At 45.6% G+C, this 57671-nt stretch carries 49 protein-coding genes and 2 tRNA genes (2 of these 51 cut by a window edge); 44 read left to right on the plus strand and 7 right to left on the minus strand.

Annotated elements, in window-relative coordinates; all coding sequences use genetic code 11:
• The 22 genes from tssB to JHD44_RS03785 all read left to right on the plus strand — a co-directional run.
• Positions 1-266, plus strand: the 3' portion of a protein-coding gene (gene tssB, locus JHD44_RS03680) for a type VI secretion system contractile sheath small subunit (protein WP_199461216.1). 247 nt of this gene lie to the left of the window's left edge; the window shows 266 of its 513 coding nt (coding positions 248-513); its start codon lies beyond the left edge, outside the window; its stop codon occupies positions 264-266.
• Between the two features lie 11 nt (positions 267-277).
• Positions 278-1774, plus strand: coding sequence for a type VI secretion system contractile sheath large subunit (tssC, locus tag JHD44_RS03685; RefSeq protein ID WP_199461218.1), 1497 nt, complete (start codon positions 278-280; stop codon positions 1772-1774).
• A 71-nt stretch (positions 1775-1845) separates the two neighbouring features.
• On the plus strand, positions 1846-3282 hold the full coding sequence (gene tssC, locus JHD44_RS03690; protein WP_199461220.1) for a type VI secretion system contractile sheath large subunit: 1437 nt from the start codon (positions 1846-1848) through the stop codon (positions 3280-3282).
• Positions 3283-3284: 2 nt separating this feature from the next.
• The gene (locus JHD44_RS03695) at positions 3285-4124 is read left to right on the plus strand and encodes a type VI secretion system accessory protein TagJ (RefSeq protein WP_199461222.1); all 840 of its coding nucleotides are present in this window, start codon (positions 3285-3287) and stop codon (positions 4122-4124) included.
• A gap of 78 nt (positions 4125-4202) precedes the next feature.
• Positions 4203-4673: a type VI secretion system baseplate subunit TssE gene (gene tssE, locus JHD44_RS03700; RefSeq protein WP_199461224.1), complete on the plus strand. Its 471-nt coding sequence runs from the start codon at positions 4203-4205 to the stop codon at positions 4671-4673.
• The gene (tssF, locus tag JHD44_RS03705) at positions 4673-6496 is read left to right on the plus strand and encodes a type VI secretion system baseplate subunit TssF (RefSeq protein WP_199461226.1); all 1824 of its coding nucleotides are present in this window, start codon (positions 4673-4675) and stop codon (positions 6494-6496) included. Before tssE ends, tssF begins: the two co-directional genes overlap by 1 nt.
• Positions 6460-7572: a type VI secretion system baseplate subunit TssG gene (gene tssG / locus JHD44_RS03710; RefSeq protein ID WP_199461228.1), complete on the plus strand. Its 1113-nt coding sequence runs from the start codon at positions 6460-6462 to the stop codon at positions 7570-7572. Before tssF ends, tssG begins: the two co-directional genes overlap by 37 nt.
• Positions 7573-7584: 12 nt before the next feature.
• Complete coding sequence (locus JHD44_RS03715; RefSeq protein ID WP_199461230.1) at positions 7585-9252, plus strand: serine/threonine protein kinase; 1668 nt, start codon at positions 7585-7587, stop codon at positions 9250-9252.
• Positions 9249-11891 carry a type VI secretion system ATPase TssH gene (gene tssH, locus JHD44_RS03720; RefSeq protein ID WP_199461232.1) on the plus strand — a complete coding sequence of 881 codons (2643 nt, stop codon included), beginning with the start codon at positions 9249-9251 and terminating at the stop codon, positions 11889-11891. The genes JHD44_RS03715 and tssH overlap by 4 nt, the downstream gene beginning before the upstream one ends.
• Positions 11892-11895: 4 nt before the next feature.
• On the plus strand, positions 11896-12534 hold the full coding sequence (locus JHD44_RS03725; RefSeq protein ID WP_199461234.1) for a hypothetical protein: 639 nt from the start codon (positions 11896-11898) through the stop codon (positions 12532-12534).
• A gap of 288 nt (positions 12535-12822) precedes the next feature.
• A complete protein-coding gene (locus tag JHD44_RS03730) occupies positions 12823-13299 on the plus strand; it encodes an Hcp family type VI secretion system effector (protein WP_199461235.1) in 477 nt (158 codons plus the stop codon).
• Between the two features lie 139 nt (positions 13300-13438).
• Entirely contained in the window at positions 13439-15682 is a 2244-nt protein-coding gene (locus JHD44_RS03735; protein WP_199461236.1) for a type VI secretion system Vgr family protein, read from the plus strand.
• A 5-nt stretch (positions 15683-15687) separates the two neighbouring features.
• Positions 15688-16197 (plus strand): DUF6484 domain-containing protein, encoded by a 510-nt coding sequence (locus JHD44_RS03740; RefSeq protein ID WP_199461237.1) that lies wholly within the window; start codon positions 15688-15690, stop codon positions 16195-16197.
• The gene (locus tag JHD44_RS03745) at positions 16197-17291 is read left to right on the plus strand and encodes a DUF2169 family type VI secretion system accessory protein (protein ID WP_199461238.1); all 1095 of its coding nucleotides are present in this window, start codon (positions 16197-16199) and stop codon (positions 17289-17291) included. The genes JHD44_RS03740 and JHD44_RS03745 overlap by 1 nt, the downstream gene beginning before the upstream one ends.
• Positions 17288-18337 carry a hypothetical protein gene (locus JHD44_RS03750; protein ID WP_199461239.1) on the plus strand — a complete coding sequence of 350 codons (1050 nt, stop codon included), beginning with the start codon at positions 17288-17290 and terminating at the stop codon, positions 18335-18337. Before JHD44_RS03745 ends, JHD44_RS03750 begins: the two co-directional genes overlap by 4 nt.
• Positions 18330-19976 carry a PAAR-like domain-containing protein gene (locus JHD44_RS03755; RefSeq protein WP_199461240.1) on the plus strand — a complete coding sequence of 549 codons (1647 nt, stop codon included), beginning with the start codon at positions 18330-18332 and terminating at the stop codon, positions 19974-19976. The genes JHD44_RS03750 and JHD44_RS03755 overlap by 8 nt, the downstream gene beginning before the upstream one ends.
• A gap of 1 nt (position 19977) precedes the next feature.
• Positions 19978-21063 (plus strand): hypothetical protein, encoded by a 1086-nt coding sequence (locus JHD44_RS03760; protein WP_199461241.1) that lies wholly within the window; start codon positions 19978-19980, stop codon positions 21061-21063.
• Positions 21064-22275: a hypothetical protein gene (locus JHD44_RS03765; protein WP_199461242.1), complete on the plus strand. Its 1212-nt coding sequence runs from the start codon at positions 21064-21066 to the stop codon at positions 22273-22275.
• Between the two features lie 69 nt (positions 22276-22344).
• Positions 22345-23037 carry a hypothetical protein gene (locus JHD44_RS03770; RefSeq protein ID WP_199461244.1) on the plus strand — a complete coding sequence of 231 codons (693 nt, stop codon included), beginning with the start codon at positions 22345-22347 and terminating at the stop codon, positions 23035-23037.
• A 23-nt stretch (positions 23038-23060) separates the two neighbouring features.
• Complete coding sequence (locus JHD44_RS03775; protein ID WP_199461246.1) at positions 23061-23942, plus strand: energy transducer TonB; 882 nt, start codon at positions 23061-23063, stop codon at positions 23940-23942.
• Between the two features lie 215 nt (positions 23943-24157).
• Positions 24158-24592 carry a DUF5675 family protein gene (locus JHD44_RS03780; RefSeq protein ID WP_199461248.1) on the plus strand — a complete coding sequence of 145 codons (435 nt, stop codon included), beginning with the start codon at positions 24158-24160 and terminating at the stop codon, positions 24590-24592.
• Positions 24589-25077 (plus strand): hypothetical protein, encoded by a 489-nt coding sequence (locus tag JHD44_RS03785; protein WP_199461250.1) that lies wholly within the window; start codon positions 24589-24591, stop codon positions 25075-25077. Before JHD44_RS03780 ends, JHD44_RS03785 begins: the two co-directional genes overlap by 4 nt.
• Positions 25078-25084: 7 nt before the next feature.
• Here the strand turns inward: JHD44_RS03785 and JHD44_RS03790 are convergent, their stop codons facing one another.
• From JHD44_RS03790 to JHD44_RS03800, 3 genes are all read right to left on the minus strand, one after another.
• Positions 25085-27091 carry a GTP-binding protein gene (locus tag JHD44_RS03790; protein ID WP_199461252.1) on the minus strand — a complete coding sequence of 669 codons (2007 nt, stop codon included), beginning with the start codon at positions 27089-27091 and terminating at the stop codon, positions 25085-25087.
• 485 nt (positions 27092-27576) lie between these two features.
• Complete coding sequence (locus JHD44_RS03795; protein WP_199461254.1) at positions 27577-28053, minus strand: hypothetical protein; 477 nt, start codon at positions 28051-28053, stop codon at positions 27577-27579.
• A gap of 22 nt (positions 28054-28075) precedes the next feature.
• The gene (locus JHD44_RS03800) at positions 28076-28990 is read right to left on the minus strand and encodes a phytanoyl-CoA dioxygenase family protein (protein ID WP_199461256.1); all 915 of its coding nucleotides are present in this window, start codon (positions 28988-28990) and stop codon (positions 28076-28078) included.
• Between the two features lie 405 nt (positions 28991-29395).
• On the opposite strand from JHD44_RS03800, the gene prfC reads away from it, so the two are divergent.
• The 6 genes from prfC to JHD44_RS03830 all read left to right on the plus strand — a co-directional run bounded on the left by prfC (position 29396) and on the right by JHD44_RS03830 (position 35587).
• Positions 29396-30985, plus strand: a complete 1590-nt coding sequence (prfC, locus tag JHD44_RS03805) for a peptide chain release factor 3 (protein ID WP_199461258.1) — start codon at positions 29396-29398, stop codon at positions 30983-30985.
• A gap of 90 nt (positions 30986-31075) precedes the next feature.
• Positions 31076-31417, plus strand: a complete 342-nt coding sequence (gene erpA / locus JHD44_RS03810; RefSeq protein ID WP_199461260.1) for an iron-sulfur cluster insertion protein ErpA — start codon at positions 31076-31078, stop codon at positions 31415-31417.
• Between the two features lie 143 nt (positions 31418-31560).
• Positions 31561-32658, plus strand: coding sequence for a polyamine ABC transporter substrate-binding protein (locus tag JHD44_RS03815; protein WP_199461262.1), 1098 nt, complete (start codon positions 31561-31563; stop codon positions 32656-32658).
• An 84-nt stretch (positions 32659-32742) separates the two neighbouring features.
• Positions 32743-33864 (plus strand): polyamine ABC transporter ATP-binding protein, encoded by a 1122-nt coding sequence (gene potA, locus JHD44_RS03820; protein ID WP_199461264.1) that lies wholly within the window; start codon positions 32743-32745, stop codon positions 33862-33864.
• Positions 33861-34775 carry an ABC transporter permease subunit gene (locus JHD44_RS03825; RefSeq protein WP_199461266.1) on the plus strand — a complete coding sequence of 305 codons (915 nt, stop codon included), beginning with the start codon at positions 33861-33863 and terminating at the stop codon, positions 34773-34775. The genes potA and JHD44_RS03825 overlap by 4 nt, the downstream gene beginning before the upstream one ends.
• Positions 34772-35587: an ABC transporter permease subunit gene (locus JHD44_RS03830; RefSeq protein ID WP_418903727.1), complete on the plus strand. Its 816-nt coding sequence runs from the start codon at positions 34772-34774 to the stop codon at positions 35585-35587. The genes JHD44_RS03825 and JHD44_RS03830 overlap by 4 nt, the downstream gene beginning before the upstream one ends.
• A 2-nt stretch (positions 35588-35589) precedes the next feature.
• Here JHD44_RS03830 and JHD44_RS03835 read toward each other — a convergent pair whose 3' ends face one another.
• On the minus strand, positions 35590-36402 hold the full coding sequence (locus tag JHD44_RS03835; RefSeq protein WP_199461268.1) for a hypothetical protein: 813 nt from the start codon (positions 36400-36402) through the stop codon (positions 35590-35592).
• Between the two features lie 107 nt (positions 36403-36509).
• Positions 36510-36812 carry a ribosome assembly RNA-binding protein YhbY gene (gene yhbY, locus JHD44_RS03840; protein ID WP_199461270.1) on the minus strand — a complete coding sequence of 101 codons (303 nt, stop codon included), beginning with the start codon at positions 36810-36812 and terminating at the stop codon, positions 36510-36512.
• 622 nt (positions 36813-37434) lie between these two features.
• Between yhbY and ftsH the strand changes: the two genes are divergently transcribed.
• The 15 genes from ftsH to JHD44_RS03915 all read left to right on the plus strand — a co-directional run bounded on the left by ftsH (position 37435) and on the right by JHD44_RS03915 (position 52470).
• Positions 37435-39423, plus strand: a complete 1989-nt coding sequence (ftsH, locus tag JHD44_RS03845) for an ATP-dependent zinc metalloprotease FtsH (RefSeq protein ID WP_199461272.1) — start codon at positions 37435-37437, stop codon at positions 39421-39423.
• Between the two features lie 38 nt (positions 39424-39461).
• Positions 39462-40301, plus strand: coding sequence for a dihydropteroate synthase (gene folP / locus JHD44_RS03850; protein ID WP_199461274.1), 840 nt, complete (start codon positions 39462-39464; stop codon positions 40299-40301).
• Positions 40294-41652 (plus strand): phosphoglucosamine mutase, encoded by a 1359-nt coding sequence (gene glmM, locus JHD44_RS03855; RefSeq protein ID WP_199461277.1) that lies wholly within the window; start codon positions 40294-40296, stop codon positions 41650-41652. The genes folP and glmM overlap by 8 nt, the downstream gene beginning before the upstream one ends.
• Positions 41653-41729: 77 nt before the next feature.
• Entirely contained in the window at positions 41730-42473 is a 744-nt protein-coding gene (gene tpiA / locus JHD44_RS03860; protein ID WP_199461279.1) for a triose-phosphate isomerase, read from the plus strand.
• A 5-nt stretch (positions 42474-42478) separates the two neighbouring features.
• Positions 42479-42841, plus strand: coding sequence for a preprotein translocase subunit SecG (secG, locus tag JHD44_RS03865; protein WP_199461281.1), 363 nt, complete (start codon positions 42479-42481; stop codon positions 42839-42841).
• A 19-nt stretch (positions 42842-42860) separates the two neighbouring features.
• Positions 42861-42946: transfer RNA gene (locus tag JHD44_RS03870), tRNA-Leu, on the plus strand.
• A gap of 45 nt (positions 42947-42991) precedes the next feature.
• Positions 42992-43068, plus strand: a tRNA-Met gene (locus JHD44_RS03875).
• A gap of 155 nt (positions 43069-43223) precedes the next feature.
• Positions 43224-43685 (plus strand): ribosome maturation factor RimP, encoded by a 462-nt coding sequence (gene rimP / locus JHD44_RS03880; RefSeq protein WP_199461283.1) that lies wholly within the window; start codon positions 43224-43226, stop codon positions 43683-43685.
• Between the two features lie 30 nt (positions 43686-43715).
• Positions 43716-45206 (plus strand): transcription termination factor NusA, encoded by a 1491-nt coding sequence (gene nusA, locus JHD44_RS03885; protein ID WP_199461285.1) that lies wholly within the window; start codon positions 43716-43718, stop codon positions 45204-45206.
• Positions 45207-45231: 25 nt separating this feature from the next.
• Positions 45232-47808 (plus strand): translation initiation factor IF-2, encoded by a 2577-nt coding sequence (infB, locus tag JHD44_RS03890; protein WP_199461287.1) that lies wholly within the window; start codon positions 45232-45234, stop codon positions 47806-47808.
• 14 nt (positions 47809-47822) lie between these two features.
• The gene (rbfA, locus tag JHD44_RS03895; RefSeq protein ID WP_133563452.1) at positions 47823-48215 is read left to right on the plus strand and encodes a 30S ribosome-binding factor RbfA; all 393 of its coding nucleotides are present in this window, start codon (positions 47823-47825) and stop codon (positions 48213-48215) included.
• Positions 48216-48224: 9 nt separating this feature from the next.
• Positions 48225-49154, plus strand: a complete 930-nt coding sequence (gene truB, locus JHD44_RS03900) for a tRNA pseudouridine(55) synthase TruB (RefSeq protein ID WP_199461289.1) — start codon at positions 48225-48227, stop codon at positions 49152-49154.
• Between the two features lie 87 nt (positions 49155-49241).
• The gene (rpsO, locus tag JHD44_RS03905; RefSeq protein ID WP_067206182.1) at positions 49242-49511 is read left to right on the plus strand and encodes a 30S ribosomal protein S15; all 270 of its coding nucleotides are present in this window, start codon (positions 49242-49244) and stop codon (positions 49509-49511) included.
• 180 nt (positions 49512-49691) lie between these two features.
• On the plus strand, positions 49692-51803 hold the full coding sequence (gene pnp, locus JHD44_RS03910) for a polyribonucleotide nucleotidyltransferase (protein WP_199461291.1): 2112 nt from the start codon (positions 49692-49694) through the stop codon (positions 51801-51803).
• Between the two features lie 439 nt (positions 51804-52242).
• Positions 52243-52470 carry a VF530 family DNA-binding protein gene (locus tag JHD44_RS03915; protein WP_199461292.1) on the plus strand — a complete coding sequence of 76 codons (228 nt, stop codon included), beginning with the start codon at positions 52243-52245 and terminating at the stop codon, positions 52468-52470.
• Between the two features lie 103 nt (positions 52471-52573).
• Here JHD44_RS03915 and JHD44_RS03920 read toward each other — a convergent pair whose 3' ends face one another.
• Positions 52574-53791 (minus strand): BCCT family transporter, encoded by a 1218-nt coding sequence (locus tag JHD44_RS03920; protein WP_199461293.1) that lies wholly within the window; start codon positions 53789-53791, stop codon positions 52574-52576.
• A 510-nt stretch (positions 53792-54301) separates the two neighbouring features.
• Between JHD44_RS03920 and JHD44_RS03925 the strand changes: the two genes are divergently transcribed.
• Positions 54302-54862 carry a DUF1439 domain-containing protein gene (locus JHD44_RS03925; protein WP_199461294.1) on the plus strand — a complete coding sequence of 187 codons (561 nt, stop codon included), beginning with the start codon at positions 54302-54304 and terminating at the stop codon, positions 54860-54862.
• A gap of 115 nt (positions 54863-54977) precedes the next feature.
• On the opposite strand, the gene JHD44_RS03930 is transcribed toward JHD44_RS03925, so the two are convergent.
• Positions 54978-57671, minus strand: the 3' portion of a protein-coding gene (locus tag JHD44_RS03930) for a bifunctional aconitate hydratase 2/2-methylisocitrate dehydratase (RefSeq protein WP_199461295.1). Its footprint extends 105 nt past the window's final position; only the last 2694 of its 2799 coding nucleotides appear in the window; its start codon lies beyond the right edge, outside the window; the stop codon is at positions 54978-54980.

Consider the following 57671-nt stretch of genomic DNA (forward strand, 5'->3'; position numbering starts at 1 on the left):
TCAAAGTGGATAACAAACTGACTGAGCAGCAAGGCTCTATTCCTGTCGACTTAAAGTTTCGTTCAATGGAAGACTTTGAACCAGGTCAAGTTGTGCAACAAATTGACCCGCTGAAAAACTTGTTGGATACCCGTAACAAGCTTCGAGATCTATTAACTAAGGCAGATCGTTCAGAAGAACTGGAGTCTCTGCTTGAGCAAGTTCTTCAGAGTACAGATAACGTTCAGCAGCTATCTAGTGAGCTGCAAGATAATGACGGCAACTAGGGGCAACAGGGATGACTGATACGACTGCAACGCTTGATCCACAAACGCAAACACAAACGTTAGAGCAACCGAGTCTACTAGACCAAGTAATTGGTGCGACGAAGCAAACTGAGAGCAGTGTTGCGAAAGATTTGCTAAAGACACTGGTTGATGGGGCGATGGAAGGAACCGTTGTTTGGGACCGAAATATCGCAAAAACTATCAATCAAGCTATTAACTTACTTGATCAGAAACTGTCTGAACAGCTCAATGAAGTCATGCATTCAGAAGAGTTTTTGAAACTCGAAGGCTCATGGCGCGGTTTGAAATACTTGGTTCATAACTCTGAAACCAATACTTCGCTTAAACTGAAAATGCTGAACTTGAGCAAAAAAGACTTATACAAAGACCTTGATCGAGCGGTTGAGTTTGACCAAAGTGAAATGTTTAAAAAAGTCTATGAAGAAGAGTTCGGCACACCAGGTGGTGAACCGTTTGGTGCCATCATTGGGGACTATGCGTTCGATAGTTCACCAAACGACATCGAAATGTTGTCAAAAATGTCGAATATCTCTGCCGCCGCATTCTGTCCTTTCATTGCGTCGGCAGGCCCGGAGTTATTCGGTCTAGAAAGTTGGACAGAATTGTCACGTCCTCGTGACCTTGAAAAAATCTTTGACTCCAAAGAATACATTAAATGGCGTAGCTTCCGTGATACAGAAGATTCACGTTTTGTGTCACTGACATTGCCGCGTGTTCTAGCGCGTCTACCTTATGGTGATAAAACCAAACCGATTGACGAATTTGGTTACGAAGAAGCGCCAATTGATCAAACGGGTATTGCTCGTGTGGCAGAGCATGATGATTACTGCTGGATGAATGCTGCCTACGTTATGGGCACACGTATGACCCATGCCTTCTCAACAACGGGTTGGTGTACAGCAATTCGAGGTGCAGAAGGTGGTGGTCGTGTAGAAGATCTGCCGACGCACATTTTCACCAGTGATGATGGTGACCTTGACCTGAAATGCCCAACGGAAATTGGTCTGACGGATCGTCGCGAAGCGGAGTTATCAAAGCTTGGCTTCCTTCCGCTTTGTCATTACAAGAATACTGACTACGCCGTGTTCTTTGGCGGTCAGACTGCTCAGAAACCTAAGATCTACGATCGCCCAGAAGCGACTGCTAACGCGGCTATTTCCGCGCGCCTACCGTACATGATGGCAACGTCTCGTTTTACTCATTACTTAAAGGTCATGGGGCGCGACAAAATTGGCTCTTTCATGGAAAAAGAGGACGTGGAATCTTGGTTAAACCGTTGGTTGCTGAACTATGTTAACAACAACCCAGACTCTGGTCAGGACATGAAAGCTCGCTACCCACTGCGTGAAGCGAAAGTGCAGGTAACCGAAATACCTGGTCGCCCAGGTTCTTACAATGTGGTGGCTTGGATGCGTCCATGGCTGCAACTTGAAGAGCTTACGGCGTCGATGCGCATGGTTGCGCGCATACCACAAATGGGCAACTAATCAGGCAAAGTACAAGCACTCGCAGAGCAAGAGTGCTTGTACCTGATACATAGGGATATGGTGTTGGTGTCATGAGTCACGCGTTTCAAACAATTCAAAGCTACCGAAATAGCGAAGCAGAAAACGTTGCTTGGGTTAATGAGCTTATTGAGGTTCTGGACTTAGATCTTCTGGAAGAAGTGCCTTCTAAGCTCCAAGTTATCGCCAGTTTGAACTTACAGATCGCTAAGATTGACGCCTTATTACAACGTCAATTGGATGAAGTGTTGCATCACCCTGACTTTCAAGCATTAGAGTCTGCTTGGTTAGGGTGTCGATATTTGCTGCAACAAGTTGGACTGAATCATCAAGTCAAGCTAAAGCTCTTAAGCGTGTCATGGTCCGAACTCAATCGCGACATCATGCGTGCTATCGAAATTGACCAAAGTGAGATTTTTAACAAAGTCTACAACGGAGAATTTGGCATTGCAGGTGGCGAGCCCTTTGGGGCGATGCTGTGTAATTACGATGTGGCGTTGACGCCAAAATACCATGGTGTCGACGATATTCGATTGATTGATGGTTTGTCACAAGTGGCCGCCGCGGCGTTTTGCCCATTTTTATTTAATGCGCATCCTTCCTTGTTGGAGCTGGACGACTTTACGTCATTACGTTCGTCCTTAAATTTACAGCGCACTTATCAGCAGCTGGATTTTATAAACTGGAAAGCGGTTCGTCGCAAAGAAGATGCGCGATTCATTGGTATTACACTGCCGCGCATCTATTTACGCCGACCTTACCGACATCGTCCAACTCGTACCGATCAATTTGTTTTTCAAGAGCGCTTATCAAAGCGTTCTGACCGTCTTAAAAGCGGGGCGATTTTTGCCTTAGGCGCGGTGATGGCGCGTTGTTTTGCTAATACTGGCTGGCTTGCTGAGATCACTGGTGAGCGCTATTTCGGTGGTGGTGTGATTGCCGGATTGGATGAGCATACCTCAGCAGTTGATCAAGAACAGATCATAGCAGCGGAGGTGATGATTCCGGATACGTTGGAAAGAACACTGACGGAGTACGGATTTATCTCAGCATGCTATACCGCCAATGGGGGCTCGGGGCTGTTTTACAGTGTGCCGTCGATTCAAAGCCCAGTGCAGTACAACAATGATCAGGCCAATATCAATGCCCGTTATTCAGCCATGTTGCAGTACGTATTGTGTACCTCACGGTTTGCTCATTACCTAAAAGTCATTGTGCGAGACCAAGTGGGCTCTTTTTACAGTGCTGAAGAATGTCGACGCTTTCTACAAAGCTGGATCATGAATTACGTCATGGCAACAGATGAAGCCAGTGACGTGCTATTAGCGCGTTATCCACTTCGTGATGCGCGAGTCAGTGTGACCGAGAAAGCTGGCTCAAGTGGGGCTTACATGTGTGTGGTGCATCTAAAGCCACATTTTCAATTAGAAACAATCGAAACCTCCATTCAGTTTAGTGCCGAAGTGGTTTCAAACCGAGTAACAGGATAAGTATGGATATTAAAGGAATCAGTGCGCTGTACGACCAAGGCGATTTGGCGGCAGCATTAACGCATGCTAAAGCATTTGTCAGAGATAACCCTGAAAGCAACGAAGGACGTAGCCTGTTACTACAATTTTATTTGTTTGCTGGTGAAACCGATAAAGCCATCAGCCAATTGACCATTATGGAACGTCAATATGAGAACGACTTACCGTCGTTTATGACCCTAAAGGTCATGATGGAAATGCTGAAAGCCGACAATCAACGCAAAGAGTTTATGCGCACACTAAACGCAATCCCAGCGATTGATGAAGCAGACCGCGTGGCATTGATGCCAAGTTTTGAATTGATGCAAGGTTTGAAGTCGAACAGGCTGACCAAAGTAGAAGCACAGTCTTTATTGGAGCAGCGTCCTCAGCCGGTATTTGAGTGTCAGTCAGGCGAGCAGTCTTTTGTTGGTGAGCTCATTGAACCTGACGATCTGACGGCCTTTGCTCTGGAGGTATTTGTAGCAAATCAAGGCTACGGTTGGCTGCCTTGGCAGCGTATCCAAAGTATCGAATTTTTCCCCTACGAAAAACCAGTAGACCTCTTGTATCGCAAAGCGGTCATTCAACTGATACCTAAATCCGAGGATGACACACCCACGCCAATGCACGTCTTTATCCCGACGGTTTATGCGGGTACCGCAAACAGCGATACCCAAGCAGCACTCGCTCGTGCAACCGATTGGGACGCGGATGAGACAACGGAAATCGTCACAGGGATCGGTCAGAAATGCTGGTTAGTAGGGGATGAACTGATTCCGATTTTGCAAATCGAGAAACTGTTTCGAATACAGCCTAATTAATTCGAATTTAAAGCCTTCGCAAACAGAACCTTTGCCAAGGCTTTTTACACTAGTTAACTTTTAAATACGGATAATTTAATGCTTAACGACTCTCTACAGTCTCCATTTTTACAGCTGACGCAAGACGATGCGCCGGAGCGAAAGGTTGACGGCCATCGTCCGCCTTCCGAATTCTATCGCCTTTATCGTGATGCGGTGATGCGAGACTTAGAGGATTTGTTAAATAACCGATGTCGTTCATTAAACCCTTTCGAACACATTGATGATGATGTGCTGCTGACTTACGGTGTGACGGATTTTGCCCACATCAATATTTCTGCTCTTAGCGGGCGAGAAGCACTGCGTCAAAAAATCCAAGACACGATTCGCATCAACGAGCCAAGACTGCGAGACATTCGAGTGAGCTTAAGCGAAGAAAAGATTGACACAAACAGCTTAGGTTTTTGTATCGAGGCCAAGCTCGTTTTTTATGGTGAGTCAGAAGCTGTGGTGATTACCGCTTTATTTGAGCCAGCGCTAAAAATGTTTAACTTTAGGTCGGGACGATAATGAAGCAAGCTCTGATTGATGTTTACCAAAAGGAATTAAATTACCTGAAGCGCCGCGGTGAAGCGTTTGCTAAGGAATACCCTAAAATTGGTGCGCGTTTGCACATTGCCGATGATCACTCACGTGATCCTCATGTCGAGCGTATTATACAAGGGGTTGCGTTTCTGAATGCGCGCATTCGAAAAAAGCTAGACGATGAGTTTCCTGAGCTTTGCCAAACATTACTGGACGTCATTTATCCGCATTATTTAAGACCACTACCAAGCTACAATATCATTCGTTTTGCGCCGGATAAGGATTTATCCACTATCGCCAATATTCCACGGGGTAGGGTCGTCGAGTCGGATGGGGACGAAGTATATTCATGCCGTTTCACGACGATATACGACACTCAGGTAGTCCCTTTTGAGGTTCGCCGTGCGCGTTTACAAACTTGCCCTGTTGAAGCACCAAACCCTGGAAGTTATCAGGATATTAAATCGGTGCTGACGCTGCGTTTAGAGGCTATCAACTCCGACATTGAACTGGAAAAGTTACCATTAAAGCGTGTCCGTTTTTATTTAAAGGGCAATCGTCATTACAGCTTTGCCCTGTATGAATTGTTATTGAATCACTGCTTAAAGGTCGCAGTGGCAAAAGACCCTCATGACCCGAATGCCACTTTGTTTCAAGCTGAGGACATTATTCACCCCGTTGGCTTTGAAGAAAACGAAGGAATGCTGCCTTATCCTGAGCAATCCTTTATAGGCTATCGGTTGCTTACTGAGTACTTCGCATACCCTGAAAAATTTCTATTTTTTGATGTTGATCTAGGCGCTCTTGAAGGAAAACTGGAAGGCCAACATCTAGAGCTGTTTTTCTATTTTGATAAAGCGTTACCTGACATTGAGGCCACCATTGATCACAACAATTTTGTGTTGAATGCGACGCCTTTAGTGAACCTATATGAACAGTATTCGGAGCCTACTCGGTTAGAGGAATCGTCCTACGAGTACCCCGTGATTGCAGACGCCCGTCACCCTGATTGTGTTGAAGTTTACAATATTGAGTCTGTATCCATTTCAACGGATGAGACGAACCTTGAATCGGTTAGTCCATTCTTTGGCGTAAGCACCACACCGCGATCAGAGTTAACCGATGTTCGTTGGCACTCCCGTCGTGAAGAAATGGAATATGGCAATGTACGCAGCCAATATCAGCTCTCATTAATCCATGTAGACAGTTTACTAGCGGAACAGAATGATGCCGTCATGTTGACTCGATTGCGTTGTTTTAATGGAAATCTGCCCTATAAGCTCACCCAGCGTCAAAGTCATCCACCCTTAGTACTCAGTACTGGCTCTTCAGCAGTGGATACTATCGAATGTATGACTCCCTTTACCGACGCGGTGCGTCCTCGTATGGACGATGATGTCTATTGGCAATTGCTGTCTCATTTGAATTTAAACTATGTTTCCTTGGCAGCCGGAGAGTTGGGCTCCAATGCGTTCCAGAAAATCCTTTCACTGTACAATTTTACAGAGTCTGGTGAAAACGATGGCGTGATCAATGCCGTGCAAATACGTCAGATTACCCCGAGTACTTTACGAATAGTTGATGGTCATGGCATGCCGTTTTTCTGCCGTGGTAGTCACGTTACTTTACGACTTGATGAAGCTAAATTTGCGGGCAGCTCACCTTACTTATTTGCTTCTGTATTAGAGCGCTTTTTAGGGCTATATACCCAGATCAATTCGTTCGTGAAGTTAACTGTCGAGCTGCATGGCAAAGAGCAAGCTATGAAATCATGGCCAGCGCGCAGTGGGGAGCAAACGTTGCTATGACGCCGTCACAAGACTTACTCGTTACATCGCCTGATATCGACTTTTTCCAGCAACTACGAGTGTTAGAGAGTCAGGCACGCAAACGCAATGGGGATGCTTCTGCCCCCATTGGTTATGACTTTCCTTTGTATCGAGAATTTGTAGATTTCTGTGTCGTGCAGTCGCTGGTATCGCCTTATGCCGCGAAGCTGAAACTAGAGACATTACCCGAACAATATGGCTTTCAAAAACAACGACTGCAAGTAGCATGTTTCGGCTTAACCGGCCCTTCCGGTGTATTACCTCAGCATTACACCGAAATGTTAGCGCAACGTGTGCGTGACAAAGACTCTGCGCTGAGTGTGTTACTGGATGGCTTTAATGCTCGAGCGATCAGTTTTTTATACCGCGCTTGGCAAAAAAACCGCCTAGCGGTGTTAGAGGAGCAAGCACAGCAACAGTCGGCTAGTGAGTCCTCATTACCAACACGAAAAATGTTGATGAGCTACACCGGTTTGCGTCATGGCTCTCCTCAGCAAACGGCATCAACAGATTCCTCAGAAGAAGATGACCTAGTCGTGCCCAGCAGTGAAGACATTGCCTATTACTTTTCGGGATATTTCAGTCAGCGTCCACGCAATGCCAATGCTCTAACAAAAATGATGAGCCATGTCCTGAAGTGCCAAGTGACCTTGATGCCTTTCTTTGGGCGTTGGTTTGATCTGGATAATACTCAGCAAAATGTTCTAGGCAGTGCCAATTGCACGCTTGGGCAAAGCTTCGTGATTGGACGTTCAGTCTACGAAGGCGGTTTTAGTATGCGCTTAAAAACCGAACCACTAAGTTTTAGAAAATTTCAGCAAATCCGCCCAGGCGGAAAGCTGTTTGACTGCTTGCAAGATTTATTGATCGCTTATCTGGGACCGGATTACTGGGTCGATTTGCAAGTTGTTTTAAAAGGTCATGAGCGTCCAGCGTTAACGCTTGGACAGCGTAACGCCAATGCTCCTGAACTCGCCTTGGGTGAAGGGCTTTGGTTATCGAGCGAGCCCGCTGCTTACGATGTAGCGGACACGATTTACTCTCTTAATCGTTAATTGGGTAGGACGATGCAGCAACTTGGACGTTATGAGTTAAAAGAAAAAATTGGCGAAGGTGCGATGTCAGAGGTGTATAAAGCCTATGACCCTGCGTTACAGCGCACCTTGGCAATAAAAGTCCTGAAGCCAGAACTGGCACAAGACAAAGAGCGACTCAGCTATTTTCTCAATGAAGTCACCATCTCGGGTAAACTAAGCCATCCTAACATCGTACAGATATTTGATGTCGGTGAAGTGGACGATGCGCCATTTATCGTTATGGAATTGGTCGATGCGCAAAGCCTTGATGAATGGATGCGCCATCAGTCAGACCTACCTCTTGAAACCATGATTGATATCGTTGAGCAATTGGCCGCAGCGCTAGAGTATGCCCATGCTAAGGGTATTGTTCACCGAGACTTAAAGCCCAGCAACGTACTGATTGAAAGCTCAGGACGAGTGCGCTTGATGGACTTTGGTGTCGCCTACCTACATGAACCCACGCAAGAATCAGATCACGGTCATGATGAGGAAACCATTGTAGGAACCCCTTACTACATGTCGCCTGAGCAGTTAGCGGGTAAAACACCGGATCAACGCAGTGATCTGTATTCCCTTGGCGTGGTGATGTACCAACTGGTCTTTGGTAACCTGCCGTTCGAAGCGTCTACGATCAGAGACTTAGTGGCGCTCATTCAAGCATCGGATGTCAATCTAAGTACCTCCCGTTGCCCCCATGCAGTCAAGAAAGTCATTCGCCGCTTGTTGCATAAAAAAGCGTCGTTTCGTTACAGCAACGCAACCGAGTTGCGTCAGCAGCTTTCAGCCCTGGAGTTGGAGTTATCCCATTCTTCAAATCGTTGGAGCGAACGAATCACAGCGACGTGGCTGTATACTGCGGTGGTAGCCGGTGTCTTCAGTATTGTGCTGCTTGGCTTCCTAATGTTCACATTGAACGATCTCTCCAAGAATTTGAGTGGTGTATTAAGCGACTACGGCAGCATGTTGGTTCAGCAAACGAAAGACCAAGTAGACGAGGCTTTGCTGCTGGGAGATGACCTTGCTTTGAACGCCATGACAGAGCAAGTCGCGAAGAACGACCAGATAGAATATCTGTACATTACTGATCACAGTGGCGTTGTGAAAGCAACCACCGCGAGCACTGGCGTGGGCGCAACGTATCAAACGCCGCCAGCATTAGAACCTCTAGGGCTCCATCAGGGCAGCCGAGTAGGGCAAATCACGCCAGCAGGTGAAGGCGACCGTATTTACCACTTTAACTCCCCGATCACATTCAATGGTAAGCAGATTGGTTCTGTCATTATCGGTTTGTCAGCACATTCCATTGATGACGTCTGGTGGCGCACCACAACTGTGCTGGGCTTATTTATTGTGTTTGCTTGCCTATCTATTCCAGCGCTGGTGTACGTGATTTGCCGATTTTTCACCAATGAATTTAAGCAACTGGGTAAGGCGCTTCAGGGGCTTTACGTCGGCAATTATTTCACTCGTTTGCCAGTTAGCAAAATTGATGAAGTGGGTTATGCCAAACGTCAGTTCAATGAGCTAGCCGAGCAAATGGAAGCCTTTATCAAAGAATCCGATCCCGATATAGAGCGTACACAACTCAGTGACTCTACGATCGAAACCAATGAAAACCAAACGGTAGTAATCCGCAAAACAGAGGATGTTACATGAACACACGAGCGTTAATTGGCAAGCTTTCGACCACCAGTCGTGCGGCATTTGAAGGGGCTGCATCGTTGGCAGTGAGCCATAAACATCATGCTATCGAGCTTGAGCACATCGTATTAGCGTTAACTCAAAAGCCTGAAACGGGGGCGCGACAGGCCCTGAGCCGCTACGGCGTGAATGTGGATCAACTTCAAGGCGATATTTTGACGGTGTTTGAACGCTTTGACAAAGGTCACACGGGGGCTCCGTCATTTTCTCCCAATGTGGTTGAGCTGATTCGTAAAGCATGGTTACTGTCTAGCCTTGAATACGGTGACCAAGAAGTCACAGGCAATGCTTTATTAGTGGCGCTTTTCAAAGAGCCAGCCATGGCGCTGCAATTAACGTCGCAACTAGCGTCTCTGTCTCAATTTGATCAAGAAGATTTTGTTCGAAATGGCCCAAACCTGATCAAACTAGAGAATAAACAAGCCGCATCGGCCAGTGCGTCCTCGACAGCCAATGATAACGAAACAGTCGCCAATGCCAGTCAGGGCGACAGCGCGCTAGCGTCCTATACTTTGGACCTAACAGGGCGTGCTCGTTCTGGCCAGTTAGACCCAGTTGTAGGGCGTGAAGGGGAGATCCGTCAGCTGATTGATATTCTTTGTCGTAGACGCCAAAACAACCCGATTCTGACGGGGGAAGCAGGGGTAGGTAAAACCGCGATCGTAGAAGGCTTAGCTCAGCGAATCGTTGATGGAGAAGTGCCGGACTCCCTCGCAGACGTTGATATTCGTATCTTAGATTTGACCTTATTACAGGCTGGGGCGGGCGTCCGTGGCGAATTTGAAAACCGCCTTAAAGGCGTAGTGGACGAAGTAAAACAATCCCCTAAACCGATCATCCTATTTATTGATGAAGCACATACACTGATTGGTGCTGGTAATTCGGGTGGTCAAGGAGACGCGGCCAATATTCTAAAACCGGCGCTTGCCCGTGGTGAACTGCGCACTATTGCAGCGACAACTTGGGCGGAATACAAGAAATACTTTGAAAAAGACGCTGCTCTGACTCGTCGTTTCCAAGTTGTGAAAGTCGAAGAACCTTCCCCTGAAAATGCGATGCGAATGCTGCGCACATTAGCGCCGCACTTTGAACAGCATCATCAAGTCATGATTTTGGACGAAGCCATTCGCGATGCGGTAGTGATGTCTAAGCGCTACATCTCAGGACGCCAAATGCCCGACGTGTGTGTCTCTGTGCTTGATACGGCTTGTTCGCGAGTGAATTTAGAGCTGCGCAACCCTCCGGCGGCATTGGATAACCTAAAAGCATTGCTGGATCAAAACTTACGCGAATTGGCGGCCCTTGAACGTGAAGACAGTTTCCACGGAGGTTTTGCGGATGAAGTGAATGCACTTCGTTTGACCATTGATCAGCTTGAATCTGAAACCGTGCGTGTGGAACAAGCTTGGCAAACAGAAAAGGCGTTAGTGGAGCAAATCTTGGCATTGCGCGATGAAATGCGTGAACTTGAGCCTGCCCAGACCCTTGAATCTGCCTCATTGAAAGACAGTCTAAACAGTGCGTTAGAAGAGTTAGCTGTACTGCAAGGGGAAGCGCCTTTGGTACGTCCACATGTGGACAGCCAAGTCATTGCCGAAGTGATCTCCTCTTGGACAGGGATCCCTGCTGGGCGCATGATTTCCAGTGAAATCCAAAAAGTACTCACTGTTCAAACAGAGCTACAAAAACGCATTATTGGCCAAGATCATGCCCTGGATGCAGTGAGTCAGAGTGTTCGAATTTCCAGTGCCAAATTGAAGGACCCTAAGCAGCCGATTGGCGTCTTTATGTTCTGCGGTAGTAGTGGTGTGGGCAAAACAGAAACCGCCTTGGCTCTGGCTGACTTGCTTTATGGTGGCGAGCAAAACCTCACTGTCATCAACATGTCGGAGTTTAAAGAGGAGCACAAAGTCTCTTTGTTAATGGGGTCACCTCCAGGCTACGTGGGTTACGGCGAAGGTGGTGTGCTGACGGAAGCCGTGCGTCGCAAGCCGTTTAGTGTGATTTTGTTGGATGAGATGGAAAAAGCCCACCCTGGTGTGCAAGACATTTTCTATCAAATCTTTGATAAAGGCAGCATGAAAGACAGCGAAGGCCGTGATATCGATTTCCGTAATACTTTAATCATCATGACCTCTAATGCTGGCACGGAAACGATTTCTCAATATTACGCAGACCCAGATACCGCGCCAGCACCAGAGAAGTTAGAAGGCTTGATCAAAGAAGAAATGTTGCAGCATTTTAAGCCGGCATTCCTTGGTCGAACTCGACTCGTGCCTTTCTTGCCGCTGACCGATGATGTTATGAGCAATATTATTCGCTTGCAGCTGAATCGTGTTGGTCAACGTCTGGCAGAGCAATATCAAGCTGAGTTTAGTTTCAGCGATGCAGTGATTGATACCATCGTAGGGCGTTGCAAAGAAGTCGATACAGGGGCGCGTAACGCGATTCATATTATCAACCGTACGTTATTGCCTGAAGTGTCCATGCGAGTGCTGGAGTCTATGGGGCAAGAAGAGCCTATTTCATCTGTGCATATTGATATGGGCGAAGACAGTCAGTTTAGCTATCAGATTCAGCAAGGGGAGGGATAACGTAATGGATTTGATGTTTACATTGAAAACCAAAGCGGTGTGTCTTTTGTCGGGCGCAATATTGTGTTTTTCAGGCTCCGTCATGGCTGAAAATAATAATTTTCGTATCGCATTACCGGACAATTATGCCGCAAAATCTTACGCACCAAATGAAGATATGAGCGGTGGTAATGTGTTTTTTTCTGAGAGTGGAGATAACACCACAGGTGAACGTATTCTCCATTTACAGACATTTTTGCCACAATATTTATCGAGCAAGTTAATCTCGCTTTCTAAAAAAGACCCAAAAGCCTTTTCAGAGCAAATGATTGCCTCAGAATTAGAAAAAGAATGTGTAAATTATGAGGTAAATTTAGGACGAGTACGTTCTCACAATAATGGCGTGATCATTAACTGGTGGAGTGCTTGTGAGTCCAAGGAACCCAGTAAACACAATAGCTATGAGCGAGGACGTGTATATTCCGCTAATTTCGGAACATATATATATTCACATTACGAGTCAGAAAAGGGTAAAGATTTTAAGTTTTCCGTAAAGGATGTTAAATGGTTTGACCGATATCTGAATAATAGTGACTTTTGTGAAAGTGGAAAAAATTGTGGTTTAGAAGGTAAACTCGTCGACAAAATTTTTGTCCTTAATTGAATGGCCGAAAACGATTTAAGGTTATTTAATACTAATTTAGGAAAAATAAGTAGGACGTTATATTTAGGAAACTATATATAACCATATCAGTAAGACAGGGATGTCGCCACGATGACACTTAATTTCATCTGTGGCATGCATTCCTTTTGAGTTATTCAACCGAATAACGACTAACGATTTGTTTCAAAGATAAATAATGAGTCATTTGTATCAATTATTAATGTCGAATTGATTTATTAGAGAAATAAAAACTAAGTTAAATTTAATTTATAAAGGAAGTGTAAATTCATGGCAATCTATCTAAAAATCGACGGTATTGACGGTGACGTAACAGCTGCTGGTCATGAAAATTGGGTTGAATGTGACTCAATGGATTGGAACATCAATCGTAGCCTGTCGACGAAACCTGGCCAAGGTAAAGATCGTGAGTCAACAACACCTGTTATTGGCGAGATCACACTGACAACAAAAATGGACAAAACGTCACCTTTGTTCTTCGTTGAAGCTTGTGTTGGTCAAGGTAAAACAGCGCAAATTCACCTTGTTCAAACGACACCAGACGGCATTGAAACATACATGGAGTACACGTTGACTAACACCCTAATCAGTGGTTACAACGTGGTATCTAATGGTGACCGTCCAGTAGAAGCTATTGCTCTTAACTTCACCAAAGTTGAGATGAAATACACGTCTTGGAACGAGCAACACCAGCCAGAAGGCAGCGTACCATCTGGTTACGATTTGGCGACAGGTTCACGTCTGTAACCATTTCAAGTATGTCGCAGCCGCCTTTGGCTGCGACATATTGTTGCCTACTTAAATAGGCAACGAATCTCATTCTATTGAACAGATTAAAACTAGTTAGACCCCATAATCACGCTGATTAGATACAACAAGGAAGTATATGGCTCTTTTCTCACAACAAAGCCGACTCTTGGCCATTGATTCGCCACTTGGTCCAGACACACTGTTGCTAACCCGTTTGGTCGGGGAAGAGAAGGTTTCGACGCTGTTTGGCTTTGAGATCGAAGCATACTCCTTAGTCAAAGACATCTCACCTGCGCAAATCGTGGGTAAGAACGTTACCTTAAAGATTGCTCTTGCAGACGATAACTCTCTGTTTCAAATGGGCAGCTACCGCTATATCAACGGTTATGTTCAAAGCTTTCGTCAAGACGGTAACAAACTACAAGACCTACAAAGCTACACGGCAGTGGTCGTGCCTTGGTTCTGGTTTTTAACGCAAACCAGTGACTGCAAAGTTTTCCAGTTCAAAACGGTAAAAGAGATCGCTTCGGCGATTTTCGCTGAAAACGGTTTCAGTGACTTTTCCTTCCGATTAGTGGGTCAACATCCAGCCCGCGAATACTGCGTTCAATACAAAGAAAGTGATTTTGATTTCTTATCACGATTGTTTGAAGAAGAGGGTATTTACTACTACTTCGAACACTCAGCAGGTAAACACACCTTAGTCATCAGTGATCACGTTGGTGGCTACGGCCAATGCGAAGAAGCTGCGGTGGAGTTTCGCAGTGGTACCCATACAGCCCACTCGATCCATGGTTGGAATCACCGCTATGAGTTCCGCACTGGCGCGTACGCAAAACGCGATTACGATTTTAAAAAGCCCCGTAATAAATTACAGACGGGCGAAAGTGCCAGCATGAAAGTCCCCGGCGTAGGGAAATACGAGCACTTTGTCTATCCTGGTCGCTATGAAGAAAAAGGCGTCGGGGATGGTTGGACACGCTTACGTGTGGAATCTGATGAAGCCCATCACGACATCGTACACGGCGAAAGTGGCTGTCGTAGTTTTACTTCTGGGCATAAATTTACCCTCGCGCGTCACGATGACTCACCGAGTGAAATCGCCGAATACATGCTGCTGACAATTCGCCATGAAGCGCAGGACTATTCCTACACCGTTGATGACGAAACGGAAATGCAATACGAAAACCGCTTCCAGTGTATCCCCTCTGGAACGGTTTACCGTCCTCCCATGACCACTGGCTGGCCACAAATGCAAGGCCCACAAAACGCCATGGTCGTTGGGCCACCGGGGGAAGAGATCTACACCGACGAATACGGCCGTGTGAAAATCCAATTCCCATGGGATCGCTACGGCAGCTACGACGAAAACAGCTCCTGCTGGGTACGTGTCAGCCATAACTGGGCTGGCAAAAACTGGGGCGCCATGTTCTTGCCACGTATTGGTCAAGAAGTCATCGTCGACTTTATGGATGGCGACCCAGACCGTCCACTGATTACAGGGCGTGTGTACAACGCCGACCAAATGCCGCCTTGGGAACTGCCTGCCAATAAAACCCAAAGCGGTATTTTGACACGCTCCACCAAAGAGGGCACCGCGGCCAATGCCAACTGGCTGCGTTTTGAAGACAAAATCGGCGAAGAGCAAGTCTTCCTTCATGCCGAGAAAAACCAAGACATCGAAGTTGAAAACGATGAAACCCACTGGGTGGGTCACGACCGCACCAAAACCATCGACAACGACGAAACCGTCTTTGTCCACCATGATCGCACGGAAACCGTCGACAACAACGAAACCATCACCATTGGTGTGGACCGTACCGAACAAGTGGGCAACAACGAAACCATCGCCATCGGCGTCAACCGCACCGAAACCGTAGGGGTGAATGAAAGTGTCAGTATTGGGGCCAACCAAACACTGAGTATTGGAGCGAATCGAACCGAAACCGTTGGTAGTAACGAAATGGTGACAGTCGCCCAAAACCGAATGCATACCACCGCCATGGCGGAAATTAAGACAGTGGGTCTGGTTCGTGTTCATTCCGTTGGTATTAATGAAACCAACAGCGTTGGTGTAGCGCAGCAAAATACCGTGGGGATGAAGCAAACCAACACTATAGGTATGACGCAAACGACCAGTGTTGGCCAAGAAAAAACCACCAGCGTTGGTAAAAAAATGAGCATCGATGTGGGTGAAGAAATCATCATCCGCACCGGAAAATCCTCCATCCATATGTTATCGGACGGCACCATCACTATTTCAGGGGTCAATATCAAAGTCGAGGCGGAAGAGAACATCAATACCGTTTCAACCAAAGATACCAACATGAAAGCCAGTGGTCTGATTACCCAGAAAGCGAAGAAGATTTTGGAGAACTAATTAGCATGAGTGACGTGAATAGCCAAACAGCTGACTCATCAGCTATTGCTGACGTGAAAACCGAAACAGCTTCCACACAAGACAACTGGGTAGAGTCTGTCGTGAACTCTGGTTCGCAAGGGCATGTGCAAATTAATGTTCCTGTTCTTGGAACCTTGCTTGGTTACGATGAAGAGGGAGCTCCTTATGTTTCTCATGAATACAGTGATCTCCCCCATATCAAAGCGTTATCAACTGTGAAGTTGAAAGAATCGGATATCGAGCAGCCTGTCACACTGATTTTTAATCAAGGCGACGCTCGTAAGCCTATCATCATTGGCGTGATTCAAGATCCAGCATTTGAAACGGATGAAGAACCACTTGTTTTTGAAAACGAGCATGGTATCGAACTTAAGTGTGGCCAAGGGAAAATTGTACTAGATCCTACTGGGGGAGTATTTGTCCAAGGTAGCACTATTAATACTCAAGCCTACGGTACAAACCAGCTAAAAGGCGGTGTGGTGAAAATAAACTGATGGAACTGAATAACTTTACCAACCTAAATGCCCGGTATGTCGGTAGTACTCTAAAAGATGGCCGAGAGGTGATTGTGTTAGTCGCCAAGGGAACATGGAGCATTCCTAAAAACGGTTCAATGCCTCTGCCTATTTATGAAAATCCTGCAGAGATTTATGTTGCTGACAGTACGTTTGGTGACCCTAGTACTACACCCACTCTTTATGAAAACGACCTAGCACCGGTTAAGCCTAAGTGTGATGTCGTAATGCATGCCTTTGCATACAGTCCTGATGAACAGGGCGTACTAGATAGAGAGGTAACCCTTAAAGTAGGGGATCAAATACATAAAACGATTCGAGTGTTAGGGCCAAGATATTGGAAGGCAACGCTTCTTGGGGTAGAGCCTGATAAAGCACAAGCTTTTCGTAAACAAGAGATCCGCTATGACCTTGCCTACGGGGGCGTCGATAGCACCGATTTCGATACAAAAGGAAAGGTTTACGAGTGTGAAAGTAATCCTATCGGTATTGGCTACGCGCCTAAAACGCCGTTGCCTAAATTGGTCGGTACCCCTGCGCCTCAACTAGAAGCGGCCGACCAGCCCATAAAAAGTCCTGATAAGAAACATTATCGTCCAATGGCATTTGGTCCAATCGCGCGACGATCACAGCCTCGTTTAAGCTTTGGCGGCACTTATGACCAAAACTGGCTCGATAATGTCAGTCCATTTTTGCCTGCTGACTTTGATGAGCAATATTACCAATTCGCACCGCAAGATCAGCAGATGAACTATTTACAAGGTGGAGAAGAGGTCACATTAGTGGGCGTGACATCGGATCAACTACGCCAGTTTCAGCTACCAACGACACAGCTTTATATGGCTGTAATTAAGTCCGGTGGACAAGAGGAAATATTAGATTGTCACGCGGATACCTTATTTCTAGAGCCTGAGCTCGAACGTTTCAGTATTACTTGGCGCGCATACGTCCCCATCGAATATTACCCAGGGGAGATCGACAAACTTATTGTAGGACATCCAACCCCAGGTTGGCGTCGAGCGCGAGCCAAAGGTAAGGAATATCGACCATTGAAAAGGCCTAAAGCAGTATGAGTACCGCCAACACTTTACCTGTGAGCGCGAGTGCGCCTCTTTACATTGAAGACATCGGTTTTTATTCATCATTAGGGTGTGGTTGGGAGATTAACGGGGCTGCGATGATGCTGGGCTACAATGGTCGCTACGATGAAGTGGCTCGTTGTGCGCTAGATCGAAAGGTGCGTGGCTATCGTCGTTTGGTCAGTTTACTCAAAGACTCGATTCAAGAAATAGATACTAAGGATATTGGGCATGTCTTGCTGTGTACCAGTGAACCCACGCGTGTTGGCTTGATTGCAGATATTCACCTAAAGCAATTAAGTGAAGCGTTACTTGATGATGAAGAAATTCGTCAACGAATCGGCGGTAAACCACTTTCTATTTTAAACAGCGGCCGTGCTTCTTTGGTGTATGCTTTTGAAAAAGCCAATGCCGTTTTAAACCAAGATGTCGATAAAGTATTGGTGTTATTTGTTGATACTTACTTAATGAGTGGGACGTTATCGGCCCTAGCCAATCCTCCTTATAGAGAGCGTATTCCGCACAAACTAAGAGTCCTAATACCTGAGCGCAACAGCGATGGCTTTATTCCCGGGGAAGCTGTTGGTGGGATGATCATTAGTCGACAGGCTCATAACGCCGATTTAAAAGTGCTCGGCACTAGCATTCAATATGAAAGTGCTTTAATCGATACCTCTGACGTATTGAAGGGGCAAGCGCTAACCGCGGCTTACCGACAAGTCTCTGAGAGGGCTGCAACACCAGTACACGAATGCCGTTACCGAATGGCAAGCATCTCAGGTGAGCAATATTTCTTTAAAGAGGCGGGCTTGGCGCAGACCCGTGCATTAACACAAAAAACCGAATCGCAACCCTTGTGGCTGCCAGCCAGCTATATCGGTGAGACTGGGGCAAGTGTTGGGTTAGGGATGATTACGATGGCGCGTTATGCCAATCAGCGTGGTATGGCCCCAGGTGCTCATGTGATCGCCCACTGCAGCAACGATGACAGCGCTCGCGGTGCTTTTATAATGGAATACACAGGAGAGCGTCATGGCTAACCAAGTTTTTGCTAATGGATTAGAAATTGCCTGTAAGGCGGCTGCCGGCTTATCCCCAGCGGCCTTTCCTGATCCATGTTTCAGTCCTTATTTGATCCCGTATCCAAATACGACCTTTGCGAAAGACCTAGCCAACGCTAGCACCACTGTTTTTATCACGAATAAGCCTATCGCCTTGAAAGATAAATCTTTCTTTGCGACCAGTACAGGCAATGAACCTGCGACCAATAACTACGCTAAAGGTTTAAAAACCCAAGTGATAACGGGTAAAGCCTACTTTCGATCATGGTCTATGGATGTGTTTGTAGAGGGTTATAACGTCTGTCGTCACACCGATGACATGACCCATAACCACGGCTCTGATCCGGGGAATACAGGTAACTGGAAATATCTCGATAGCGCCTCTGCCGCTAAAGCTTGTGAAAAAGATAAGAAGAAAGTAGAGGAAGAGTGCGGCGTTAGCAAAAAGGAAAATGAGACGTTCAAGGATAAACAGAAAAAACGTAACAAGAGAAATAAAGGGAAGGATGGGTTTAAGGCCGCTAAGCCTAGAAATAAAACATGGAAAGATAAGCATTGCCTACAGTTAATGCTCAAACCAACTAGCATTGATGAGATTCAGGATAAGCTTAAAGCCTACGAAAACGAAGCCTCTGAAGTGTTAGATGATATTTATTCGGTTATAAAAGGTCAGGCTGGCGATGCTGCTGTTGACTATGGTATTCGAGCGGGAGCTAAGCATGCGGCGGCTTTAGGGTGTTCTGTATTTTCGCCACTCGGAGCTCTTATATGTGAAGCCGGGGTTGCCATCTATAACATTGCGGATGCTGGTTACACGGCATATACCACAGTAGATGAAATGGCCCATTTGGTAAGTGAAGCATCGGCTATTGCCGATCAAGTCTCTAAAGGCAATAAATACCTTAAGGCATTGGAAGAATATTCCCAAATAACTGACCCAGAAGCAAAAGATGCTGCAAAAACAGCGTTTTGGGATGAGTTTCGTGCCGATATGAAAGATGCCGTTGCAGAAAACGAATGCCTAAGGGCGCGTAAGTGTATGCTGGTTCCTTACCAAGGTTCGCAAAAAGCTGGGAAGCATGGGAAAGAAAAAGTCACCCAAGGTGGCCAGGTGGCCCAGACAAGTAGTAATAATGCTGCCGTAAAAGCAGATGATGTTTTTGGTAAAATGGGCAATGCCTCGACTGGCGGTTGCTGTCCCGGCCAAACGGGGCACCATTTAATCCCATCAGCTTGGATGAAAGCCAGTGATTGTGGTTACTCGAGTAGTGATCGAAACGCAGCACCAACAGTATGTGTAGAGGGGACCAATAACACGGGCGGCACTCATGGCACCATGCATACTGAAACTGACCGTATGACGAAACGTTTTCTTGGTAAAAAGGTTTCCATAGAAACAGCAGTAAAGCTTGCCGGTCGAAGCCATAAAAATGCACAGAATAAAGACTTTGGATCACGCTGGTTCGGTGATCATTGTAATGAGAAATGTATCCAAGAACAGTTAAATGAATTTTATAAAAAGTTTGAATGCGAGCCGACGGTGACGGATAAGTCGGGTGGTGAAGGGTTGAGTGTAGATACTGCTGCGGCATCTAATAATGGAGGAATGGAAGACTAATATGTCAAATTCTGAATCTAAATATGAAGTATTTTCTAATTATGTAATTCACGATTGTCTTATCGCTGGGCCAGAGTATTTTGTGATATCTGCAGAAAAAATCTTAAGCGAAGAAGAATACGATTATTATGAAAATCGTGGCTCGACAAGACTTGGCATTCATAACCTTTCAAAGCAACCAATTGGAGAGCCTACTATTTGGGCTACTAGAACTTGGGAAGGCCATTCGTTTTTCAACACCCGCTTAGTTAATACTGAATATAAAGAATACCTTATGATGGACGATGCAGGCCAAGTATTCTACGGCGGGCTAGGCGACAAAAAATTTGTTGAAGATCGTATTCCTCCTGATCAGCGTTGCCATCAGCTAACCAAAGTTGGTGATCAAATCTATGGCATTGGCTTTGATCGAACCATTTTAAAGCGAATTGACCATGGAAAATGGGAGCATTTAACGCCACGCAGTATTCGCAAATCTAGCCTCGATAATATTGGCTTTGATGATATGCACGGCTTTAGCGAAGAGGATCTATACGCTGTCGGTGGTCAAAATGATGTTTGGCATTACGATGGAAACGACTGGCGTTTTATTGATATCTGCGATGACCCAATTTTACCGATGGCTGTGTGTTGTGCCGAAGACGGCTTTGTTTATATTGCCTGTGCCCATGGTGTCCTTGTTCGAGGCCGCAACGAAGAGTGGGAAGTTTATCGACCAGAGGATACGAAGGTAAAGTTTACCGAGGCTGTGAGTTATCAGGGAAGAATCTATCTTGGCAGTGAGAAAGGGGTATTTGTAATAGAGCATAATGCGGAGACGCTGGCCTACAAGCCCTATGACTTTGAAGGTCAAATCAGTCCGGTGAGAGCTCGCCGAATGGATGTAGGGCATGGATTACTCCTCGTTGCCAGTTTTCATCGAGTGGCGCTCTTCGATGGAAAACAGTGGAAGAACTTGTACGGTGGTGGTCCTAGTCCAGAAGAGGAAGCAGCGCTATTAGAGCAGATGGTACGTGATGCAGAAGAAAGTGTAGATGCTCTACATGATATAGCCGACAAGCTAAAATCCGCGAAGGGGCAGGGCTAGATGGCACTTTCCCCTTGGTTGTTTGCCCATGTGAAGCATGATGCGCCCTATGCGTGGTTTCGTCGGCACCATGGGCAGTTTTCCTCTCAGCTGACACCTCAGCACATAGAAGAGTATGAGCACAAGTTAGCGGAGTACTTGCAACTGGCCCGCTTAGATATTGGCAGTGAGAGTGACTATTTATCGGTGCTGGAGCGTGATACATGGGGAGCGGTATTTATGCTCCTTGTGATCGCCATAGAGCAAAACAATACAGCTTCAGTGACATCGGTTTTAGAGGATATTTCAAATCGAGACACTCAGTATGATGAGTTGGTGGATGCATTAACCTGGCTGCCAATTGAGCGCAGCGTTAGCGTAATTAAACACGTGTTAAAACACCCTAACCCAGCGATTCGAGCCTCTGGTATTGAGAGTTTGACGATTCTCAAACAACCCCCAGACGAACAAAGCTTATTGCATTGGTTAACGACGGGAAGTGATGCAGAGCGCATTGCAGCACTTAAGTTAATAGGTGATCTCAAAGCGTCAACTCATGCCATCGCAGAGCAGCTTGCTCAGTTGCTAAAGAGTGAAACGTCGAATGAAGCGGAGACTTTTTATGCCATCCGAGCCGCGCTACGGCTGGGCAATAAAGACTTTGTCCGGCTATTAAAGCCATATCTAGAACAGCCTAACGAGCATTTTAATGAAGCGGTGATCGCTGTCTTTAGTGTGCTCTCGAAAGCCGAAATCGAACAGCAGCTTGAGCAATGGCAACAGATAGGATTACCCCTAGAACAACGTCTATTTGCTTTGATGGTAGCGGGTTTACCGAACCGTATGACAGAAGTCTTAGACGCGATAAACGATCCCGCGTACAACCAACAAGCGGGCATGGTGTTTAGCGTGATAACTGGGCTGCATTTAGAAGACTGCGGTCTTTCTCTTGATGTAAACAGTCGTTTTGCACCGGATGCCGCTAACAGCGACTACGCTGATCTACCTATGCCTGATCCGATCCTCGTCCCCAACTGGTGGCGACAGCACCAAAGCCAATTTGATCCAGCTTGCCGCTATCTCGGAGGGCAATCCTACTCCCCCGAAAGCCTGAATGATCTGCACCAAAACGCAAGACAATACACCCGCTACTTAGCGGGGCAAATCGCTGCGTATCAACAACCTAACTTCGTGGCGGGTAACCTCAGAGCAAGACGTATCAGAGTGTATTAATACTTTATATTTTTCTTGTCGCTTCAGTACGTCACTTCAAAAATTTTAAATCTTTATATGGAAATAAGCATGAACGATAAAATTGAGAAATTCATAGAACTAATGAATCTTTATAAAAGGGAAAAGTATTGTGTCTTTGCGGGAGCAGAGCTGCTTGAAAGTGTTTGTGAAGATGATCAGATAATAACAGATGAAATTATTTGCCCTGAAGGAGGTGATTTCATCGTATGGGATAGTCGCTGCCTAAAGGGAACATATGGGATTGGAAGCTATGGAAAAATAGCCTCAGTTAAAGTTAAAAAGCCAACATCGCATGGTATCTCTTACCGAAAGAAACCTATAGAAAGAATCATAGGAACTGACCTCTTGATTCGACGCTACTTCTGGATAGAAGATCTTTTCTCTAACGCACTGCATCGAGATACGCCTTCGCCTTTCAATGCCTTTAAAAATATAGAAGAGATTGATCTCGCTTATGAAAATGAGAAAACGTATCTAAGTAATGATCCATGGTTGGCAATGTATTGGCTGCTTCATTTTGGCTTTTGTTCTGACTCAAGACTTCATGAGATTATTGATCTAATTGAGAGTGAAAGCTTCAATAAAAAGATTGATGAGAATTTGACTGAATATCTTGCACAAGCAACTTATTTCTTTAGGAATACCGATCAAAATTTTAGTTTTACTATAGAAGATAACTATGGGGGAGAGTCTAAGGATTTATTTTTAAGAAGGCGATCCTATTTGTCTTCTTTACGCTAGGGTTGAGGTATTAAGGAAAATACATGTTTAAATTAAATAAAGCTAAAAGTTTATTTAAATGGGGGGTCACCTCATTCGTCGTACTTTCGATCACTGCATGCGCTGGATTTAATCGTAGTATGGAGGTCCAAAACGACTATGCTTCAGAAATAGATTTGACGGATGCTTCTAAGCTTTATCTAGCGAAAGATTATAGCCCTAGTGTTATTCGAGGCATCATAGAAAATGAATATTCTGCTTTTGTTCCTGCAGGTGTATATGTGCCTATATACCAATCGAAAGGTCGCACTTTTTATCAAGCCCCAGAAGGATTTGAGTATCGTGGCAGGGGGGAGGTTGACTCTTTAGTGGGTGGCTTGGTTCAAGTTGAACCCGGACAAAACAGCACCCTTTATGTCTGGCTTTTCCCAAAGCAGCCAGAATACTTTGAGATACAAGAAAATGGCGAATGGATAAAAGACATTAAACCAGGACTTTCGAATCTGCTTGGTAGAGGATGGGTAGAAGAGGATCTTGTCGTCATGCCAAGTGAAGAAGAGCAAGTAATTTTCTCTGGTGCTTGCATAGATTTCTCTAACTTAGAAACATCTAAGAAAGAGCTATTTACATCTAATATAGGTGAAAATGTCATGACTTTAGCGTCAAAGCACCATCAATATCCCAGTGTAGCTAGGAAACAAGGGATAGAAGGGGAAGTTGTCGTAAATATGGTGCTCGATCAGGAAGGAGTAATCAAAAATTTTGTGATTAAGGAAAGCTCAGGCTACAAAGTGCTCGATGATATCACGCTGGAAACGTTTAATAAGATGAAGGCTGATAGTGAAGATAACCCTTTGACTCCAACGGGCATCTGCTTCAATGATGATTTAATGTTTATAGTGCCAGTAGCCTATATCTTACGGTAAAAAACGCTTTTGCTTAGTCTTTGAGTAAGTTTTCTATTAAGCCAGTTCCGAACTGGCATTTTTCGTTTAAATAGAAATCATCCCAATGTCAGTTTTTTGTCACTTTTTAGAGTTGGCTTGTCAGGATTTTGCAATATATCGAAATCCGTGAATCTGTGCTGTTTTTTAGATGGTAGGATAGGGCGTTATTATTGAATAAATACAAGGATTTATGTATGAATAATGCTACGGTTTTGCTGCGATTAGACCGTCAGGAAACGTCCGCCAATGCGACACGAGGTGTGTTGACGATTAGCGGGAAATCCGGCTCATGGTATGTGTTAGAGCCTGGTGGCCCAGACTCTACGGAAGAAGGTTCTGATCAACGTATTCCTGCTGGGAGTTATCATGTAAAGCCTTATTCTTCTCCAAAGTATCCAGATGTATTTGAGCTTCAGTCTGTTCCTGGGAGAACGTATATTTTGATTCACCCAGGCAATTATCATCGTAATACAGAAGGTTGTTTGATGCCGGGTAAGGCCAAGATGATGGATGGCGCTGATTTGGCGGTGGGCAGAAGTCGTGACGCATTTAACGAAATCAAGCGCCATTTGGCGGGAGCCACGCGTATTACCATCGACATTACCAATTCTATTGGGGATAAGTCATGATCCGCTTGCTATTGGCGTTGTCGGTTATTCTAAGTGCGTTTACTGCAAGTGCGGGTTCGTTAACCGAAGCGAATATGGGTTGGTTAACGCAGCATCCTAAGCAGATTCAAGAAGCCTTATCTGATGCAGAAAACCGCGACTTTGTTCCCAGTTTAAATACCGTTCTTGCACTTTGGCAACATCGTGATGGTGCGATTACAGGGGAGGTATCACCTTATCTTGTTCAAGGCATAATCACGGCGCCTGAATTGGTGTTGGGAGCATTAGAGGCGCATCCAGAATCCTACTCTCGTTGGTTAAAACAGCTTTCTGGGCAGGTCTTTACGGCGATCGATCCAGCCCAAGTCGAGCCACTTAATCAAATGAAACTTGCGCTGGAGTCCGCCTTAGCAAGTTATATTATCCAGCCAGATGCCAGCCATACAGAGTCCGCAAAACGCTTGCTTGAGCAGGTGCAAGCGACCACGGTTTATATGGTGGATTAATCTGCTATTACTGTAATGCCCCGCGAGCCCAGAGTATGTATTTGTCCCTATCGAGCGGGCTGATGCCTCGGTAGGGAATGCTCTGGCCTTGCTCGGGTGTACATGTCTCATACCCTGACAAGCGTGTAGTGAGTTTGGCATGACCGCCACTTAAAGACGCTAGTTGAATGGAGTATTCTAGAGACGTCGCAGCCGGGACTTTGCCTCGAATAATGACACGATTTCCTTGAAATTCTGGACTTAAAAACGTGCCGCGCATTTTGGTAATGTCGCTGGTGATAGCGCCTAACAGCTCACTGTCTGCTTGAATCTGAAAGTCCAAGATAGGTTCCAGTAGGTCTGTATCGGATTCCTTTAAACCATTCATAATGGCCATTGGCGTGGCAATAATAAAGTCACCGGGTCGACTGTGTTGTACATGGTCGGAGCCATCAATTAAGGTGATTTTAGCATCGGTCACTTGCCAACCTTTAATGCCTTGTTTCAATGCTTTATCAAGGTTTAAGCGAATCTCATTTTGGTATTTCGCTGCGATTTGGTTAACACTGACTTTCGATTCGTATTGAATACCGGAGCCACGTTCGCCAGGCTCTATTAGAAAGCGAACAATCGCCCAACAAGGTTTAGGCATCCAATAGCATTCATAACCTTCTACACTTTTAGCAGGGGTTTCTTTGTAGATAATGCTAGGCTGCTCAAATGTGGCCGCTAAGCCAAAGCGTTGCAATAAGATGCTTTGTAATACTTCAACTTGAATCCAACCGTTGATATTGACGTGCAACTCCCGTTGTTCCGTCAACCATTCTAAGTTGAGTAATGGGTCTTCATCAGCCAGTTCTGTCAGTGCGCTGGCAAGAGCGCTGAAGTCTTTTTCTTGTTCAGGAATGACTTGCACGGTGAGCAAGGGGGCGGATAGCTTGTAGGCATTCGGTACAGCATTTCCATGACCTAAAATATCACCTATCTGTGCATGCTGCAGGCCACTTACCACGCCTATGTCACCAGCGTTGATGCCGTCTATATCATGATATTTACCACGAAAAACACGCTTAATTTGACTGGCTTTGTCCTCAATGACGAGGTCGTCCTGGCTACGCGTGGCATTGTGGACTTTGTCTCGTGCGTTTAGGCACCCTTCAAACACTCGGACATAAGCCATTTTTCCAATTCTTGGATCGTGCTCGATCTTAAACACCACCGCAGATAACGGTTTGTCCATAGCGTGTTTGGCACTAGGTAAATAGCGAACAATGGCTTCTAGTAGAAATTCAATGCCGAGCCCTGCTTTGGCGACACCTGTTAGCACAGGATAGAGTTGGCTTTGAGCGATGGCTTGAGTGAGGGTTTGATCGATGTGGCTAAATTCAACAGGCTCGTTTTCGATCACCTTTTCTAACAAAGAATCATCGAGTTCTGTGATGCGCTCAAACAAAGGGTGAATCCAATCTTCTTGTTCATCTATTATCAATGAAGAAGAGAAAGTGTTGGCTGACCACTGCTTCTCAATTTTCGCATCAGGCTGACCAAGTCCCGTTGGATGTTGTAACAACACCGCCTTAGGGCTAAGTTCTTGATGTATTTCATTGAGCACTCGTTCCACATCGGCGCCCGCTCGATCTAATTTGTTTATAAAAATTAAGGTTGGGATCTTAAGGCTGGTTAAGGCATCAAAAATACTGCTGGTATTGGCTTGCACACCTTCGACGGCGCTAATTACTAAGATTGCACAGTCCAAAGCGCGTAAGGAACGCTCCACCTCGGCACTGAAATCCACGTGCCCAGGCGTATCAATGAGGTTGATTTGATGGTCTTGCCAGTCAAAAGTCTCTGTTGCTAGTCGAACGGAAATACCACGCTCTCGTTCGACCGATAATGAATCGGTAGCCGTTGTGCCATCATCCACACTGCCTGCTTTACGAGTCGCGCCAGCGGCAAACAACATTTGTTCAGTTAAAGTGGTTTTACCTGCATCCACATGCGCGACGATACCAATGTTTTTACATGCTTTTGCCACAGGAAACCTCACCCATAAAAGCGGCATAGTCTACTGCGGATCTGACTAGAGTTCGAATGACAAAAGGTTGTGATGACATTAAAAATTGGAATGAATGGCAATTGAGATGGCAGTAGAGCCGACTGCGCGGGTGACTTATTTGTCTCAGAGATGCAGTCTTGATCACTCGCAAAGCGGCTTCCTAAAAGAGTCAATTTTCATTGGCTTAACTCAGTGAGGAAAATAATTGACATGGAGAGACTAAGAATGCGATGTCTCAACGGCTAATGTTTTGATTGTGTGGCCGCTCATTTCCCTTGGTCTTTAAACTATTTCCGCTAAAAGTCTCTGAGTTAAGAAAGCGATATAATTATGATTTCATTATATGATTTTTAGGCTGAAGTTACTGTTCACAGGTGAAGGTGCGCTTGACCGGATTCATAAGAAGGCGCCATTCAAACCATCTATGGTGCGGGCTATAAATTTGAATAACGCCGTGGGCTGGATTATTCGGATCTCAGCCACGCTTTCATAATAGGGTAACCGTTCGGTTGCCCGATTGGCTCACACATATCCCAATAACTTAGTAACGGAAAACCAAAGCCGCCACCAGTCTCAAACGCAGTGATCAGGTTGTCAGCCCCGCCACGATAGCCTTGTGGGTGAAACACAAACTCAGGGGCAAAGCTCAAATGCTTGCATGCTGCGTAAGACCAAGCAATGGCGGCTGTCTCCTCGGCACCGGTGTGGCCTAAGTTTTTCATATCACCGCTAAGCTTAGGTCGGTCATGGGCTGCCGTGACGGCGATATGTCCCGCCTCATGTAGCAAATCTCCAGGATACTTGAGTTTGTCTAAATCAATATTTAAGCCTCCAGCTTCTATTTCAATACCTGGCAGAAAGCTTTTCTCACTCAGTTTCGTCAGTTGATAGGATAGCCCAATTCCATCAAAGAAATTCAGAATCTTCTGTACGTCAGACATAAGCGTTTCCATTATTAACGTCTCAGCGTAAAAAAGCAGGCACAGGGTATTCTGGGTGCTCAACTGGGAAAGTAGCCCAAACCGCCGGAATAGGTGGCTCTCGAAACGCTTTCAAATCGTCCAAGAGTTGTTTCTGATCCACTTGTCCCACAGGATAGGTCTCAAACCAATGAGGGGGAATCAAGGCTTTATCCGCCCGTTCGATCACCAGCGCCATCCATTGCTCGCGTAACCTAATCCACTGCTCAGATTGTCGTCCACTGTCTCGAACCCCATTACTGGGGCGCAGCTCCACATAAATCGTACGACGACAGCCCGGCGTATGCTTAGGGGCCGAACCATGCAAAATCATCATATCCTGCACCATAATATCCCCTGCTTTAGCTGGCTGCTCTACCACACCGGGAACCTCCCAACCGTACAGTTGGGACAACGACTGAATATCTTCTAGCTTATGCTGCGTCTCAGGCACATAACGCAAACATCCATCCCCCGTTCCAGCGTTATCTAAATAAATACCAATATTCAGATAAGGATAATTACGTGGGTGGGGCGCGCCTTGATGCCAATTAATCACAGGGTGAGGGTGCTGATGTTTATAGAGAATATCGCATTGCAGCGGAATCGCACCATCGCCGCATAACTCCTTAGCAATCTCAATCATGGTCGGAGAAGCCAGCAAATCCAAAACCGCATCCATCTCAGCAAAAAAAATGTCATCACAACGCATCACGCGAGGCCCTACCGGATCCTTCACAACACACGCATGAGGCGGCTGCTCCCCACGGGCATGACAATCAAGCGCCGCTGACTCTAACTGCTCCGCAATGTTTCGAAAACGCCGTAACAACTCCGATGACAACGCCTCCGGATACAACGTAAACCCTTGTCCTTGGTATTCACTTTTGCGTAAAGCAGATTGCTCCATACTGTCCATCTCTACTCCTCGAAACGTCCTTTGTAAAAAATCACCTTAGTAAACCAGTACAAACATCAATAACGCGTTTTCCCCAATGTCACAAGCCCAATTCATCGAAAGACACCAAACTACGAAGAGGACGACGGAGAAGAAGATGATGAGTCTCAACGGCCTGTGCGGCCTGATCTCCGGTCTATTGTAGGAACCCGCTGCGCGGGTGATCCCATTGCCTCAGAAATGCGGATCTTATCACCCGCAAAGCGGCTTCCTACAGAAAGCTAATTCTGCTTCTGAGATTGTCTAAATCGCTAAGATAAGCGAAAATAGCGCCCATTCCTTATGACTGATATAAATTTGGATGAGAAGCTCCTTGTTTGGGGCTTTTCTTATATCCAAGTTTATGACCATTTAAAAGAGTGTCCAATGGCTGACCAGCAATTTCTTGATCAAGTAGGCAAACGCCGTACGTTTGCGATTATTTCCCACCCTGACGCCGGTAAAACTACCATTACTGAGAAAGTATTGTTGTTCGGGCGTGCGATTCAATCAGCGGGTACGGTGAAAGGTCGCGGCTCCAATCAGCATGCGAAGTCAGACTGGATGGATATGGAGAAAGAGCGTGGTATCTCGATCACCACTTCTGTAATGCAATTCCCATATAACGATTGCTTGGTTAACCTGCTGGACACCCCTGGACACGAAGATTTCTCGGAAGATACTTACCGTACGTTAACGGCGGTGGACTCTTGTTTGATGGTGATCGACGCTGCGAAAGGTGTCGAGGATCGCACTCGTAAATTGATGGAGGTTACCCGTCTACGTGATACGCCAATCGTGACCTTTATGAACAAGTTGGACCGCGATATCCGTGATCCAATGGAGCTTTTAGATGAAGTGGAAAATGAACTGAACATCATGTGTGCGCCGATCACTTGGCCGATCGGTTGCGGTAAGTTGTTCAAAGGGGTTTACCACATACATCGTGATGAAACGATCTTATATTCGACGGGTAAAGGGCACACGATTCAAGATGTTAGAACTATTAAAGGTCTTGAAAACCCTGAACTTGATGAAGCGGTGGGTGAAGAGCTTGCCGATCAGTTGCGTGAAGAGCTTGAGCTTGTATTGGGCGCATCCAATGAGTTTGATCAAGAGTTGTTCTTAGAAGGCGAATTAACGCCTGTTTACTTTGGTACCGCTTTGGGTAACTTTGGTGTTGACCATATGTTGGATGGTCTCACTCAGTGGGCACCAGCACCACTACCACGCCAAACCAACGAGCGTGAAGTGGCGGCAACGGAAGAGAAGTTCTCTGGTTTCGTATTTAAGATTCAAGCCAACATGGATCCGAAGCACCGTGACCGTATCGCCTTTATGCGTGTGGTGTCTGGTACGTACAGCCAAGGTATGAAGATGAATCACGTGCGTATTGGCAAGCAGATCAGCATTTCGGATGCGGTAACCTTTATGGCGGGTGACCGTTCCCGTGCAGAAGAAGCGTTTGCCGGTGACATCATTGGTTTGCACAACCACGGTACTATTCAGATTGGTGATACGTTTACACAAGGTGAGAGCTTGAAGTTTGCGGGTATTCCGAACTTCGCGCCTGAGTTGTTCCGTCGTATTCGTCTAAAAGATCCATTAAAGCAGAAACAGCTGTTAAAAGGTCTAGTACAGTTGTCAGAAGAAGGTGCGGTACAGGTTTTCCGTCCACTGCATAATAACGATTTGATTGTTGGCGCTGTCGGTGTGCTTCAGTTTGATGTCGTCGTGGCGCGTTTGAAAGCGGAATACAACGTTGAAGCGATTTACGAAAGTGTGAACGTTGCTACAGCACGTTGGGTTGAAGCGGAAGAAGGCAAGAAGTTTGAAGAGTTCAAACGCAAGAACGAAGCAAACTTGGCTCTAGATGGTGGCGACAACTTAGCTTACATTGCGCCAACGATGGTGAACCTGAATCTAGCGAAAGAGCGTTATCCTGAAGTTGCGTTCCGCGCAACGCGCGAACACTGATCAATACTTGACTGATTTACTCGGTTAAGAGGATAATTCGAATCATGTTGCAATCGTCTCTGACGATTTAATGATTGGTGGAGTGAGTAAATGGTGGAATCAGCGGATCCGATTTCTATGACGCAAGCGGCAGCAGCCAAGTTGCAGTCATTGATTGAGGAAGAAGAAAACGAACGCTTAATGTTGCGTGTCTATGTGACGGGCGGCGGCTGTTCGGGCTTCCAGTATGGGTTCACATTTGATGAAGAGTACCAAGAAGATGACACTGAAGTCATTCGTGATGGTGTTAAATTGGTAGTGGATCCATTGAGCTTCCAGTACTTGGTTGGCTCGGAAGTGGATTATCAAGAAAATTTAGAAGGTGCGCGCTTTACTGTGACTAACCCTAATGCCACATCTACTTGTGGTTGTGGTGCAAGTTTCAGCATTTAAGTGTGATCTAAATACGACAGCATATTTCTGTTCAAGACCCTCGCTTCGCAGCGGGGGTTTTTTTATGGCATCATCTTTATCTCATTAGTGTGGATGCGTATGATAGCCCGCTTTTTAAAATGATTCAGACTAGGGGACATTCTATGAAATTGAAGTCTTGTGTGTCGGCTTTGGCCGTGGCAGCCACAACAGTGGTGTCGCTTTCTGCTCAGGCGGAAGAGGTAGTACATTTTTATAACTGGTCAGACTACATCGACGAAGAAACTTTACCTAGTTTTGAAAAAGAAACGGGGACTTCAGTCGTATACGATGTTTTCGACAGTAATGAGGTGCTGGAGGCCAAATTGCTTTCAGGGCAGTCTGGCTTTGATTTAGTGGTACCAACGAACGATTTCCTTGGTAAGCAAATCAAAGCGGGTGCTTTTATGCCCCTAGATCGTGCGGCTTTACCGAACTGGTCTAATCTGGATCCGCATATGATGAAGTTGCTAGAAGATGTGGACCCTGGCAACCAATACGCGGTGCCTTACATGTGGGGTACCACGGGTATAGGTATTAACGTTGAAAAAGTTGAGCAGGCGCTTGGCGATGACGTACCGCTTAACAGCTGGTCTTTGGTATTTGAAAAAGAATACCTAGAAAAGCTGCAATCTTGCGGCGTGGTTGCCTTAGATGCGCCGACAGAGGTGCTAAGCTCAGCATTGAATTACCTAGGGCTTGATCCAAACAGTACAGATAAAGGTGACTTGGAAAAAGCGACAGAGCTGATGTTATCGGTTCGTCCATATTACCGTTATTTCCACAGCTCAAAGTACATCAATGACTTGGCAAACGGTGATATCTGTGTCGTTATTGGCTGGTCTGGTGATGTTGCGCAAGCCGCGGCTCGAGCTGAAGAAGCGGATAATGGCGTCGCTATCCAGTACGTTATTCCGAAAGAAGGTGCTTTGATGTGGTTCGATATGCTTGCGATTCCACGTGATGCTAAGAATCCAGAAGGGGCTATGGCCTTGATGAATTTCTTAATGCGCCCAGATATTACTGCAAACATTACTAACTACGTTTGGTATGCGAACGCGAACCCTGAATCTATGACGATGGTTGACCCAGAAATTGCGGGTGATGAAAGCATTTTCCCACCTCAAGAAGTCATGCAAAAACTCTGGCTGCCAAAGGTTTTGGATCAGCGTACGACACGTACTGTGACACGTGCTTGGAACCGTATTAAAACCGGTCAATAATGAGAAAGGCCAGTGCTCTTCTACTGCGCTGGCTGCTCTTTCAATGCAAACATTTGCTAGGCATACATGCCTTGAGGGTACTTAATGATTGAGCCGAGTCTTTCGCGCGACAGTGCTGATGGCCATTTTCTTCAGATAAAAAGTATTGTTAAAACCTATGATGACGTCGTCGCTGTGAACGATGTCTCATTGGATATTGCTAAAGGCGATATATTTGCCTTGCTCGGAGCCTCAGGCTCAGGCAAATCCACTCTATTGCGAATGCTCGCAGGCTTTGAAACCCCGAATTCAGGGCAAATCATCCTGGATGGCGAGGACATCGTGTCGCTGGCGCCTTACCGCCGACCTATTAATATGATGTTCCAATCCTATGCTTTATTTCCGCATATGACGGTGGAGCAGAATATTGCTTACGGCTTAAAACAAGATCGTATGCCGAAAAATTTGATCGCTGACAAAGTGGTGCAGATGCTGCGTTTAGTGCATATGGAAAAATATGCCAAACGAAAGCCTGAGCAATTGTCGGGCGGCCAGCGTCAACGAGTCGCCTTGGCGCGCAGCTTGGCGAAGTCACCGAAGCTTTTATTGCTCGATGAGCCAATGGGTGCGTTGGACAAAAAGCTGCGTAACCGCATGCAATTAGAGGTGGTCGACATTCTTGAAAGTGTTGGCGTGACTTGTGTCATGGTAACCCATGACCAAGAAGAAGCGATGACCATGGCCAATCGCATTGCCATCATGGAAGAAGGCCGTATCGTGCAAGCGGGTACCCCTCGTGATATTTACGAAGCACCGAACAGTCTGCAAGCGGCTGAATTTATCGGCAGTATGAACCTGTTTCATGGCACGATCACAGTGGATGCTCAGGACCATGCAGTCATTCAAACGACAGAAGTGGCAACGCCGATGTACGTTTCTTACGGTGTCACGACGGCGATTGAAGACAAGCAAGTGGTGTTTGCGGTGCGCCCTGAGAAAACGTTAATTTCCCGTGATCAGCCTGATAGTCAATACAATTGGTGTCATGGTGTGGTGCATGATATCGCTTATCTAGGCGGACACTCGGTTTATCATATTCGTCTTGATAATGGCAAAATCGTATATTCATTTATGATTAACTCTGACCGTTTTGCTGATTTGCCTACTTGGGAAGAGTCTGTTTATGTGCATTGGTCGGATGATAGTGGTTTGGTATTGCGCCCATGAAGAAACTACTCGCTCGTTTGTCTCTGCACGCTGAAGCTGGCAAAAAATGGGTGATTGCGCTGCCAACAATATGGTTGGGGCTGTTTTTTGCAATGCCGTTTTTGATTGTTTTGAAAATAGCTTTTGCTGAAGCTGATATCGCGATTCCGCCATATACCGCTTTGTTGTCTATGGCGGATCAAGCCTTTGACCTGCATGTCTACTTTGGTAATTTTGTTTTTCTAACCGAAGATAGTCTCTACCTAGTAGCGTATTTGAACAGCTTAAAAATGGCGGCATTGTCGACGCTATTATGTTTGTTGATCGGTTATCCGATGGCGTATTACATTGCTAGGGCCAAAAGTAATACTCAATCTATTTTGTTGCTGTTGATATTGTTGCCTTCTTGGACCTCCTTTCTGATTCGAATTTATGCTTGGATTGGTATTCTGAAGAGTAATGGTGTTTTGAATAATGTGCTGCTGTGGTTGGGGGTTATTGATCAGCCATTGGCTATTCTGAACACGAATATTGCGGTCTACATTGGTATTGTTTACGCCTACTTGCCATTTATGGTGTTACCTCTGTATGCCAATTTGGTCAAACACGATTACAGTCTGATTGAAGCTTCTTTGGACTTAGGTGCACGCCGTTTAAAGTCTTTTTGGAATATTACCTTCCCACTTTCTCGCAATGGCATCGTGGCAGGTAGCATGTTGGTATTTATTCCAGTAGTGGGTGAATATGTGATTCCTGAATTGCTAGGCGGTACGAATTCAATCGTGATTGGTAAGGTGATGTGGCAGGAGTTTTTCAATAACCGTGACTGGCCTTTAGCGTCTTCATTGGCTTTGATTATGCTTCTGATCCTAATGATTCCGATTCATTTGTTTAGAAAACATCAAGAAAAAGAGTGGGAGGACAGCAAATGAAAATGTCGTTTCGCTTTTCTGGGGTGATGTTTTGGTTTGGCATGGCCTTTTTATACTTACCCATGCTAAGTCTAATTATCTACTCTTTTAATGAATCTCGATTGGTGACTGTGTGGGCGGGTTGGTCTACGAAATGGTATGGCGAGCTGTTTCACGATAAAGATCTAATGATGGCTGTCTGGCGCAGCCTTGAGGTGGCCTTTTGGAGTGCGAATACTGCTGTGCTGTTAGGTATTATGGCGTCAGTGGCGTTAACGCGTTTTGGACGTTTTCGTGGTCGTTCACTACTGCATAGCTTGGTGGCAGCTCCTTTGGTAATGCCTGATGTGATCATTGGTCTGTCTCTTTTACTGCTATTTGTCTCCATGGCGGATGTAATTGGTTGGCCTCAACAACGTGGTCTGCTTACCATATGGATTGCTCATGCGACGTTTTGTACCGCGTATGCGACGGTGGTGATCAGTTCGCGTTTGAAAGAGTTGGACCGTTCATACCTTGAAGCAGCAATGGATTTGGGAGCGACACCGCTAAAAGCGTTTATTCAAGTGACTTTGCCAATCATTATGCCCGCTTTAGTGTCAGCATGGCTGTTGTCTTTTACGCTATCGCTGGACGATGTAGTCATTGCGAGCTTTGTCTCTGGTCCAGGCTCAACAACATTACCTATTGAGGTATTTAGCTCGGTTAGGTTAGGGGTGTCCCCTAAAATCAATGCGCTGGCGACGATTATTATTTTAATCGTTTCCCTGTTTACCTTATCGGTGTGGTGGCTTTCACGACGCAAGTTGAAACGTGACAGTAAAACTATTTAAAGTCAGGCATTGATGTCTAATGAGCCTGAGGAGCCATTGCTTACCTCGGGCTCATATTCTGTCTGACGATATGTTTCATAGTTGCCAATATATATGTACCCCAGCTTCTGATCACTCATTAACAATGGCAGTGCGTCTTCTTGCCGTTCAAACCAAATTTGCAGACCATTGAATTGTGGTGCAAGCGAGTGTGGTAATGCCTCGCTTTTATCGTAAAGCGATTCCAATGGTGTTTCCTCTCCATCTTGATCAATTTCAAATGTCCAATTTTGTGGCAAAGGCTCTAACTCGTTCACCGAATAAGGCGTGCTCAAGTTTTGTCTTGGTTCAAGTTGTCGCAGTGCTTGTTGAAGAGAAGCAGATAAATGATGCGGTATAAACGTTATCAGGCAGAGTTTATCCGTGCCGTCACTTCCTAAGAGGTGTAGTTCAATGCGCTTAAATTGGTTTTCATGTTGTAAATCTTTAATGCTGTCAGCATAGCTGGGACTGTTTGTGCTTTGGCTGAGCGGTGGTGTTTGTAATGTAAGCTGCCATGAGTGATTGGCGGGCGCGAATTGACTGAGTGCCGTAACCTGAATCTCAGGGCTGTCTAATTGTCGCAAAATAGCTTCAAGCATATTAGCGATAATGCTGTCAGTAGGGGTTAGCTCCGTTGCATACTCATAGGATAAGCTGATTTGTTGTACATGTGCGGCAGCATCACTCAATGTAAGGCTATCTTGAGATGGTCGTGTTCGCCTACGGCGGAAGTGAGTAGGGTCTTCTCGCTCTGGTAGTTGTGTGAGTTTACTAACTGTATCAATAAAGATCATAACGTCGTCTCTTTTCTTATTAAGAATAAATATCGACGTTCAAGTTCAATAGTTTAGTTAGAAGATTTTAAAGGCTAACCTTGGCTAGCCTTTAAAATGAGGAATTTCTAGCGAAGTAAGTTAGATAGTTTTGGGTTTGGCTCAAGCGCTGCGCGATAGAAAAGAGCCACTTTACCAATAGTTTGAACAATCTGAGCTTTTAAAACTTTGCTCGTTTCTTCGACTAGCTCATAGCGCGCTTCACGATCTGTCACACTGTAACGAACTTTGATTAGTTCGTGATCTTCAAGAGCTCGATCGATTTCAGTCAAAACCGATTCAGTTAAGCCATTACCTGCAACCGTTACCACTGGGTTAAGTGAGTGCCCGATGTTGCGGTATTGCTTTTTTTGTACGTTTGTCAAACTCATAATTAAAATTTCTCATCTTGGTTGATCCTCTCTATTGGAGGCTTCAGGAGTTAGGCGATATTATAACGGAATATCATTGCAATTAGGTACGATGAAAGCGTGCAAGAATGTATGCAATGACTAAATTATACGTGGAACATTTCAGTTAGAGCTCTGTCCAACGATCTTGAGATCGGATTCTACAGTGATCGGATCTACCCGTTAAGACGTAGCATTTGATATATTAGTAGAAAAGTGGATCAAACTAGGACGTAAAGTAAGATTTCTATAACGAAAAACTACTTACAGGTAATGGAAACATAGGGCTAGATCTTGTAATTTCAGAAGAGGCCCCAATAGTAATGGTAACAAATGTCTAAATTCGACATTTTACAAACCATTGAGTTAGCTTAGGTGGAGGCCTCTTAGAGGTGTTACGCCCTGAGAGATTTCCTGCTAAGGTTCACACAGAATGAATCAAAACTGAAATCTAAAGCGATACGGAGTCAATTGACTTTGGTGTCACCCGTAAACCTTACGCTTTGATGTATTGGCGTTGAAGCAACTACTAGGACGACGAATTAAAGGTTATACGGCAGTGTTGTTGCAATACTTGGCTTTATAACCGTTAAGAGGTGTGCTCTTGAACGATATGCTTAAAAATATTTTATTGTGGTTGGTGATCGCTGCGGTATTACTGACAGTGTTTAACAACTTTAATACCTCTGCGGATACTAACCGAATCTCTTATTCTGAATTTGTACAAGAGGTTCACGACGGACGTATCGCAAAAGTTGTGGTCGATGGTTACACCATCAGTGGTTCCCGAACCAGTGGCGATACGTTTGAAACTGTACGCCCAGCGGCAGCGGATCCTAAGATTATGGATGACTTGCTAAGCAACAATGTTGTCGTTGAAGGTCGTATGCCAGAGCAACAAAGTATCTGGACTCAGCTACTGGTTGCCAGTTTTCCAATTTTGCTGATACTAGCGATCTTTATTTTCTTTATGCGTCAGATGCAAGGCGGAGGCGGTGGCAAGGGCGGTCCAATGTCCTTTGGTAAATCGAAAGCTCGCTTGTTACCTGAAGATCAAATTAAAACAACATTCGCTGATGTGGCAGGTTGTGATGAAGCCAAGGAAGACGTAGAGGAGCTAGTAGACTTCCTACGCGAGCCAGGTAAGTTTCAGCGTTTGGGTGGTAAAATTCCACGCGGTATCTTGATGTGTGGACCTCCAGGTACAGGTAAAACCTTGCTAGCCAAAGCCATTGCAGGTGAGGCTAAGGTGCCTTTCTTCACGATCTCTGGTTCTGATTTCGTTGAAATGTTTGTTGGTGTGGGTGCTTCTCGTGTACGTGATATGTTCGAGCAAGCGAAAAAACATGCCCCTTGTATCATCTTTATTGATGAGATCGATGCGGTAGGTCGTAACCGTGGCTCCGGTATGGGTGGTGGTAACGACGAGCGTGAGCAAACTCTAAACCAGTTGTTGGTTGAGATGGATGGCTTCGAAGGTAATGAAGGTATTATCGTTATTGCCGCAACGAACCGTCCCGACGTATTGGACCCAGCGTTGTTGCGTCCTGGTCGTTTTGACCGCCAAGTGACAGTGGGCTTGCCAGACATCCGTGGTCGTGAGCAGATTCTAAAAGTTCACCTGCGCAAAGTGCCTGTGGCTGACGATGTTGAGCCGAAGAATATTGCTCGTGGTACGCCAGGTTTCTCGGGTGCAGATCTTGCCAACTTAGTGAACGAAGCGGCGCTGTTTGCTGCGCGTTCGAACCGCCGTCTTGTTAACATGGAACTGCTTGAGCTTGCTAAGGATAAAATCCTAATGGGTGCTGAGCGTAAGTCCATGGTGATGAAGGAAGAAGAGAAACGTAATACGGCTTATCACGAAGCAGGCCATGCCATTGTCGGTTACCTAATGCCAGAGCATGATCCTGTTTATAAAGTGACGATTATTCCACGTGGTCGTGCTTTAGGTGTGACGATGTATTTGCCTGAAGAGGATAAATACAGCTTAAGTAAGCGCGGTCTTGAGTCACAAGTGTGTAGTTTGTACGGTGGACGTATTGCTGAAGAGTTAATTCATGGCTTTGATGGGGTTTCCACTGGTGCATCAAATGATATCGAACGTGCGTCTAGCATTGCGCGTAGCATGGTAACCAAATGGGGGCTTTCTGAAGAGCTTGGTGCTTTCGCTTATGAAGAGGAAGAGCAAGGTGGTTACCTAGGCGGTGGTACCGGTGCTAAAGCAAACTACTTCTCACCAGAAACTGGTAAGAAGATTGATGCTGAAGTGCGTGACATCATTGATCGTTGTTACCAAAAAGCAACGGACATTCTGGTTGAAAACCGTTCTAAACTAGACATGATGGCTGAAGCGTTGATGGTGTATGAAACAATCGATGCTAAGCAAATTAAAGAAATCATGGATGGTAAGAAACCAAGCCCTCCAGCAGGTTGGTCTGATCCATCTGCGGGTGGAAACAGCTCAAATCCTGAGGCCGAAGAAGTGGCGCAAGCTACGAATGAACAGGCCTCTGGTTCAAATGACACCATGACGGATTCTTCTGATACTTCAGAAGAGGCTCCTATCCCTCAAAAACCAACTGGCGAAGCGTAAGCTTCGTCAGTGTTGTTTTTCGGCTAAGTGATACATACATGTCAGTAATGGTTTTTGGCGATAAGTCCTTGGACTTATCGCTTCCTCGCGTTATGGGGATTCTAAACGTAACCCCAGATTCCTTTTCCGATGGTGGTAAGCACAACAGCTTTGATGCGGCAATGCGACAAGTTGAGTCCATGATTGCGGACGGTGCTGACTTTATTGATGTCGGGGGAGAGTCGACACGTCCTGGTGCGGCATTGGTGGGCGAACAGCAAGAGTTAGATCGAGTGCTGCCAGTGGTCGAGGCGATAAAAAAACGCTTTGATACCATCGTGTCGGTTGATACTAGTACGCCTGCCGTCATCACAGGGTCTGCAAGTCTAGGTGCCGGCTTTATCAATGATGTTCGAGCGTTAGAGCGTGATGGTGCACTTGAGGCCGCAGCGAAGACGGGGTTGCCAGTTTGTTTGATGCACATGCGCGGTACACCTCAAAACATGCAGGACTCACCTGCTTACGAAGATCTGATTGAGGATGTTGAGCAATACCTATTGAGTAGAGTTGAGACATGTATTGCAGTAGGTATTGAAAAAGACCAGATTATTCTGGATCCAGGTATCGGTTTTGGTAAGACTCTCGTTCATAATACGACCCTACTTAAGCATACTGAGCGTTTGTTGGCTTTAGGTCACGAAGTGTTGATTGGTGTGTCTAGAAAAACCATGATCGGGGACATCCTTGGTGTCCCTGTTTCCGAGCGTTTATATGGAACAATGGGGGCAAATGCTTCTACTTATCTTAAAGGCGCCCGCATTTTCCGTGTTCATGATGTTAAGCCTCATGTGGACATGCTGAAGGTCATGCATCAGATTGAAGAGAGTCGTAATGCGTAAATATTTTGGTACTGATGGTATTCGTGGTGAAGTCGGTAAGGGACCGATTACACCGGAATTTATGTTAAAGCTTGGTTGGGCGGCTGGCCAAGTTTTTAAAGAGCATGATAAGAAAATTCTTATAGGTAAAGATACGCGTATATCTGGCTATATGTTTGAGTCAGCGTTGGAGTCAGGAATTGTTGCTGCGGGTGCTGATGTGCGTTTGGTTGGACCAATGCCGACCCCTGCCATTGCATATTTAACGCGAACTTTCCGTGCTAGCGCGGGGATTGTAATCAGTGCTTCCCATAACCCTTATACAGATAACGGTATTAAATTCTTTTCAGCTCAAGGCGGTAAATTATCGGACGAGTTAGAAGAGAAAATTGAGTACTACTTGGATCAGCCAATGCAAGTTGTAGACTCCAGTTTAATCGGTCGTGCAAAGCGTATTGATGATGCGGCAGGTCGATACATTGAGTATTGTAAAGGTACTTTCCCAATAGGCTTACAACTCTCTGGTTTGAAAATTGTCGTTGACTGTGCCGATGGTGCGACGTATCACGTAGCGCCACGCGTGTTTTCTGAATTGGGTGCGGAAGTCATTCCAATTGGAGTGAACCCCGATGGTTTGAATATCAATGAAGACAGCGGTGCGACCAAGCCTGAGTTATTACGCAAAAATGTATTAGCAGAAGAAGCCGATATCGGTATTGCTCTAGATGGTGATGGTGATCGTCTGATCCTAGTAGATCGTTTTGGTAAAGTATGTGATGGCGACGATGTACTGTACATCATTGCTAACCATTTGATGGATACTGGACGCTTTAATGGTGGTGTTGTTGGGACACTGATGAGTAACTTCGGCCTAGAGTTAGCTTTTTCTGAAAACGGTATCGGTTTCAGTCGTGCTAAAGTTGGTGATCGATACGTTAATGAGAAGTTGATTCATCATGGTTGGGTGTTAGGTGGAGAGCCATCTGGTCACATAGTGTGTCGCGACATCACGACAACAGGAGACGGTATCATTGCGGCATTACAAGTGCTGCGTGCAATGGTTGAGGAAGAAAAGGCGCTACATGAATTGCTTGAGGGGTTAATTAAATTTCCTCAAAAGCTGAAAAATGTTCGTGTAGCAGCACGCTTTGCGCCTGCTGAAGAGCCTGCGTTGCAAAAAGCCATTGCGATGGCCAATGAAAAGCTAAATGGTCTGGGGCGTGTTCTGTTAAGAGCATCGGGTACGGAGCCATTGATTCGCGTCATGGTTGAAGGTCGCGATCAAGAAATGGTGGATGAATTAGTCGATTATTTAGCGGCTGAAGTCGAACAAGTTGCAAAAGAGAAGAATGGGCAATTCGCTGATTCTTAAATTAAAAACAGGAAATAGCGCTTGATCTAGTATAGACAATTCCCTAGAATAAGCGCCTCTAAATCGAGGGTATCGTTATGGCACGTCGCAAGATAGTCGCAGGTAACTGGAAAATGAATGGCTCAGTAGAGTCGGTTGTTGAACTGGTTAAAGGTTTAGAAGCCTACGATACCGTTGATGTGATAGTTGCTCCTACATTTGTGTATTTGCCTATTATTTCTGAAACCCTCAAGAATTCAGAGATTAAGTTAGCAGCACAAACCGTGTCGGAGTTCGCTTCGGGTGCCTACACGGGTGAAGTAAGTCTATCGATGTTAAAAGACTTTGCTGTATCTCATGTGATTTTGGGGCATTCAGAGCGACGTTCTCTATTTTTAGAAACGGATGCACAAGTAGCTGAGAAAGTTTTAATGACGCTTGATGCAGGGCTAACACCCATTTTATGTGTAGGTGAAACGCTTGAGCAGCGTGAAGCTGGCACAACGCTTGAGGTATGTAATGCCCAAGTGAATGCTGTACTTGAAAAAGTCGGTGTTGAATTGTTTGAAAAAGTTGTAATTGCCTACGAGCCTGTTTGGGCTATCGGTACAGGTAAGTCAGCAACTTCAGAACAAGCTCAAGAAGTACATAAAGGTATTCGAAATAATATTGCCGAAAAATCCATAGAGATTGCACAGAGTGTAGCCATTCTTTATGGCGGCAGTGTTAAGGCATCTAACAGTGCCGAGCTTTTTGCTCAGCCTGACATTGATGGCGCCTTGGTAGGTGGTGCATCGTTGGATGCTAAAGAATTTAATTCGATCATAGAGTCTGCGAAGTAAATAAAATGGAAGCTTTAGTTTTAGTTGTTCATGTATTAGCAGCTGTTGCGATCATCGGGTTGGTGTTAATACAGCAAGGTAAAGGTGCTGATGCAGGTGCTTCCTTTGGTGGTGGTGCGTCGCAAACAGTTTTTGGTAGCCAAGGTGGCGGTAGCTTTTTTGGTAAATTAACAGCTGTTTTTGCATTGGTATTCTTTTTGACGAGCTTTGGTCTAGCATTTTTTGCTAGCGAGCAAGCCAAAACAGTGAATGGCGGTTTGGAATTCGTGCCAAACGCTTCACAAGTTGAAGAAACTGTGGAAATGCCAGCTTTGGATACAGAAGCTGAACAGTCTACAGCGAATCAGGATATTCCTTCTGTAGATTAATTTCTACATCTAGAAATTTGCCGATGTGGTGGAATTGGTAGACACGCCATCTTGAGGGGGTGGTGGCCTACGGCTGTGCCGGTTCGAGTCCGGCCATCGGCACCATTCTTGAGATGGGCGCGTTGTTGTAGTAGAATGTGCCCACGTTGACGCGGGATGGAGCAGTCTGGTAGCTCGTCGGGCTCATAACCCGAAGGTCGTCGGTTCAAATCCGGCTCCCGCAACCAACCTAATCTCATTCATTGCTTATAGGGATGAGATTGAGGTCTGAAAAGATCTTTGAGTTTGGATGGCCCCTTTATGGGGTTTTTTGCTATCTGAACTCCAGTTAAATGGGCCTAGAGCCCGTTTTTTGTTTCTACGCTTTTATCGGAGAAGTCATTTGTCTACTAAGTTTACACAACTAGAAGAGCTTATCAGGCCTGTAGTAGAAGGTTTGGGCTTTGAATTTTGGGGGCTTGAATATCTCTCTCTTGGCAAGGACTCTGTTCTACGTGTGTTTATTGAAACAGACGCCGAGAAAGGTATTGATGTAGAAGATTGTGCATCGGTGAGTCGCCAAGTTAGTGCGATCATGGATGTCGAAGACCCTATTTCTGGTGAATATAACCTTGAAGTATCATCTCCTGGTTTAGATCGCCCATTATTTGAACTCAGCCAGTACCAGCGCTTTATGGGCTCGGTTGTGTCATTACGCTTACGAGTGCCGTTTGATGGGCGCCGTAAATTTAAAGGTCAGCTCACCGGCATTGAAGGTGATGAAGTGGTGCTGCTCGTAGACAACGAAGAGTACTTGCTGCCAATCGAGTTGATTGAAAAAGCAAACATTGTTCCTCAGTTTTAATTTATTCAACCTTTGAGAGAGGCTAAAAGGATGAGCAAAGAGATTCTTTTGGTAGTAGAAGCGGTATCCAACGAAAAAGATGTACCTAAACAGGTGATCTTTGAGGCCGTAGAAACTGCATTAGCGAGCGCTGCAAAACGTCGTTTTGAAGGCGAAGTCAAAGTACGTGTGTCGATTGACCAGCGTACAGGTGATTACAAAACATTCCGTCAGTGGGACATCGTTGCCGATGAAGACTACTCTGCTCCAGATTCTGAACTAACAACAGATGACATGGAAGAGATGGGTCTTGCATTAGGTGCCGGTGAAATCTTCGAGGAAGAAATTGAATCAGAAGAATTCGGCCGTATTGCCGCGCAAACAGCGAAACAAGTAATCGTGCAAAAAGTACGTGAAGCTGAGCGCGCGAAAATGGTGGCTCAATACAGCGATAAAGTAGGCAAGCTGGTTCACGGTCAAGTGAAGAAAGTAACCCGCGACAGCCTAATCATCGATTTAGGTGAAAACGCTGAAGCATCTTTGCCAAAAGATGCTCTAATCAACCGCGAAACGTTCCGTCTTAATGATCGTATTCGTGCATTGCTGCAAGAAATTCGTGAAGACAACCGTGGTTCACAGTTGGTGCTATCGCGTACTTCTCCCGAGTTCATGGTGGAGTTGTTCCGTCTTGAAGTGCCTGAAATTGCTGAAGAAGTGATCGAAATCCGTGGCGCAGCACGTGATCCAGGTCTACGTGCGAAAATCGCTGTAAAAACAAGCGATCGCCGTATTGATCCTATTGGTGCTTGTGTTGGTATGCGTGGTGCACGCGTTCAAGCGGTTTCAAATGAAATGAATGGTGAGCGTGTTGATATCGTGCTTTGGGACGACAACCCAGCACAACTGGTAATCAATGCCATGGCACCAGCAGAAGTTGACTCAATCGTTATTGATGAAGACTCTCACTCAATGGATGTTGCAGTGAAGAGCGATAATCTTGCTCAAGCGATTGGTCGTAATGGTCAAAACGTTCGTCTTGCATCAGCGTTAACTGGCTGGACACTGAATGTTATGACTGCTGAAGATGCTCAAGCGAAGCAACAAGAAGAGTCTCAGAAACTGATTGACTTGTTTGTTACAGCTTTGGACATCGACGATGACCTAGCGATTCAGCTAGTAGAAGAAGGCTTTGCAACCATTGAAGAAGTTGCATACGTGCCAATGGAAGAAATGTTAGACATCGACGGATTTGATGAAGATTTAGTAAACGAATTACGTACACGTGCTAAAGAAGCGTTATTGAACCAAGCATTGCAAGCGGAAGAGCAACTTGAAAGTGCGAAACCAGCGCAAGACTTGCTAGAAATGGAAGGTATGGATAATCACCTAGCCTTGGTTCTGGCGTCGAAAGGCGTTATTACGATGGAAGACTTGGCAGAGCAATCAGTTGATGAATTACTTGAGATTGATGAAATGGATGAAGAGCGTGCCGCAGCATTAATTTTGACCGCGCGTGCACCATGGTTTGCTGAATCTGAATAAAATCTGAGTAAAAAGGGGGAACTTAATGACAGTTCAAACCGTTAAGATATTATCTGAACTGGTTAATACACCAGTCGAGAAACTATTAACTCAGATGAAAGATGCTGGTCTACCACATAAGAGTGCTGACCAAGAAGTATCTGATGTTGAGAAACAAATACTGTTAAACTACCTTAAGCGTCAACATGGTGAAGTGGGTGAAGACGAGGGTGAAAAGCGAATCACTCTTCAACGTCGTACTAAAAGCACACTATCAGCGGGCGCAGGCAACAAAACAGTAAATGTTGCAGTTAAGAAAAAACGCACATACGTACAACGCACAGATGCCAACGAAGAGCTAAAACGCCAACAAGAATTGTTAGCAGAACAGCGCGCGGCAGAAGAGCAAGCACGTATTGAGGCTGAAAAAGCTCGCGAAGAAGCGGCAAAAATTGAAGCCGAACAGGCAGCGAAAGCGAAAGCTGAAGCTGAAGAAAAAGCTCGCAAAGAGGCTGAACGTCAACAGCAAGAACGTAAAGCAGCGGAACGAGCGGCACAGCAAACGGAGCCAAACGACTCCGATATGGGAGCGGATAAACTCGTGGAAAATTCGAAAGAGACCAAAACCAATCGTAAGGTTTCTCCAGCAGCTGGTGAAGGCAAATCAAACGGCCCTGCACCGAAAGGTAAAAAAGCTGCACCAAAGCATAACGATCGTAAAGATGACAAACCACGTGGTCGAGCAGACCAGAAGCGTGGTGGCCGTATCTCGGTAAACGACGATGATGAGTTCTCTCGTCGCGGTGGTAAGCGCAAGCTTAAGAAACCTACTAAACAAGAACATGGCTTCCAGAAGCCAACAGCTCCGATCATTCATGAAGTAGCACTGCCTGAAAGTATCACGGTTGCAGACTTGGCTGAAAAAATGGCCATTAAAGCTGCAGAAGTGATCAAGGTGATGTTTAAGATGGGCGCAATGGCGACTATCAACCAAACGATTGACCGTGATACTGCTACGCTTGTAGTAGAAGAAATGGGCCATAAAGTTAAGTACATCGATGAAAACGCCCTTGAAAACGACATGATCGACGCGATCGATTACGAAGGTGAAGCGATCAAGCGTGCACCGGTTGTAACGGTAATGGGTCATGTTGACCACGGTAAAACATCGCTACTTGACTACATTCGTACAACTCGCGTTGCCGCTGGCGAATCTGGTGGTATCACACAGCACATCGGTGCCTACCATGTAGAAACTGACCACGGTATGGTTAGCTTCTTGGATACACCTGGACACGCGGCGTTTACATCGATGCGTGCTCGTGGTGCGCAAGCGACTGATATCGTAATCCTAGTTTGTGCGGCAGATGACGGTGTAATGCCTCAAACAATTGAAGCAGTTCAGCACGCTCGTGCAGCGGGCGTACCAATTGTTGTTGCCATGACTAAGATCGATAAAGAAGCAGCTGACATCGATAAAGTTAAAAATGAACTAGTAGCGCAAGAAGTGGTACCTGAAGAATGGGGCGGTGACGTTCAATTCGTAGGTGTATCGGCTAAGTCTGGTGAAGGTATCGATGAGCTACTAGAAGCGGTTCTACTGCAAGCAGAAGTACTTGAGCTAACAGCAGTACCAAGTGCGCCGGGTAAAGGTGTGGTCGTTGAATCTCGTCTAGATCGTGGTCGTGGTTCGGTTGCAACCGTTCTAGTACAGAACGGTACACTGAAGAAAGGTGATATCGTACTGGCTGGCCTACAAATGGGTCGTGTGCGTGCGTTGCTTGATGAAAACGGTAAGGCAGTTAACGAAGCAGGTCCATCTATCCCTGTTGAGATCTTAGGTCTTGATGGTACGCCAGAAGCGGGTGAAGAGTTCATCGTTGTCGCTGATGAGCGTAAAGCGCGTGAAGTTGCTAACTTCCGTCAGGGTAAATACCGTGAAGTTCGTTTTGCTCGTCAACACTCAGCGAAGCTTGAAAACTTATTCTCTGGCATGGGCCAAGAAGAAGTTGGCACGCTGAACATCGTACTGAAAGCAGACGTTCGTGGTTCTTTGGAAGCCTTGATCAAGTCTTTGACAGACCTAAGTACTGAGGAAGTAAAAGTGAACGTGGTATCGAGCGGTGTTGGTGGTATCACTGAGACTGATGCGACGCTAGCGCTTGCTTCGAATGCGGTAATCTTTGGTTTCAACGTTCGTGCAGACAGTTCAGCGAAACAGTTCATCGAGCGTGAAAGCGTTGATCTACGCTACTACAGCGTCATCTACAACATCATCGACGATGTGAAGCAAGCCCTATCAGGCATGTTGACGCCAGATCTACGTGAAGAAATCGTCGGTACGGCTGAAGTACGTGATGTGTTCCGTTCACCTAAGTTCGGTCTGGTTGCTGGTTGTATGGTGCTTGAAGGTACGGTTTACCGTAATGAGAAGATCCGTGTCCTACGTGACAACGTGGTTATCTTCGAAGGTGAACTAGAATCTCTACGTCGCTTTAAAGACGCTGTGAACGAAGTCCGTCAAGGTATGGAATGTGGTATCGGCGTTAAGAACTACAACGACGTGAAAGAAGGCGATAAGATCGAGGTCTTCAAGACTATCGAAGTCGCTCGTACACTTTAATATAGGGCAGCAAGATGGCAGGCGAATTTAGTCGTACTAGTCGTATTGGTGATCAGCTCCAAAAGGAGCTGGCCTCCCTTATTCAATTTGAAGTGAAAGATCCACGCCTAGGTATGGTAACGATCAACGAAGTCCGAGTCGCAAAAGACTTGGGCTACGCGGATATCTACTACACCGTATTAGGTTTGGATGACAATGCAGAGCGCTTGGCTGAAAACCAAGCGGCTTTGGACAGCGCGAAAAACTTCTTACGTCATCGCTTGGCGAAAGAAGTAAAACTTCGTGTGATGCCACATCTCCGCTTTCATTACGACGCGAGTGTCGTCAATGGTGCGCGCATGTCTGCATTGATTGAAGAAGCTGTTCAGAAAGATCAGCGTAAGAACCAAGATTCAGAAGAAGAGTAAGCGCTTACCATGGGTAAAACGCAATGGCGCGCCATTGATGGCGTCGTGCTACTAAACAAACCTCTGGGTCTTAGCTCTAACCAAGCGTTACAAAAAGTTCGCCGTGTGTTCCGTGCTGCTAAAGCCGGACACACGGGGGCACTTGACCCACTTGCTACTGGCATGCTTCCACTATGTTTAGGCGAAGCCACCAAATTCTCGCAATTCCTTCTCGACGCCGACAAGCGTTACATCACTTGTATTGAACTGGGTATTCGTACTACCACAGGTGATAAAGAAGGCGACATCTTGACTAACGAAACCGTTCCACAGCTTTCTGATGAAGAATTAGAGGCGCTACTTAACCGTTTTCGTGGTGAGATCGAGCAAGTTCCACCGATGTATTCTGCGTTGAAGCACGAAGGCAAGCCTTTGTATGAATACGCGCGCCAAGGGATCACCATTGAGCGCAAGCGTCGCAAAGTGTTTATCTCAAACTTACAGGTACTAGAGCGCACTGAAAACACCCTAACTTTGGACATTAGCTGTTCTAAGGGAACTTATATCCGCACCATTGGTGAGGATATCGGCGAAGCCATGGGGTGTGGTGCGCACCTTAAGACCCTGCATCGAGTGTCAACAGCGGGCTATGATCCGGCGGATATGCTCACAATTGAAGAGTTTGAAGCCTTAGCTGAGCAAGGTGAGGATATTCTCGATCAACAGTTGATGGGTGCGGATACCGCCGTGTTGCATTTGCCAGAGATTGTCATGTCAGTGCAAGAATCCCAAGATATAGTATTTGGTAGATTACTGAACGACACACGTGGTTTTGATGAAGGTCAATTACTACGTCTATACGTGGATGGTACGCGTGCATTCATGGGCTTAGGCGAAGTGAAAAAAGGCAAAATTAAGCCGCATCGATTGGTAAATACGAGTGAGTTAGCCAAAAAATAGTGCTAGAATACTCAACCTTAGGATGACTGAAAATATGCTCGGCCACCCTGAATTTTTAATTGCATATTATTATCGGAGATACAGATTATGGCATTGTCTGCAGAACAAAAAGCAGCATTGGTTGCAGAGTTTCAAACTAAAGAAGGCGACACTGGTTCACCAGAAGTTCAAGTTGCATTGCTAACTAAGAACATCGAAGGTCTACAAGGTCACTTCAAAGCAAACAAAGGCGACCACCATTCTCGTCGCGGTCTAATCCGCATGGTAAACCAGCGTCGTAAGCTGCTGGACTACCTAAAGCGTAAAGACGCAGCACGTTACACTAGCTTGATCAAAAAGCTAGGTCTACGTCGCTAAGACAGAGAAAGGGCCATAGAGATATGGCCCTTTTTTCTTAAAGGCCTCCCAAGGGACAGCCTGTACTTCACATGTATTTTTCTTCGTACAGTCAAACGAAGCCAAAAGAATACATCTGAGTACTGGCTACTAAAGATTGTCTTTGGGAGAAAGTTACAAAAAATAAGTTAAGGAATACGAGTGAGTATTACGACTAAAACTTTCCAATACGGAAATCAAGAAGTTACCCTAGAAACAGGCCGTATCGCACGTCAAGCGACGGGTGCTGTTCTATGTACAATGGGCGATGCACAAGTGCTTGCAACAGTAGTTGGCGCTAAGAGCGCAAACGCTGGTCAAGACTTCTTCCCACTGTCTGTACACTACCAAGAGCGTACTTACGCGGTTGGTAAAATCCCAGGTGGTTTCCTAAAGCGTGAAGGCCGTCCTTCAGAAAAAGAAACCCTAACGTCTCGTCTAATCGACCGTCCAATTCGTCCACTGTTCCCGAAAGGCTTCATGAACGAAGTACAAGTTGTTTGTACAGTTATGTCGACGAACACTGACCTAGACGCTGACATCCCAGCAATGCTGGCAACGTCTGCAGCACTAGCTGTGTCTGGCATCCCATTCAACGGCCCAATCGGTGCAGCACGTGTAGGCTTCAACGATGAGTCTGGCTACGTTCTTAACCCACTAAACTCTGAACTAGCAGAATCTCTACTAGACATGGTGGTAGCGGGTACGAAAGACGCAGTACTAATGGTTGAGTCTGAAGCACAAGAGCTGACTGAAGACGAAATGCTAGGTGCAGTTCTTTACGCACACAAAGAAATGCAAACGGCTGTTCAAGCGATCAACGAATTTGCGGCAGAAGCTGGCAAGCCACGTTGGGAATGGTCTGCTGAGCAAGCAAACGCTGACCTAGTTGAAGCGGTTAAATCTGGCTTCGCAGCACAAATCGAAGAAGCGTACACGATCTCTGAAAAGATGGACCGTTACGCGAAACTTGGCGAAGTTCGTCAAGCAGCAATCGAAGCGCTTGTTACTGAAGAAGGCCCATACTCAGAAGGCGAAGTGTCTGCAGTATTCGGCAAGCTTGAGAAAAACATCGTACGTCGTCGTGTAATCGACGGCAAACCACGTATCGACGGCCGTGACAACAAAACTGTTCGTGGCATCAACGTTGAAGTGGGCATGCTTAAGAAAACTCACGGTTCCGCTTTGTTCACACGTGGTGAAACACAAGCCATCGCTACTTGTACACTAGGTACAAGCCGTGACGCTCAGATCGCTGACGGTCTAGCGGGCGAATCTAAAGACAGCTTCATGCTGCACTACAACTTCCCTCCTTACTCTGTAGGTGAGTGTGGTCGTATGGGCGGTGTCGGTCGTCGTGAAATCGGTCACGGTCGTCTAGCACGTCGTGGTGTACAAGCGGTTCTTCCTTCAGAAGACGAATTCCCATACACAATCCGCGTCGTATCTGAGATCACTGAATCGAACGGTTCAAGCTCAATGGCGTCTGTTTGTGGTGCGTCTCTATCTATGATGGATGCTGGTGTTCCTCTTAAAGCGCCAGTTGCGGGTATCGCAATGGGTCTTGTGAAAGAAGACGACGGCTTCGCAGTCCTAACTGACATCCTAGGTGACGAAGACCACCTTGGTGACATGGACTTCAAAGTAGCGGGTACTGAAGAAGGTATCACAGCGCTACAAATGGACATCAAGATCGAAGGTATTAACGAAGAGATCATGGACATCGCACTATCCCAAGCGATGGAAGCACGTAAGTACATCCTACGTGAAATGGCTCAAGTAATTGGTTACGCTCGTCCAGAAGTATCTCCGAATGCACCATCTATGGCGACATTCAAGATCGATCCTGAGAAGATCCGTGAAGTTATCGGTAAAGGCGGCGCAACAATCCGTTCTATCACTGAAGACACTGGCGCTTCTATCGACCTAGACGACGACGGTACAGTACGTATCTATGCACCAGATAAATCTGCATCTGATGCAGCGATGCTACGTATCCATGAAATCACTGCAGAAGCAGAAGTCGACAAACTTTACCAAGGTAAAGTTGTTCGTCTAGCGGAATTCGGTGCTTTCGTGAACATCCTTCCAGGCAAAGACGGCCTAGTACACATCTCTCAGATCGCTGAAGAGCGCATCCGTGCAGTAGCTGACGTACTAGAAGAAGGCCAAGACGTAATCGTTAAAGTCCTAGACGTAGACGCTCGTGGTCGTATCAAGCTTTCTATCAAAGAAGTAACTGAAGAAGAAAAAGCAGCATTCGTTGCTGGCTAATCTTATGACTTCTGGTTAGATCTTAAAAAGGAGCACCTCGGTGCTCCTTTTTATTGCCTGCGATTTATGTTGCAAAGGGATCTGACCCCTTAAGTGATAGCTGTCATTCCCAGCCTGACCTTATACCTGCCCTTGTAGGAACTCGCTGTGCGAGTGATTGTAGGGGGGGAATCTTTCCCCGACCTTTGTACGACCCGATTCTATCGGGGATTGTGGCAAAGGGGTCAGATCCCTTACAAGCTTAGATTCGCAGGTAGTTGCCAACAATATCGGTGTAGAAGGGATCTGACCCCTACAAGTAAACGCGCTTAGAATAATCACAAAAAGACTGCTTGGAAATGACGCAAGTTAAGACAAAAACTCGGTCGCTGGTAAAGGTGTCTGACCCATAAGGACAAAAGCTGATAAACTGCGTTTTTATGTGATCTAGGAATCCCCAATGAGCCAACCTAACAACCCATTACATGGTTTATCATTAGAAAAGATATTAACGCGCCTAGTAGAACAGTACGGCTGGGATGGCCTTTATAATGAAGTGCGTGTGAACTGTTTTGTTAATGATCCGTCGATCAAGTCTGCCCTGAAGTTTTTGCGTAAGACGCAGTGGGCCAGAGATAAGGTTGAAGCGCTGTATATCCAAACCTTTAGTCATCAACCCACACCATAGTCTTGTAAAACGCCCCGTCAGTTTTCTTAGCGTGGTGTCAATCGTATCTAATTGCATCGGGTCAGAGGCTGATGAATGTGGCCTTCTGACCCGTACAGTACGATTAACGACTAAACTTAACTTTCTCAAAGTCTAGAGTATTTTCTTCGCAAGGCCCTTTAATGCTGGCCACTTCGTGGCGCTTTTTCAACACGATGTAGATAAAGCAGCTAAAGTAGAGGCCAATCACCAGTGCGCCAACCCACTCGATTTTCAGAAAGTCGAGTTGGAATAAAAGTGTTAAGGCACACATGAGAACCAAGTTACCCACAATATAAGGGATTAGACCAAAGCGTTCTACGGTTAGGTTTAGGTTATCAGTGTAGAGACGGATCAGTGAATCCAAAGAATTCACAACCATCAAAATCCCCACCACAATCATCATCACGTTGATAAAGCCTGCGATCTGTAATCCTTCAGAGTGGTAGTGATAAAGGATGGTGAACCAGACCCCAATAGCAATAGATGGGAAGACCATCATCGCCAAGAGTAATTGCCAAGTGCGAATGCCGCTGACAAAACGTGCTGTAAATTGCCCAATCATGATGCTCCAAGAGAACCACCAGAATAGGTAGAACGCATGGTAGTCATTGAGCGGTAGCATGAATTGATAAATATTCGTGAAGTATTCACTAATCAGCCCTGCGCTGCTTAGGAAGTCGGCAGGGTTACCGTTATCCGTCATGTATGCTCTAAACCACATAATCACGATTAATGCGATAAACAGAAAGCTAGAGCCTAAGCTTAAGATTCTGAGCAGTTTCATACTACTGCTTGAGTAAACTGCTAAGGCAATGGAAGCCAGCACGATCAAATAAAATGTCGGTACTACGGATTCGCCATCACCGATTTGTGGTAGATACCAAGGTAGATTTACAAGTAGTAAATAGGCAGTGAAGGCACAGGTACCGATGATAACGATATTATTAATCAGTTTAACCAGCGGTAATTCGAAGAACTTTACTCGTGGCTCTACGATGCAAAAGTAAAAGCAAGTTAAGAAATAGAATCCCCAAATCAAAAAAGCCCAATATCCAAATTCAATCGCTAGCGGGTTGGCGAAACTGTATTCAGGGCTGTCGGTGAGATTGGCATAGCCACCGAACTCTGTGAGAGGAAACATAATCAGACCCACATCTAAGCCTGATGTAAACAGAATCGCGATGAACGTTAATGTTCGAACAGGGGTGACCCCGACACACTTTATGTTCCACCATTTAAGCAGAATGACGACGATTGCTGTGAAAGAGAAGATAAGGCCACACGATAAAAGAATATTCATTCACCTACCTTTTTTTAATTAAACGTTTAATTAAAAAAAGACTATAAGATGATTGAATGCATTTCAATCATGCGAAAATGAGGGTTGAGTGAATAATGGAGTGTGAAAATTCTCATTTGAGAGCCAAATACGCTGATTTGCTTATAAAGTGAGTAGTTAGAAATTTACGAGCATGAAGTCTTCAAATATTATGATTTTATAAGCGAATTGAGTTTATTTATGGAATTTTAGGTCTTATTTCCTGCATTTTAGGAATTTAGGTTTTCATACTACTTTAATGAAAATGTAAGGATTCTGCATTCAAACTTGTGTTAGTTTGGCTGGATTTCGTGTGGACTCTAAGGCTGTTTTGTGTCGTATATAGCTTGAATAGTAGTCGTAGTTGGATAAATCAAGTCTGCGATTTCACCTTGAAATTCTTAGAAAACATCCTGTAAAAACATGGGATATGCTTATTCAGAGCTTTTTGAAAGGCTAGACTTAGCATTTGATTTACTTAGAGTGACCATTATGAAAACAGTTCTGACAATGTGTTTCGCACTTTTATTGAGTGGTTGTGCCACTCTTTCACAACTTTCCACTTACTCCATTTCAGACGGGGAATTAGAGCAGGCATTAGACAATCAGCTTGCTAAGCTTCAAAGCAATGCCAATATTGGTGGTATTCCTTTGACGTTAAAAGTGGATGATATGTCAGTAGCTATTGGCCCAGAAGGGCGTGATGTGGTGCAGCTTGGCACAGAGGCAACGGCAAATATCAGCGTATTTGGCTTTCAATATCCAGCGAAGTTGAAGTTAGAGTTGGAAGGGACACCGTATTACGACAGTCAGAAAAAAGCGATCTTTGTACGTTCGTTAACACTGTTAGACAGCACCATTGATGCGGGTGGTTATAAAGGCAACCTTGCGCCGTTGAGCAATGAAGTGATGATGTTGATGAATGGTTACTTAGCATCAAACCCAGTTTACACCTTAGATACTAGCAACGACGTAGTGCGTTTATTGTCGAGTGTGCCGCTCAATATGACGATTGAACAGGGTAAATTAGCGCTGCAACCACGTCAGCAATAATCACAACAGATATTGGGCAATGCTTAAGAAGCATTGTCACTAGCAACAAAAAAGCCCTGTCTCAATTGAGTCAGGGCTTTTTGAATTAGCTTAAGCTGTTCTAAATAAGCTTAGGTTACGCTACTGGCGTGATTGCGATGTCGCCGCCTTTAACGCTTAGGTCTTCACTTGGTGGCGCAAAAGACGTTAGGTTAATGCCAGCAACCGCTTCTTTGTACTCATCTAGAGATGGGAAGCGACCAAGAATACAAGATAGAACTACCATAGGTGTTGAACCTAGTAGTGACTCACCTTTCTTCTCTGCAGTGTCTTCTACTACACGGCCTTGGAACAGACGAGTAGAAGTCGCAAGTACTGTGTCACCAGGAGCAGCTTTCTCTTGGTTACCCATACATAGGTTACATCCTGGACGCTCTAGGTACATGATGTTCTCGTATTCCTTACGAGCTGCTTCTTTAGGGTTCACATCGTCAAACTGGAAGCCAGCGTATTTCTCTAGTAGAGCCCAGTCGCCTTCAGCTTTTAGCTCATCCACGATGTTGTACGTTGGTGGCGCAACAACTAGCGGTGCTTTGAAAGTGATAGGGCCTTTCTTCTCAAGGTTACGAAGCATGGCAGCGATGATTTGCATGTCACCTTTGTGCACCATACAAGAACCCACGAAGCCTAGGTCAACTTTACGGCCATCGTAGTAAGAAGTCGGACGGATCACATCGTGCGTGTAACGCTTAGATACGTCTTCGTTGTTTACATCTGGGTCCGCAATCATTGGCTCGTCAATTGCGTCTAGATCAACGACAACCTCTGCGTAGTATTTAGCGTTGTCATCTGGAGCAAGCGCTGGTGCTTCGCCAGACTTGATCTCAGCGATACGCTTGTCAGCAAGAGCGATCAGACCTTGAAGCATGTTTGCTTCGTTATCCATGCCTTTGTTGATCATGATCTGAATGCGAGACTTAGCAAGCTCTAGAGACTCGATCATGGTTTCATCAGTAGAGATACAGATAGAAGCTTTCGCTTTCATTTCTGCAGTCCAGTCTGTGAAGGTGAAGGCTTGGTCAGCAAGCAATGTACCGATTTGTACTTCGATGACACGGCCTTGGAATACGTTTTCGCCTTGGAACTGCTTCAACATCTGCGCTTGAGTTGCGTGTACGATGTCACGGAAGTCCATATGAGGCTTCATTTGGCCTTTGAACGTAACTTTAACAGACTCAGGGATTGGCATTTCTGCTTCACCTGTTGCTAGAGCAACCGCAACTGTACCCGAGTCAGCACCGAATGCTACACCCTTAGACATACGAGTGTGTGAGTCACCACCGATGATGATCGCACGATCGTCAACTGTGATGTCGTTCAATACTTTGTGGATTACGTCAGTCATTGGTGCATAAACACCCTTAGGATCACGTGCAGTGATAACACCAAAGTTGTTCATGAAAGACATTAGCTTAGGAATATTTGCCTGAGCTTTTTTGTCCCATACAGACGCTGTGTGACAGCCCGACTGGTAAGCACCGTCAACGCTTGGCGCGATAACAGAAGCCGCCATTGACTCAAGCTCTTGGCAAGTCATTGGACCAGTTGTGTCCTGAGAACCAACGATGTTTACTTTAACGCGAACGTCAGAACCTGTGTGTAGAGCTGTTTTCGACGTTACGCCAACCGCGTTACGGTTGAAGATTTTCTCTACAGCAGTTAGACCTTGGCCTTCAATAGAGATCTCTTTGTTTTGTGCGTAAACAGCAGGCGCTTCGATGCCTAGTGTTTCTGCTGCGAACGTTTGTAGCTTCTTACCGAATGTTACCGCGTAAGAGCCACCTGCTTTCATGAATTCCACTTTTTGTGGTGTGAACGCAGAAGATACGTCAACAAGCTCTTTGTCACCGTTGTAAAGCTTCTTAGCTTTAGTATCGATAGTAAGAACAGTGCCTGTTGCAACAGAGTAGGCTTCTTCTAGGACTGGGTCGCCGTTTTCGTCACGAACCACATTACCGTCTGCGTCAGTTTTCTTAACCCAGTTTTTAAGGTCAAGACCGATACCACCAGTTACGCCAACAGTCGTTAGGAAGATTGGAGCAATACCGTTCGTTCCTGCAACCACTGGACGGTTGTTAACGAATGGGATGTATGGAGACGTTTTTTCACCTGCCCATAGTGCAACGTTGTTCACACCAGACATACGTGAAGAACCTACACCCATGGTGCCTTTCTCAGCGATCAGCATCACTTTAGCGTTCGGGTGTTTTTTACCTAGCTCAACGATGTCTTTTTGAGCTTCTGGGCTGATCATGCAAAGGCCGTGTAGTTCACGGTCAGCACGAGAGTGTGACTGGTTACCAGGAGATAGCAAGTCAGTAGAGATATCACCTTCTGCTGCAACGTAAGTCACTACGTCGATTTTTTCTGGGATATCGTCAAGTTTCGTGAAGAACTCTGCTTTCGCATAGCTTTCAAGCACTTCTTTAGCGATCGCGTTGCCAGCTTTGTAAGCAGCTGATAGACGGTCGTAGTCAGCGTCGTATAGGAATACTTGAGATTTAAGTACTTCACCTGCTGCTGTTGCTTGTGCGTGATCAGACAGAGCCACGTCTAGTAGTGCTGCAACAGAAGGACCACCTTTCATGTGTGAAAGCTGTTCTAGAGCGAACTCCGGAGAGATTTCAGCAACGACTTCGTCGCCAAGAACGATTTCTTTAAGGAAAGCAGACTTTACAACCGCTGCTGGTGTGGTACCTGGCAGAGTGTTGTAGATGAAGAAGTTCAAAGAGTCTTCACGGTGTTCGTTAGCCGTATCTTTAATCTGCTC

Origin of the sequence: Marinomonas ostreistagni (genome assembly GCF_016461785.1) — a bacterium.
GTDB lineage: Bacteria > Pseudomonadota > Gammaproteobacteria > Pseudomonadales > Marinomonadaceae > Marinomonas > Marinomonas ostreistagni_A.

Coding starts and splice junctions, on each gene's coding strand:
- tssC (WP_199461218.1), top strand. CDS start 278: ATGACTGATACGACTGCAACGCTTGATCCACAAACGCAAACACAAACG.
- tssC (WP_199461220.1), top strand. CDS start 1,846: ATGAGTCACGCGTTTCAAACAATTCAAAGCTACCGAAATAGCGAAGCA.
- JHD44_RS03695 (WP_199461222.1), top strand. CDS start 3,285: ATGGATATTAAAGGAATCAGTGCGCTGTACGACCAAGGCGATTTGGCG.
- tssE (WP_199461224.1), top strand. CDS start 4,203: ATGCTTAACGACTCTCTACAGTCTCCATTTTTACAGCTGACGCAAGAC.
- tssF (WP_199461226.1), top strand. CDS start 4,673: ATGAAGCAAGCTCTGATTGATGTTTACCAAAAGGAATTAAATTACCTG.
- tssG (WP_199461228.1), top strand. CDS start 6,460: ATGGCCAGCGCGCAGTGGGGAGCAAACGTTGCTATGACGCCGTCACAA.
- JHD44_RS03715 (WP_199461230.1), top strand. CDS start 7,585: ATGCAGCAACTTGGACGTTATGAGTTAAAAGAAAAAATTGGCGAAGGT.
- tssH (WP_199461232.1), top strand. CDS start 9,249: ATGAACACACGAGCGTTAATTGGCAAGCTTTCGACCACCAGTCGTGCG.
- JHD44_RS03725 (WP_199461234.1), top strand. CDS start 11,896: ATGGATTTGATGTTTACATTGAAAACCAAAGCGGTGTGTCTTTTGTCG.
- JHD44_RS03730 (WP_199461235.1), top strand. CDS start 12,823: ATGGCAATCTATCTAAAAATCGACGGTATTGACGGTGACGTAACAGCT.
- JHD44_RS03735 (WP_199461236.1), top strand. CDS start 13,439: ATGGCTCTTTTCTCACAACAAAGCCGACTCTTGGCCATTGATTCGCCA.
- JHD44_RS03740 (WP_199461237.1), top strand. CDS start 15,688: ATGAGTGACGTGAATAGCCAAACAGCTGACTCATCAGCTATTGCTGAC.
- JHD44_RS03745 (WP_199461238.1), top strand. CDS start 16,197: ATGGAACTGAATAACTTTACCAACCTAAATGCCCGGTATGTCGGTAGT.
- JHD44_RS03750 (WP_199461239.1), top strand. CDS start 17,288: ATGAGTACCGCCAACACTTTACCTGTGAGCGCGAGTGCGCCTCTTTAC.
- JHD44_RS03755 (WP_199461240.1), top strand. CDS start 18,330: ATGGCTAACCAAGTTTTTGCTAATGGATTAGAAATTGCCTGTAAGGCG.
- JHD44_RS03760 (WP_199461241.1), top strand. CDS start 19,978: ATGTCAAATTCTGAATCTAAATATGAAGTATTTTCTAATTATGTAATT.
- JHD44_RS03765 (WP_199461242.1), top strand. CDS start 21,064: ATGGCACTTTCCCCTTGGTTGTTTGCCCATGTGAAGCATGATGCGCCC.
- JHD44_RS03770 (WP_199461244.1), top strand. CDS start 22,345: ATGAACGATAAAATTGAGAAATTCATAGAACTAATGAATCTTTATAAA.
- JHD44_RS03775 (WP_199461246.1), top strand. CDS start 23,061: ATGTTTAAATTAAATAAAGCTAAAAGTTTATTTAAATGGGGGGTCACC.
- JHD44_RS03780 (WP_199461248.1), top strand. CDS start 24,158: ATGAATAATGCTACGGTTTTGCTGCGATTAGACCGTCAGGAAACGTCC.
- JHD44_RS03785 (WP_199461250.1), top strand. CDS start 24,589: ATGATCCGCTTGCTATTGGCGTTGTCGGTTATTCTAAGTGCGTTTACT.
- JHD44_RS03795 (WP_199461254.1), bottom strand. CDS start 28,053: ATGTCTGACGTACAGAAGATTCTGAATTTCTTTGATGGAATTGGGCTA.
- JHD44_RS03800 (WP_199461256.1), bottom strand. CDS start 28,990: ATGGACAGTATGGAGCAATCTGCTTTACGCAAAAGTGAATACCAAGGA.
- prfC (WP_199461258.1), top strand. CDS start 29,396: ATGGCTGACCAGCAATTTCTTGATCAAGTAGGCAAACGCCGTACGTTT.
- erpA (WP_199461260.1), top strand. CDS start 31,076: ATGGTGGAATCAGCGGATCCGATTTCTATGACGCAAGCGGCAGCAGCC.
- JHD44_RS03815 (WP_199461262.1), top strand. CDS start 31,561: ATGAAATTGAAGTCTTGTGTGTCGGCTTTGGCCGTGGCAGCCACAACA.
- potA (WP_199461264.1), top strand. CDS start 32,743: ATGATTGAGCCGAGTCTTTCGCGCGACAGTGCTGATGGCCATTTTCTT.
- JHD44_RS03825 (WP_199461266.1), top strand. CDS start 33,861: ATGAAGAAACTACTCGCTCGTTTGTCTCTGCACGCTGAAGCTGGCAAA.
- JHD44_RS03830 (WP_418903727.1), top strand. CDS start 34,772: ATGAAAATGTCGTTTCGCTTTTCTGGGGTGATGTTTTGGTTTGGCATG.
- JHD44_RS03835 (WP_199461268.1), bottom strand. CDS start 36,402: ATGATCTTTATTGATACAGTTAGTAAACTCACACAACTACCAGAGCGA.
- yhbY (WP_199461270.1), bottom strand. CDS start 36,812: ATGAGTTTGACAAACGTACAAAAAAAGCAATACCGCAACATCGGGCAC.
- folP (WP_199461274.1), top strand. CDS start 39,462: ATGTCAGTAATGGTTTTTGGCGATAAGTCCTTGGACTTATCGCTTCCT.
- glmM (WP_199461277.1), top strand. CDS start 40,294: ATGCGTAAATATTTTGGTACTGATGGTATTCGTGGTGAAGTCGGTAAG.
- tpiA (WP_199461279.1), top strand. CDS start 41,730: ATGGCACGTCGCAAGATAGTCGCAGGTAACTGGAAAATGAATGGCTCA.
- secG (WP_199461281.1), top strand. CDS start 42,479: ATGGAAGCTTTAGTTTTAGTTGTTCATGTATTAGCAGCTGTTGCGATC.
- nusA (WP_199461285.1), top strand. CDS start 43,716: ATGAGCAAAGAGATTCTTTTGGTAGTAGAAGCGGTATCCAACGAAAAA.
- infB (WP_199461287.1), top strand. CDS start 45,232: ATGACAGTTCAAACCGTTAAGATATTATCTGAACTGGTTAATACACCA.
- rbfA (WP_133563452.1), top strand. CDS start 47,823: ATGGCAGGCGAATTTAGTCGTACTAGTCGTATTGGTGATCAGCTCCAA.
- truB (WP_199461289.1), top strand. CDS start 48,225: ATGGGTAAAACGCAATGGCGCGCCATTGATGGCGTCGTGCTACTAAAC.
- rpsO (WP_067206182.1), top strand. CDS start 49,242: ATGGCATTGTCTGCAGAACAAAAAGCAGCATTGGTTGCAGAGTTTCAA.
- JHD44_RS03915 (WP_199461292.1), top strand. CDS start 52,243: ATGAGCCAACCTAACAACCCATTACATGGTTTATCATTAGAAAAGATA.
- JHD44_RS03920 (WP_199461293.1), bottom strand. CDS start 53,791: ATGAATATTCTTTTATCGTGTGGCCTTATCTTCTCTTTCACAGCAATC.
- JHD44_RS03925 (WP_199461294.1), top strand. CDS start 54,302: ATGAAAACAGTTCTGACAATGTGTTTCGCACTTTTATTGAGTGGTTGT.